This is a genomic window from Psychrobacter sp. I-STPA10 (assembly GCF_021012795.1).
GTDB lineage: Bacteria > Pseudomonadota > Gammaproteobacteria > Pseudomonadales > Moraxellaceae > Psychrobacter.
This window is the reverse complement of the sequence record NZ_VFYU01000021.1, coordinates 1-57,671: the sequence shown is the minus strand read 5'-3', so window position 1 is coordinate 57,671 and position 57,671 is coordinate 1. Positions and strand designations below refer to the sequence as shown.

The 57,671-nt window shown below is 38.2% G+C and carries 49 protein-coding genes and 1 tRNA gene (1 of these 50 running past the window's edge); 33 read left to right on the top strand and 17 right to left on the bottom strand.

The genetic code is table 11. From position 1 onward, the window contains the following. Together FHK89_RS10680 and FHK89_RS10675 are read right to left on the bottom strand one after the other, a co-directional pair. Window positions 1-252, bottom strand: partial view of an HAD family hydrolase gene (locus FHK89_RS10680; protein WP_230660006.1) — the 5' portion only. 459 nt of this gene lie to the left of the window's left edge; the window shows 252 of its 711 coding nt (coding positions 1-252); its start codon is at window positions 250-252; its stop codon lies beyond the left edge, outside the window. 429 nt (window positions 253-681) lie between these two features. After that, window positions 682-1,812 carry an endonuclease/exonuclease/phosphatase family protein gene (locus FHK89_RS10675; protein ID WP_230660003.1) on the bottom strand — a complete coding sequence of 377 codons (1,131 nt, stop codon included), beginning with the start codon at window positions 1,810-1,812 and terminating at the stop codon, window positions 682-684. 277 nt (window positions 1,813-2,089) lie between these two features. On the opposite strand from FHK89_RS10675, the gene asd reads away from it, so the two are divergent. The 6 genes from asd to infA all read left to right on the top strand — a co-directional run bounded on the left by asd (window position 2,090) and on the right by infA (window position 10,156). Beyond that, a complete protein-coding gene (gene asd, locus FHK89_RS10670) occupies window positions 2,090-3,280 on the top strand; it encodes an aspartate-semialdehyde dehydrogenase (protein WP_230660000.1) in 1,191 nt (396 codons plus the stop codon). A gap of 609 nt (window positions 3,281-3,889) precedes the next feature. Next, window positions 3,890-5,455 (top strand): type IV pilus assembly protein FimV, encoded by a 1,566-nt coding sequence (locus FHK89_RS10665; protein WP_230659997.1) that lies wholly within the window; start codon window positions 3,890-3,892, stop codon window positions 5,453-5,455. Between the two features lie 85 nt (window positions 5,456-5,540). Beyond that, window positions 5,541-7,742, top strand: coding sequence for a FimV/HubP family polar landmark protein (locus tag FHK89_RS10660; protein ID WP_230659994.1), 2,202 nt, complete (start codon window positions 5,541-5,543; stop codon window positions 7,740-7,742). Between the two features lie 90 nt (window positions 7,743-7,832). Further along, window positions 7,833-8,927, top strand: a complete 1,095-nt coding sequence (locus FHK89_RS10655) for an asparaginase domain-containing protein (protein ID WP_230659991.1) — start codon at window positions 7,833-7,835, stop codon at window positions 8,925-8,927. Window positions 8,928-8,953: 26 nt separating this feature from the next. Next, window positions 8,954-9,805 (top strand): tRNA pseudouridine(38-40) synthase TruA, encoded by an 852-nt coding sequence (gene truA / locus FHK89_RS10650; RefSeq protein ID WP_230659988.1) that lies wholly within the window; start codon window positions 8,954-8,956, stop codon window positions 9,803-9,805. A 126-nt stretch (window positions 9,806-9,931) separates the two neighbouring features. After that, entirely contained in the window at window positions 9,932-10,156 is a 225-nt protein-coding gene (gene infA, locus FHK89_RS10645; protein ID WP_011961149.1) for a translation initiation factor IF-1, read from the top strand. Between the two features lie 110 nt (window positions 10,157-10,266). Here infA and FHK89_RS10640 read toward each other — a convergent pair whose 3' ends face one another. From FHK89_RS10640 to leuC, 6 genes are all read right to left on the bottom strand, one after another. After that, window positions 10,267-11,349 (bottom strand): L,D-transpeptidase family protein, encoded by a 1,083-nt coding sequence (locus tag FHK89_RS10640; protein ID WP_230659985.1) that lies wholly within the window; start codon window positions 11,347-11,349, stop codon window positions 10,267-10,269. 299 nt (window positions 11,350-11,648) lie between these two features. Then, window positions 11,649-12,752: a 3-isopropylmalate dehydrogenase gene (leuB, locus tag FHK89_RS10635; protein ID WP_230659982.1), complete on the bottom strand. Its 1,104-nt coding sequence runs from the start codon at window positions 12,750-12,752 to the stop codon at window positions 11,649-11,651. Between the two features lie 104 nt (window positions 12,753-12,856). Next, complete coding sequence (gene leuD, locus FHK89_RS10630; protein WP_230659979.1) at window positions 12,857-13,507, bottom strand: 3-isopropylmalate dehydratase small subunit; 651 nt, start codon at window positions 13,505-13,507, stop codon at window positions 12,857-12,859. A gap of 56 nt (window positions 13,508-13,563) precedes the next feature. Continuing rightward, complete coding sequence (locus FHK89_RS10625) at window positions 13,564-13,800, bottom strand: hypothetical protein (RefSeq protein ID WP_230659975.1); 237 nt, start codon at window positions 13,798-13,800, stop codon at window positions 13,564-13,566. Window positions 13,801-13,951: 151 nt separating this feature from the next. After that, window positions 13,952-14,941: a hypothetical protein gene (locus tag FHK89_RS10620; RefSeq protein WP_230659971.1), complete on the bottom strand. Its 990-nt coding sequence runs from the start codon at window positions 14,939-14,941 to the stop codon at window positions 13,952-13,954. 32 nt (window positions 14,942-14,973) lie between these two features. Further along, entirely contained in the window at window positions 14,974-16,392 is a 1,419-nt protein-coding gene (leuC, locus tag FHK89_RS10615) for a 3-isopropylmalate dehydratase large subunit (protein ID WP_230659968.1), read from the bottom strand. A 235-nt stretch (window positions 16,393-16,627) separates the two neighbouring features. On the opposite strand from leuC, the gene FHK89_RS10610 reads away from it, so the two are divergent. Next, complete coding sequence (locus FHK89_RS10610; protein ID WP_230659965.1) at window positions 16,628-17,503, top strand: LysR family transcriptional regulator; 876 nt, start codon at window positions 16,628-16,630, stop codon at window positions 17,501-17,503. Window positions 17,504-18,082: 579 nt separating this feature from the next. After that, on the top strand, window positions 18,083-19,582 hold the full coding sequence (gene putP / locus FHK89_RS10605; RefSeq protein ID WP_230659962.1) for a sodium/proline symporter PutP: 1,500 nt from the start codon (window positions 18,083-18,085) through the stop codon (window positions 19,580-19,582). Window positions 19,583-19,712: 130 nt separating this feature from the next. Here the strand turns inward: putP and rtcR are convergent, their stop codons facing one another. Genes rtcR through FHK89_RS10575 form a run of 6 tightly spaced genes read right to left on the bottom strand, consistent with a single transcriptional unit; the run spans window position 19,713 to window position 25,638 of the window. Beyond that, a complete protein-coding gene (rtcR, locus tag FHK89_RS10600; RefSeq protein WP_230659959.1) occupies window positions 19,713-21,437 on the bottom strand; it encodes an RNA repair transcriptional activator RtcR in 1,725 nt (574 codons plus the stop codon). Between the two features lie 57 nt (window positions 21,438-21,494). Further along, window positions 21,495-23,012: a WG repeat-containing protein gene (locus tag FHK89_RS10595; protein ID WP_230659955.1), complete on the bottom strand. Its 1,518-nt coding sequence runs from the start codon at window positions 23,010-23,012 to the stop codon at window positions 21,495-21,497. A 24-nt stretch (window positions 23,013-23,036) separates the two neighbouring features. Next, on the bottom strand, window positions 23,037-23,495 hold the full coding sequence (locus FHK89_RS10590) for a hypothetical protein (RefSeq protein ID WP_230659952.1): 459 nt from the start codon (window positions 23,493-23,495) through the stop codon (window positions 23,037-23,039). A 10-nt stretch (window positions 23,496-23,505) separates the two neighbouring features. Next, window positions 23,506-23,928: a DUF4288 domain-containing protein gene (locus FHK89_RS10585; RefSeq protein WP_230659949.1), complete on the bottom strand. Its 423-nt coding sequence runs from the start codon at window positions 23,926-23,928 to the stop codon at window positions 23,506-23,508. Window positions 23,929-23,959: 31 nt separating this feature from the next. Next, complete coding sequence (locus FHK89_RS10580) at window positions 23,960-24,793, bottom strand: hypothetical protein (RefSeq protein ID WP_230659946.1); 834 nt, start codon at window positions 24,791-24,793, stop codon at window positions 23,960-23,962. Between the two features lie 17 nt (window positions 24,794-24,810). Further along, window positions 24,811-25,638 carry a hypothetical protein gene (locus tag FHK89_RS10575; RefSeq protein ID WP_230659944.1) on the bottom strand — a complete coding sequence of 276 codons (828 nt, stop codon included), beginning with the start codon at window positions 25,636-25,638 and terminating at the stop codon, window positions 24,811-24,813. Window positions 25,639-26,151: 513 nt separating this feature from the next. Between FHK89_RS10575 and FHK89_RS10570 the strand changes: the two genes are divergently transcribed. From FHK89_RS10570 to FHK89_RS10450, 25 genes are all read left to right on the top strand, one after another. Further along, on the top strand, window positions 26,152-27,876 hold the full coding sequence (locus FHK89_RS10570) for a TROVE domain-containing protein (protein ID WP_230659941.1): 1,725 nt from the start codon (window positions 26,152-26,154) through the stop codon (window positions 27,874-27,876). 1,635 nt (window positions 27,877-29,511) lie between these two features. Further along, complete coding sequence (locus tag FHK89_RS10565; RefSeq protein ID WP_230659938.1) at window positions 29,512-30,543, top strand: hypothetical protein; 1,032 nt, start codon at window positions 29,512-29,514, stop codon at window positions 30,541-30,543. A gap of 396 nt (window positions 30,544-30,939) precedes the next feature. After that, a complete protein-coding gene (locus FHK89_RS10560; protein ID WP_230659935.1) occupies window positions 30,940-32,172 on the top strand; it encodes an RtcB family protein in 1,233 nt (410 codons plus the stop codon). Window positions 32,173-32,486: 314 nt separating this feature from the next. Next, window positions 32,487-33,284, top strand: a complete 798-nt coding sequence (locus FHK89_RS10555; RefSeq protein ID WP_230659931.1) for a hypothetical protein — start codon at window positions 32,487-32,489, stop codon at window positions 33,282-33,284. Window positions 33,285-33,773: 489 nt separating this feature from the next. Continuing rightward, complete coding sequence (locus FHK89_RS10550; protein ID WP_230659928.1) at window positions 33,774-34,151, top strand: hypothetical protein; 378 nt, start codon at window positions 33,774-33,776, stop codon at window positions 34,149-34,151. A 389-nt stretch (window positions 34,152-34,540) separates the two neighbouring features. Beyond that, a complete protein-coding gene (locus FHK89_RS10545; protein ID WP_230659926.1) occupies window positions 34,541-35,332 on the top strand; it encodes a hypothetical protein in 792 nt (263 codons plus the stop codon). Window positions 35,333-35,367: 35 nt separating this feature from the next. After that, a complete protein-coding gene (locus FHK89_RS10540; protein ID WP_230659922.1) occupies window positions 35,368-35,802 on the top strand; it encodes a hypothetical protein in 435 nt (144 codons plus the stop codon). Next, a complete protein-coding gene (locus FHK89_RS10535) occupies window positions 35,795-36,247 on the top strand; it encodes a DUF7684 family protein (RefSeq protein WP_230659918.1) in 453 nt (150 codons plus the stop codon). The genes FHK89_RS10540 and FHK89_RS10535 overlap by 8 nt, the downstream gene beginning before the upstream one ends. Window positions 36,248-36,295: 48 nt before the next feature. Then, window positions 36,296-36,721: a hypothetical protein gene (locus FHK89_RS10530; RefSeq protein ID WP_230659915.1), complete on the top strand. Its 426-nt coding sequence runs from the start codon at window positions 36,296-36,298 to the stop codon at window positions 36,719-36,721. Window positions 36,722-36,751: 30 nt separating this feature from the next. Then, a complete protein-coding gene (locus tag FHK89_RS10525; RefSeq protein ID WP_230659912.1) occupies window positions 36,752-37,210 on the top strand; it encodes a DIP1984 family protein in 459 nt (152 codons plus the stop codon). 350 nt (window positions 37,211-37,560) lie between these two features. Continuing rightward, window positions 37,561-38,748, top strand: coding sequence for an AAA family ATPase (locus tag FHK89_RS10520; protein WP_230659909.1), 1,188 nt, complete (start codon window positions 37,561-37,563; stop codon window positions 38,746-38,748). Between the two features lie 48 nt (window positions 38,749-38,796). Further along, window positions 38,797-39,972, top strand: coding sequence for an RNA 3'-terminal phosphate cyclase (locus FHK89_RS10515; protein WP_230659906.1), 1,176 nt, complete (start codon window positions 38,797-38,799; stop codon window positions 39,970-39,972). A gap of 101 nt (window positions 39,973-40,073) precedes the next feature. Next, window positions 40,074-40,850, top strand: coding sequence for a 7-cyano-7-deazaguanine synthase QueC (queC, locus tag FHK89_RS10510; protein ID WP_230659903.1), 777 nt, complete (start codon window positions 40,074-40,076; stop codon window positions 40,848-40,850). Window positions 40,851-41,089: 239 nt separating this feature from the next. Continuing rightward, window positions 41,090-41,479, top strand: a complete 390-nt coding sequence (locus FHK89_RS10505; RefSeq protein WP_230659900.1) for a hypothetical protein — start codon at window positions 41,090-41,092, stop codon at window positions 41,477-41,479. Window positions 41,480-41,590: 111 nt separating this feature from the next. Beyond that, complete coding sequence (locus FHK89_RS10500) at window positions 41,591-42,094, top strand: peroxiredoxin (RefSeq protein WP_230659897.1); 504 nt, start codon at window positions 41,591-41,593, stop codon at window positions 42,092-42,094. 89 nt (window positions 42,095-42,183) lie between these two features. Then, the gene (locus FHK89_RS10495; protein ID WP_230659894.1) at window positions 42,184-43,731 is read left to right on the top strand and encodes a dihydrolipoyl dehydrogenase; all 1,548 of its coding nucleotides are present in this window, start codon (window positions 42,184-42,186) and stop codon (window positions 43,729-43,731) included. A 261-nt stretch (window positions 43,732-43,992) separates the two neighbouring features. Continuing rightward, window positions 43,993-45,195 carry a mechanosensitive ion channel family protein gene (locus tag FHK89_RS10490; RefSeq protein ID WP_230659891.1) on the top strand — a complete coding sequence of 401 codons (1,203 nt, stop codon included), beginning with the start codon at window positions 43,993-43,995 and terminating at the stop codon, window positions 45,193-45,195. Window positions 45,196-45,406: 211 nt separating this feature from the next. Beyond that, complete coding sequence (gene leuS / locus FHK89_RS10485; protein WP_230659887.1) at window positions 45,407-48,079, top strand: leucine--tRNA ligase; 2,673 nt, start codon at window positions 45,407-45,409, stop codon at window positions 48,077-48,079. Between the two features lie 96 nt (window positions 48,080-48,175). Beyond that, the gene (locus tag FHK89_RS10480) at window positions 48,176-48,778 is read left to right on the top strand and encodes an LPS-assembly lipoprotein LptE (RefSeq protein WP_230659884.1); all 603 of its coding nucleotides are present in this window, start codon (window positions 48,176-48,178) and stop codon (window positions 48,776-48,778) included. Between the two features lie 17 nt (window positions 48,779-48,795). Continuing rightward, the gene (gene holA / locus FHK89_RS10475; protein WP_230659881.1) at window positions 48,796-49,890 is read left to right on the top strand and encodes a DNA polymerase III subunit delta; all 1,095 of its coding nucleotides are present in this window, start codon (window positions 48,796-48,798) and stop codon (window positions 49,888-49,890) included. Window positions 49,891-50,203: 313 nt separating this feature from the next. After that, the gene (locus FHK89_RS10470; RefSeq protein ID WP_230659879.1) at window positions 50,204-51,586 is read left to right on the top strand and encodes an efflux RND transporter periplasmic adaptor subunit; all 1,383 of its coding nucleotides are present in this window, start codon (window positions 50,204-50,206) and stop codon (window positions 51,584-51,586) included. Between the two features lie 101 nt (window positions 51,587-51,687). Further along, window positions 51,688-53,829 carry a MacB family efflux pump subunit gene (locus tag FHK89_RS10465; RefSeq protein ID WP_329958707.1) on the top strand — a complete coding sequence of 714 codons (2,142 nt, stop codon included), beginning with the start codon at window positions 51,688-51,690 and terminating at the stop codon, window positions 53,827-53,829. A 275-nt stretch (window positions 53,830-54,104) separates the two neighbouring features. After that, window positions 54,105-54,180: transfer RNA gene (locus FHK89_RS10460), tRNA-Lys, on the top strand. Between the two features lie 344 nt (window positions 54,181-54,524). Then, window positions 54,525-55,124, top strand: coding sequence for a hypothetical protein (locus FHK89_RS10455; RefSeq protein WP_230659876.1), 600 nt, complete (start codon window positions 54,525-54,527; stop codon window positions 55,122-55,124). A 31-nt stretch (window positions 55,125-55,155) separates the two neighbouring features. Further along, complete coding sequence (locus tag FHK89_RS10450) at window positions 55,156-55,545, top strand: hypothetical protein (protein ID WP_230659872.1); 390 nt, start codon at window positions 55,156-55,158, stop codon at window positions 55,543-55,545. Between the two features lie 54 nt (window positions 55,546-55,599). On the opposite strand, the gene FHK89_RS10445 is transcribed toward FHK89_RS10450, so the two are convergent. The 3 genes from FHK89_RS10445 to FHK89_RS10435 form a co-directional block, all read right to left on the bottom strand. After that, on the bottom strand, window positions 55,600-56,229 hold the full coding sequence (locus tag FHK89_RS10445) for a hypothetical protein (RefSeq protein ID WP_230659869.1): 630 nt from the start codon (window positions 56,227-56,229) through the stop codon (window positions 55,600-55,602). Between the two features lie 239 nt (window positions 56,230-56,468). Beyond that, on the bottom strand, window positions 56,469-57,023 hold the full coding sequence (locus FHK89_RS10440; protein ID WP_230659866.1) for a hypothetical protein: 555 nt from the start codon (window positions 57,021-57,023) through the stop codon (window positions 56,469-56,471). Between the two features lie 272 nt (window positions 57,024-57,295). Then, the coding region (locus tag FHK89_RS10435; protein WP_230659863.1) for a DDE-type integrase/transposase/recombinase at window positions 57,296-57,671 on the bottom strand (376 nt) is incomplete at its 5' end.

Genomic DNA, 57,671 nt, shown 5'->3' with positions numbered 1-57,671 from the left:
ATCCATCGGTAAGGTAGTCAAAAAAGCACTGACAAATTCGTTATACTCTACTGGGTCAAGCGTGCCTGCAATATACTGCTCATAAAAGCGTTGATTGGCAGTACGATACTGCGCTTCATCAACTAAGCCATGTTTGACAATATACTCACCCCATAGATAGTCACTATCGACATCGAGTAAGGTATGGTCAAGGTCAAACAGGGCTAAAGTTGCTTGTTTTGGATTTGTGGTTAAGGTTTGTTCAAAGTTCATAGACTTGCCCCAATGCTAAAATGCTAAAGAGTTATTAATTTTGGCATATCTTATCATGTTGTCATAATAACCAGTGTTTAAATACTTAACCAACAGACAACACTAACAGACAAAAGAAAACCCAAACCTAGGGCAGAGGTCTGGGTTTTGGGCGTGCAAATTATTATTATGACTTCCTTATTTGATCACTCCTTAGATCAAGATGACAACAGTTTATTATGTATAGGGCAATATCATAATAACCTTCAAGTCATCCATCAACACTACTGTCCATATCCTTGTGCTGATGGGTTTATTGTAATTTTAGCGAAGCAGTTTGCCTAGCCGATAAATACCTAAAGTTATGTAAGCATTTGCTTACATAAACTAACAATCTGATAAACCTAAACTATTTGGTGTAATTTAATCGCTTTTGCAATTTACTCATTCTTACTTAACCCCACGCTGTTGTTGCGCATGTTCTTCTGACACTCGCCGACCTTCATCTACTCCCTCTTCGATGGTCTCTTTTGTCTCAACCTTATCTTCAGCCGTAGCTTTAGGTGCTGCTTGTATTTGTTCTACACATACCTCAGGCTCATATTGTAATGTAGTTAATACAGGAAAATGATCTGAACCGATAGACTCTAAGCGTTCAATAGCCACCAAGGTAAAACTAGGGCTATGAAAAATATGATCCAATGCCCAACGTAAAAAAGGATAGTTCACATGAAAAGTATTGATAAATTGTCGTCCAATACGAGGATCAAGCAGTCCTGAGATACGCTGAAACATGCGTGTGGTTTTTGACCATGCCACATCGTTTAGATCTCCTGCCAATATCGCTGTTTGTTGATTTTCTTTGATGTGTTGTCCTACTAATAATAGCTCCGCATCACGGGTAGTCGATTTATCTGCCTCAGTTGGGCTTGGTGGCATGGGATGCAAACAATATAGCCATATTAATGTCTCATTATCTAGACGTAGCTGGGTATGGATAGAAGGTATGTCATCAACGATCAGATATTTAACCTCAGGATCAACCAATTCAAACTTTGAATACAAATGCATACCATAAAGATTCTCTAAAGGTACTTTAACGGTATAAGGATAATCTGTTTCTATACTAGCTAACGCACGCTGCCATTTTTGGTCCGTCTCCAGAGTGATTAATATATCAGGCTGTTTATCTTGTATTCGCTGTAACAGTGCTGCTGTATTATTATTGGGTGTGAGTACGTTAGATACCATAATTTTTAATTGCGGTGCTTCTGCGCTCATACTGGCTTTTCTGACTTCTTTTTTCCATAGAACTGTATAGGGCAATACCATTCTAAGTTGAAACGCTATGGCGATACTAAGCGCAACCAATAGTAACCACTGCCAAGCTGTCCACACCGCCCAACTTCCTGTCAACAACAGCATACCCAACCAAGCGACTACTCCCAATACAATAAATTGAATACGCGGAAAATCTACCGCCCGTATCCACCAATGGTCAAAAGGCAATAATCCCCATACTGTCACAAATACAATAAATGCGGCTAAATACTGACTGGCACTCATAAGATATTCCAACATGACAATCCTTACTTAAATAAGCCCCTAGAGTCTGATATGACAACTCTGATAAAAAATCGCTAAACATACAGCATATAAGGCTAAATAATAATGATACAAAATTGTGGCTAGCCTATCATATCCGCCTTTATGTGTCCTCAAATTGACTTAATTTTAGCTTTTAGCAAAATTTTTATTGATTTTTATGCCAAATCAAGGCAAGGTAAAAGGTTGATAAAAAGGCAATATATTTCTGCCTTCTTTGTATCAATGTATCAATATACTAAGGAGTAAATGAATGGGTTCGTCTGAAAGTGAGCAAGCATTACAAGCAAATCTAGCCCCACAAAAACCAACCGTAGGACTGGTTGGTTGGCGTGGTATGGTCGGCTCAGTACTAATGCAACGTATGTTAGAAGAACAAGACTTTGATAATATTACCCCCCTCTTTTTTTCTACCAGTAATGCTGGTGGTCAAGCACCTCAATTTGATGGTGTTATTTTGCAAGACAGTAATAGCAAACTTAAAGATGCCAATGACCTAACTGAACTTGCAAAGTGTGACATTATCATTACTTGTCAAGGTGGTGACTATACCTCACAAATTCACAAACCCTTACGTGACTCAGGCTGGATGGGCTATTGGATCGATGCTGCCAGTACTCTACGTATGCAAGATGAAAGCACCATTATTCTAGATCCTATTAATCATAAGGTGATTAATAACGCCTTAGAATCGGGCAAAAAAGACTTTATTGGCGGTAATTGCACTGTATCTTTGATGCTAATGGCAATTGGAGAGCTGTTTAATCGTGGCTGGGTAGAATGGGTATCAGCCATGACCTATCAAGCAGCCAGTGGCTCAGGTGCAAACAATATGCGTGAGCTTATTAACGGTATGGGTGTATTGCATGATGCTGTTGCAGCCAAACTAGACGACCCTGCCAGCGCTATCTTAGAAATTGACCGTACCATTGCTGAGACTCAGCGTAGTGATAGCTTCCCTGTGCAATATTTTGGCGTGCCCTTAGCTGGTAGCTTGATACCCTTTATTGACAGTCAGCTAGATAATGGACAATCTCGTGAAGAGTGGAAAGGTGGCGTAGAAACCAATAAGATTTTGGGCAATACTGCTGACTCAAGCATCCCTATTGATGGATTATGTGTCCGTGTTGGTTCAATGCGCTGTCATGCTCAAGGTTTGACCATCAAGCTAAAAGAGAATATCCCGCTTGAACAAATTGAAGCTGCGCTGCGTGAAAGTGATAATCCTTGGCTAGATGTCGTTGCCAATGATAAAGAAGAAACCATTAAGCGTTTGACCCCTGTTGCCGTTACTGGAACACTGACCGTTGCTGTTGGACGTTTACGCAAGCTCAATATGGGTGATGAATATCTTGGTGCGTTTACAGTGGGTGATCAATTATTATGGGGTGCAGCTGAACCACTACGTCGCATGCTTAATATTATTCAACAGCATAATGGATAAAATGGATAATAAGCCCATCCTATAGATATAAAACTGAAATATAAAGTAGCTACAATACTTTGCTTACGCTGTTACTGTCGTTATAATAGCATTGCAAAGTATGTAAAACTTACTTAATTTACAAATAGATAAGGTAGCATTAGCTGCCTTATCTATATGGGATTTGTTGAATATTAATCCCATCACGTCAATATTTTTAGGGTTTACAACTATATTTTATTTTACTTTTGGATAAAAATTGGTTAAATTTTTTCTACAAAGAGGGAAGCTTAACAGATATAAATGATTCATAAATATTTTTTATCAATATGAATTTTATTTGCCACCTTTTCAATAAAAAACAAATTAATTGTCGCAAATAAGATTATTACTTTTTTATTTTCACTTAATCTCTTATACTTCAAATAAATCACATATAATACTGTGTTGTTTAAAGGAAGAACAAAGAACGATGTCACAACTATTTTTGTGTCATCCAAACCATAAGACAAAATAAACTGGTAATTAATTGTGTACTTTGATATAAAATTATGATAATTACACCCTTATACTTTGCGGCTTCCATTTTTTAATTTAATACAAAAAGACCTATATATAAAAAGGATGCACATGTCTTGCTCATCATATTGTCGTTTTAAATTCGTCAAACTCTCTGCTGCTATCGCTTTTTTATTGACGAGTAATCTTTATGCCGCGACAATTGGCTCTACACATGTTAAGTCTACTCAATATCAACCACTAGCGGCAACAATTGAAGTTAGTGATATTGATCCTGACAATTTTTCTGTCACCTTGGCAAATCAGCAGATTTACCAACAAATGGGGCTTACATCTAGTCCTACAATGTCAGTTAATTTTGTTAAGACCAGTGCCAGCTCAGGTAAAGTCATCATCAATACAAGCTCTGCTTTAACCGACCCTTTTGCAGATGTCGTATTAACAATCAATGATGCAGGGGCTCAAATAGTTGTTCCTAAAACATTATTATTACCTTCAGGGGGGGCGACTCAGCCAAAGTCCATGTCTAATCAGTCTAATTCTCAAACAACAGGGAATACCAAACAACCTGACTTACCTGTTGTTAATCAAACCTCAGATCGTGCTTTGGGACAACCTATTTTAGGAAAACCGCTGCCCATTAATAGCTCATTACCACCACCTTTAAATGCATCTGCATCATCAGTGACACCAGAGGCTGATGCCAATACCGCACAGACAACTCAAACAGAAAATAATACCAGTAATACTTTCGCTGGCAGTCATCATATACAGCCTTTAAATATAAATATCACTCGTACCTATCGTAGCCACCAAGCTGGGGCTAATTTAGCTCAAAATACTGAGATATTAGCTCAACAAGATCTGTCACAAAATACCACCGTTGAATCAGATCCAACCTCACAAGAACCAACAGTAGAAGCAGTACAAAAAAATGAGGTGGCAGCTAAGGTAACGGACAATACAATAGCGGATACTGCTCAAAAGTCAGCAACAAATGCTAAAGCTGAAGTACAGACAACTCCCACGCCTGATATTGCACTTGGTAAACAAACCTATACCGTACAACAAAACGATAATCTGTGGACCATTGCAAACCAAATTGCGCATGAAAACAATTTGAGTGTTCAAACCGTCATGCAACAAATTAAGGCTTACAATCAAGATGCGTTTATCAATGGTGATGATAGTCTACTAAAAACAAATGCAAAGCTTAAATTGCCTGATTATAAGGTCATTCCTTCAAAATTAGGCATTAAAGCAGCCATTGCTGCCCGTAATGCGCAACAAAATAAAAATAGTAAGTCTACCAGTTCTAGCGATACTCAAAAGATGCAAGCCAAGGCTAAGAGTACAACTAACCGTAATACACCATCATCTGCATCTGCTACTAATAAAACCATTACGCAAGCTTTACCAAGACCTCATGTTACTTTGGTCACACCAAGCAGCTCTGGCAGCTCTACAGGTAGCCAAACCAGCCAATCTAGTACAGGTACTGGAATCAATGCTGAATTGCTAGCCGAATTAAAATCATCTCGACAAACTGCTGCCAGCAAAGTCCAGAGGGTAAAAAGCCTTAGTAAACAACTGGCGGACAGTACGAACCGCATGCAGCTTCAAAATCAACGTTTGGCCGATCTAGAGCAACGTTTAAAAGATTTACGTAATAAATAATACGCAATAAATAATTAGTTCATCATCAGCACTGAGTCATTGTAAATGACAAAAAAATGGCGAGAGTGTTGACGTAGGAGACAATATGAACGACTATCTTTATTATATACTTATAGGTTTGGTGGTACTTTTTGTTATCATTATTTTGCTTATGCGCAAAAAAAAGCAGCCATCACTACCACCTGCTGCTGCACCTGCACCTATTGAAGAACAGCCTCAACCAATCAAAGAACCAGAAGCTGTGCCATCACCGTCAGTTGCTTCTACTGATCTTGATCAAGATCGAATAGAAGTCGCCAAAGATTATATCGAACAAAAAAGATACGATGATGCCAGTGCTTTGCTTAATGAAGGGTTAGCTGCTGAGCCGCATAATGAAAAATATATGCTACAGCTACTAGATATATATGCACAAACTGCACAGCATGAAGCGTTTAATAGTATGTATCAGAACATACAAACACAGGCTGATATGATCACGTTGCAACAAGCGAAAGAGATCAAGCAGCAATACGCTGAACGTTTTCCACAAGCCATAGCTAATGATGCTGTCGCTGAAACCATTAATACCTCAAATACTATTGAAGATGATCTATCTTTTGAGTTTGAGAATGAATTGTCGTTTGATGAAGAATTATCACTTGACGAAGATCTGTCACTTGATGAAAAACAAAGCATTGATGATGATTTGACTCTCTCTACAGAAGCTGAAGATGAACTCACTTTATCTTCAGCAGCACCAGCAAGTCTAGAAACTAATGAAAATGATGATTTAACTACTTTAGATCTAGAGATAGACGAAAAACCAGCCAGTGCTGAGGAAGATTTATTCACATTTGATGAACTAGAAAGTCAACTCTTAGCTCCAGAAACTGAAGACAATGTAGTAGAGACTGAGTTAAAGTCAGAATCTCTTGAAGCTGAACCTACAGCAGAATTTGTGTTAGATGAAGAATTTACCACAGAGACAGAGGAAGCCACATTAGATGAATCAAATCATGACTTGCAATTAGATGATGATAGTGAACTATTGTTGGATTTGGATGATGAGAATCTGTTTGAATTAGATGAAGCAGATACTGCGGCTAATGTAGAGGCACCAACTCATAATGAACCTACTTTTGAGTTAGATCTTAGCGATGAGATCAGTGAATCTCCACAAACAGACACTGCCCCTGTCACCCCATCAGAGTCAATTAGTGAAGATACCACTGACTTCTTTGATGATATGGGCTTAGAGGATACAACTGCTGATAAGCCAACAACTGCTAATGAGATAGATAATCTTGAAGCAACTATCAGTGAAGCAGATGATGATTTTGTATTTGAACTAGATGATGATGCAACTCAAGATCATGCCACACAAACTGAAGAGTTAGTCTTAGATGATTTAGAACTAGATGACTTAGATGCCAATGAAATTGACTTTGGTTTAGCAGAGCCTGAGCAAAGCAATGCAGAAATCCAAGATCAAGATAAAGATGATGAAGAGGTTGTATTAACGTGGGACGAACCACTAGAAGAAACCTCCATCGTCGCACAGCCTGCTTTAGAAGACAATATCTCTACAACAGAAGTTGAAGATATTCAGCTTACAGATGAAACTTCGGAAACTTCCAAAGAGTCTTTAGTGACTGACTCTACAGTAGCAGATACTCCAAAAGAACAGGTACAAGAAAAACAGGTATTTGAATCAGACTCTGTTTCAACTGCCAAAGCACCTACAGATACACCCGTAACACCTAAAGAAGAAGCGGTATCAGCACCAGTCATAAATGAGCCTAGCATCGAAGAAATTGAAGAAGATGAAGACCTTATCTTTAATGAAGGTGTGGCTGATACCATATCTCAACTCGATGCTCTTGATTTTGACTTTGATGCCGAGTTTGATGATGAATTTGAGCAGCCAACACCAAGTCCAGAATCGTTAACCGTCAAGCCAAGTTCAACTGAATCTGTAGAAAGTTTGGACCTTGCTGACTCACCAACACCAACATCTGTTCAAACGCCTGTTGTTTCTCCAGAGAAACCCTCAGAAGTTGATGTGTTAACCACTGAGACCAAGGCTACGCCTGCACCTGTTACAAAAATAGATAAGGAATTTATACAAGCATTCGACTTTGTTGAACAGCTTGATAAAAGTCAAATAACCTTAGACTTAGCAGAACAATATTTGGATCTTGGTGAGTATGACAGTGCCAAACGCTTGGTGAATGAGGTTCTTACATCCACTGCCAGTGAGCAACATAAAGCACACGCAAAAACTTTACTTGAACGCATACATTAATAACTCTAACCATTTATTAGTGTAAGCACAAAAGGCATAAAGCGATCGCTTTATGCCTTTTTATCTCTAGATACTAAGCCTAATATAAATATGCCCAATACACAATACACTACGCCTATCTTATCAACCAACCCAACCATCCAACTTATCTACGCTGGCGGCACATTTGGTAGTTATGGCAAACCATTACAAGCCATTGATGCGGATGTGTTCACCCCTCAACTATTGGCATCTCTACCTAATACACTAAGTGACAATATCAATATTTTGCCAAATGAATGTGTTAAAGATAGCAGCCAACTGACGCCGAGTGATATGGTACATTTTTATCAGCTATTACTCTCTGCCTACTCTGATACATCTAATCCTAAGCGGCAATTTGTAATTATTACGGGCACAGATACATTAAGCTATTTGGCAGCTTTTTTGGCAGAAGCTTTTGCAGGCAGTGATATTTGTATTGTACTCACAGCCAGTATGAGCCCATTTTTTGATGCTAATATTCTTAATGATTATAAGATTGATCCACAAAGTGATGCCTTTGATAATTTAAAAGATGCCATAGGTTTAGCAAGCTATGGTGAATCGGGGGTCATCGTTGCTTTTGCAGGCGAGTCATGGCCAGCACAAACAGTGCAAAAAATACATAGCCATGATTTGATGGCATTTACAGGACATTCTCGAGCAGGCTATCCCGCCACCAGCTATCATAAACAGTTATCCGCCCTGCGCCGCCAGCATTGGATTGATAATCAACTGGCTACGCATATCATTATTGAGAAAGCAAAAAAGATTAATATTCCGTTGCTATTTTGCCTACCCAATCAGATACAGTGGCTCACTGACATGTTTGCACAAACACTAACACAGTGCCAAGCATTTGCCCCTACAGGTATTATTCTGGCAGGTTTTGGTGCTGGCAATATCCCTTTTAGCTATGAATTAGCCAAACTTATGGATACAGCCTATCAACAAGGATACATGCTGGTTTGTAGCACCCAATGTCCATTTGGTGGTGTTAGTGACAGTTATGCTGCGGGTAGTTGGCAATATCAACATCATGTTATCTCTGGAGGACGGCTAACCATTGCGGCCATTTATGCGCGCTTATTATGGTTACATTTATCTTTAAATACTCCTAAACAAAGGCGTCAACGCTGGGCTTATAGTAGCAACTTGACATAACCCTACGCTATATTAGAAAAACAATTATGAACCAAATCGCAACCGAACCCTACAAATCAAAAACCTTAGCATCCATATCAGCATACCAACGCTATGCCATTGGTATTGAGTTTATTGGTACACCATACCGAGGCTGGCAGCGTCAACAAGAGGTATTGTGTATACAGCAAGTGCTAGAAACTGCTTTTAGTACCGTTGCTAATGAGAGCATTGAAATTATAGCCGCAGGGCGCACAGACGCAGGCGTACACGCTGGCAATATGGTGGCACACTTTGATACTACAGCAGTGCGTGGCATCAATAACTGGCTACGTGGTGTCAATAGCTTACTGCCTGATGACATTGCCCTACGTTGGATTCAACCGATGAGTGATGCGTTTCATGCCCGCTTTGCTGCCATAGCCCGTCGTTATCGTTATATCACCTTAAACCAGCGGCAACGTCCGGCCCTACTACATCACCAAGTGACACATATTCATGAAACGCTGGATTTTAATGCCATGCAAAAGGCAACAACATATATTGAAGGCACCCATGATTTTTCTAGTTTTCGTGCAGCGGCATGCCAGTCAAAACAACCTGTGCGCTGTGTTAGTCATGCCAAGCTGATACAACATGGGCAATTTATTGTGCTCGATATTCAAGCAGATGGTTTTTTGCATCACATGGTACGCAATCTCATGGGCACCCTATATGCCATTGGTAAAGGGGAAATTGCTGCTGAAACCTTTTTATCGATACTCAATGCCAAAGATAGAACCATTGCCCCACCAACGGCTGCACCCGATGGACTATATTTTATCAATGCTTATTATCCACCCGCCTTGCAGCAAGAGTTGCCTGATCTGCCATTGACACCACTATGGCTTAATTTATAGCCCTTTTGTAGCGTACAAAGCATAGCCATAGTTTGATGTCAAGTATCTATTGGGGATTTATCTTGCGTTTAAGCTTTTGCTTGCGTATAATACTGGCTTGTTTTCATTATATAGATACAGATAATTATGGCAAAGAAAGACGACATTATTGAGTTTGAAGGTGAAGTAATCGATACGCTACCGAATACTCTATTTAAAGTACGTTTAGAGAATGGTCATGAGATCATTGCTCATATCTCTGGCAAAATGCGTAAACATTACATTCGTATTTTGACTGGCGATAAAGTTAAAGTTGAGATGACTCCTTACGATTTGACCAAAGGTCGTATTACCTATCGTGGTAAAACCTAAGCTCGACCACAGTTATATCAATATCAGTTATCAATGATTATTTATAAACAAGACCGCTCATAAAATAGCGGTCTTATTTATTTTGCCTGTCACATTATATTCAAAATACACTATTTAAACTCTACTGTCGCATCATTATCAAGTACACCATACAACGCCAACGCATCCCAGTTCGTCAGACGCACACAACCAGAAGATGCTTGACGACTGATACGCTCTGGATCAGGTGAGCCATGAATACCATAAGTTGGTTTGCTCAGTCCAATCCAAACCAGACCTACTGGATTATTTGGCCCAGGTGGTAAGATAGATTTACTCCCATTATCATGGCTATAGGTATAGTTAGGCTCATATACTTTCACCTCTACTTTATGGGTTCCAGAAGGTGATGGTGTTGCGCTACTGCCAACAGTGGTGGGATAACTGGCGACCAAATTACCATCGCTATCATACGCATATAGCGTCTGAGTTGATTTATCAGCCACTACTCGGCTCACTGCGATGGTAGAAGGATTGGCAGGATTATAAACGGTAATTGTCTCACCAGATTCAAACTTTGCATCAGGATTGAGTGTCTGTAAATAATCTCGACTTATATGGAATTTTTCTGCCAACGCCTCAATTAGGCTTTCATAATACATACCATCAAGCTTTGCTTTATCTTCTACTTCAGCAGGAATCGTCGTTGTGTTGATATTCACATCATCATCTGTGATGACATAATTCACTAACACAGGCTGAGTCGCAATCTTGCTATTTTTGGTTAGGGCATCCCAAGTTTGTTGATTTAACTCATCACTCTGTGCTAATCCTTGTGCCTTTTGAAATGCCTGCATGGCTTTGCGGGTATTCTTACCCCATCTGCCATCCACAGCACCAACACCATGATGCTGCCAATTTAACAAGGCTTGTAGTTTTGTCGTTATCTCACGATTCAGTTTGGTGTTAGGTTGCCATTTCGCATTATTTACTTTTTGGGCTTGCGGTGATAAGTGATCAACCGTATAAGGTATGCTAGGAAGGACTCGATTTAATTGCTGTTTAATTTTAGCCTCACCTGTCAACTTTTGGCTAACATTGGCAGTAGAATTAGCAGTCGTTTTAGAACTATCATTGGCCGCTATAGAAGCAGAAGTCGTTGTCAATGATACCAATAGCATACTGACAAGTATTAATGGATAGTTTTTATTCACAATAAGTATCCTTCACTCTATCTATTCGTTTCAATGATTTTAATATAAACCTGTTTCATAGAGCGATGGAATTATTGTAACTTTCACCTGTTAATTTCATCATAAGCATTTGCATTTAAGTGATTGCAGTAAATTGCACTTATTATGTGAACCCAAGTTATCTTTAATGGATATAAAAAATGCCCACTAGTAATAGAAGGCATTTTTGTTTTGCAGTCATGACATTCGATTTAGGTTAAGTAGATACCATAACCGATTGGCAAAAATAAGGCTGATGCTCGCTTTGCGTTAACCATGCTCTATTGCAATTTTGCCAATACTGCTGCACCCATTTGCTGACAACCAACTTGAGTCAAGTTACTCGCGTCGTTTCTGTCTAAAATATCACCCGTACGTAGCCCATCTTCTAAGACATCGCTCACTGCTTGCTCAATGGCTTGTGCAGACGCTTCATGTTTGAAGGTATAACGTAGCATCATTGCAACTGATAAGATGGTTGCCAATGGATTGGCTTTATCTTGTCCTGCAATATCTGGTGCTGAGCCATGACAAGGCTCATACATGCCTTTACCATTTTCATCTAGGCTAGCAGAGGGCAGCATACCAATAGAGCCCGTCAGCATTGCCGCTTCATCAGACAAAATATCACCAAACATATTGCCTGTGACCATCACGTCAAATTGCTTTGGATTTTTAATCAGTTGCATACAGGCATTATCTGCATACATGTGGGTTAGCTCCACATCGTTATAATCAGATGCTTGTAGCTTATTCATTGTTTGCTTCCAAAGCTCAGTCACCTCTAGCACATTGGCCTTGTCTACGGAACATAATTTGGCTTGTTTGCCTGTGACTTTTGCCCGAGTTTGCGCCAAATCAAATGCCACCCGCCCAATACGCTCAATCTCACTACTGCTATAAACCATGGTATTATAGCCTTGCTCTTCACCATTATCTAACGTACGAATACCACGCGGCTCACCAAAATAGATACCACCTGTCAGCTCACGCACAATCAACAAATCCAGCCCTGAGATGACCTCCGCTCTAATACTAGAAGCATTAATAAGCTGTGGATATAGCTTGGCAACTCGCAAATTAGCAAAAAGCCCCAGCTCACTACGAATCTTCAGCAAACCACGCTCAGGACGTTTGCTACGTTCAATCTGATCCCATTTAGGACCACCCACTGCGCCCAATAATATGGCATCAGCAGCACGGGCTTTGTCAAGTGTCTCATCAGGTAATGGCTCACCTGTGGCATCAACAGCAACACCACCAATCAAACCTGACTCAATCTCAATTTGTAAGTCAAACTTATCATTGACTGCTTGTAATACATTAATTGCTTGTGCCATTACTTCTGTGCCGATGCCATCACCAGCCAACGCTAAAACTTTCATGTTACTTCCTTATGTTATGTTTTATTTTTACTCATTGTAACCATCCATCTATAGCCTATCATAATAAAAATGTCTGACTATAAATACATGCCTCAGCCACCTAACTAGGCTTTTACTTGTTTAAATATCCAAGGTGTCTTTTGTTTCATCTTATCTTCATAAGCTTTGATGGCATCACTTTGTTGCAGTGTTAAACCAATGTCATCAAGACCATTGAGCAGACAGTGCTTGCGAAACTCATCAACCTCAAATTCATATTCTGTACCATCAGGCGTGATTACCACTTGACGCTGCAAATCTGTGGTTAACTCATAGCCCTCAGTACTTAAGATTGCATCAAATAGCTTATCAACAATCTGTTCATCTAATACAATAGGTAACATACCATTTTTGAAACAGTTATTGTAGAAAATATCAGCAAAGCTTGGTGCAATGACGGTACGAAAGCCATATTCAGACAACGCCCACGGTGCATGTTCACGACTTGAGCCACAACCAAAGTTTTTGCGTGCCAATAATATGGTTGCACCTTGGTATTGTGGTTTATTTAAGACAAAGTCAGGATTGATAGGACGCTTGCTATTATCCTGCCCCGGATATCCTTCATCAAGATAACGCCATTCGTCAAATAAATTGACACCAAAGCCTGTACGCTTGATGGACTTTAAAAACTGCTTAGGAATAATCTGATCGGTATCAACGTTAGAGCGATCGAGCGGGCAGACAATCCCAGTTTGGGTGTTATAAGCTTGCATGGGTTTTCCTTAATTTTTATATCTAAAAATGAGTAATACAGTAATGAAGAAAAATATTATTTACTATGAAATCCTAGTATCACCTCAACATCTTTAATGCTGAGATGACGCACCAATTTTTGCTCCTCGACAGACAAACGATTACTATGCTCTTTTATCATCCTATGCACCCCACGCGCCACTTCACTGGTGCTGGCATAATATAAAGTTGGATCATCATCAGATAACTTATGCATAAACCGCTCAACGATTTTGCGGGTTTGAACGGCTTGGGTTTCTTCATTTATACTCATAAGTACTGCTCATGGCAAATTTGTTGTGTTTGCATAGATTTCCCTATAATTAAAGTCAATAATAATAAACATTTTAAAACATTACTTTAAAATCTATACTAACAATCTAAAGCAATAGCTTTTTGTGGATAAATACAGATACTAATAAATTTTACTTCTGCTTTGTCAGCACAAGTTTATTTTTGGTAAATATATTATTTTCATCTATTAACTTATTATCTTTTAATAACAATGTATGCTGCACAGTGGGTTGTGAAATCCCATTGATATCAAAGTCAAAGTCTGCAAATATTTTCTTTTGCCCATTGACAGTTTGTATCTGGGTAATGTCAACTTCTTTTGAAGCTCTACTAAAATCCTTAGCATTATTATCAGAACAGTTTTTATTCGCATAAAATACTCTTGATGCTTCAAGTGTCAATAGGTTTTTCTCTAAATAGAAGGTATAACCAATAATATAGCCCCCTTTTGAGTTTTTTCCCGATATGCAATCAGAATGCCATGACGCACTTTCTAACTCTTTCTCTAACTTTAAAATAGCTGGAGATTTTCTAAAAACAGTCTGCTTAATATTATTTTTTTTCAGACTCTGCTCAAAATGATACCACGCCTCATGTGCTGGAATGATACGATGTATAGGGTCTTTCCAAAGCTCTTTTAAGCTATAATCAGTTAAATTTCCAGCCTTGTTATAATCTATCTTATATGTGTCAATATAAATACCATTATCTAAATTCCTATCTTTATCCAAACTTTGCAAAAGCTGCAATACTTTTGTAACTTCTTGCGGATTTTTAGAAAAATCTTGTGGTGTGACGATTGGTTTTGGCATGGCGCTACCAAGTACTAAGTTATTAATTTTAAAGGTCACCATCTTATTAGGTGTATAAGAAAACTCGCCTTTTTCATTGGTGCGTCCAATCGGAATATCATCTTGATAAACAGAAACACCTTGCACAACAGTATCAAGCAAAACACCCGTTTGCGGTGTTGTACTTGGTGGTGTTGTAGGCGATGTTGTACTTGAGGTGTCTGATTCATTCGCACTATTTTGTTGATTACTATCATTATTACCATCGCCACCACATGCAGTAAGGCAAGATAACAGTATTGCTGATAAAGCAATTGTATTAAAACGCATATCTTAATTTCCTTATTTTGTTTTGAATAATATTAAAACTCACGCACATCAACAAAATGCCCTGCCAATGCAGCAGCCGCCGCCATAGCAGGACTGACCAAATGTGTCCGCCCACCATTGCCTTGGCGACCTTCAAAGTTACGGTTAGAAGTCGAGGCACAGTGTTCTTGCGGCTGTAGTTTATCGGCATTCATCGCCAAACACATCGAGCAGCCGGGTTCTCGCCACTCAAAGCCAGCTTCGACAAATAGCTTATCTAAGCCTTCAGCTTCTGCTTGCTGTTTTACTTGTCCTGAGCCTGCCACCACAATCGCCTCTTTGACATTATCAGCTACTTTACGTCCTTTAATCACCGCGGCGGCATCACGTAAATCTTCAATACGAGAGTTGGTACATGAGCCAATAAATACCCGATCTAGCTTGATATCAGTAATGGGTTGTCCTGCCCGCAAGCCCATATACTCATACGCTCTTGCCCAGCCTTCTTTTTGCACTTCATCTTGTGCCATATCTGGTGTTGGTACTTTATCACAGATATCAACCACCATCTCAGGTGATGTACCCCATGAAACTTGTGGTGCAATGGTACTACCGTCCATCTCAATAATGGTATCAAATACTGCATCTTCATCTGAATGTAAGGTATTCCAATAGGCAACTGCATCTTCCCATTCTTGACCTGTTGGTGCGTAATTGCGCCCTTTAACATAGTCGATGGTGATTTGATCGACACCGACCATACCCACACGTGCACCAGCCTCAATCGCCATATTACACACGGTCATGCGTCCTTCCATACTCATATTACGGAACACTTCGCCTGCAAATTCAATGGCATGGGCTGTACCACCTGCGGTACCAATTTTGGCAATAATAGCTAAAACCACATCTTTAGGGGTCACGCCCTCACCAAGTTTGCCATCCACTTTAATCAACATGTTTTTCATTTTTGATTGCACCAGACACTGAGTTGCCAATACATGTTCAACCTCAGAAGTCCCAATACCATGAGCCAAGCAGCCAAGTGCACCATGAGTTGCTGTGTGTGAATCACCACAAACGACGGTCATACCGGGTAATACAAGCCCTTGCTCAGGCCCAACCACATGAACAATACCTTGACGATCATCATTAATGGTAAACTCAGCAATATCAAAAGCCGCACAGTTTTCATCTAAGGTAAATACTTGTAGACGTGAGACTTCATCTTTGATGCCTGCAACCCCTTCACTACGCTCTTTTTTAACCGTGGGTACATTGTGATCCGGTGTGGCAATATTGGCAGATAAACGCCACGGCTCACGGTTGGCGAGTCGTAGCCCTTCAAAAGCCTGTGGACTGGTGACTTCATGTAATAAATGTCGATCAATATAAATCAAACTTGAACCATCTTCGCGTTGACTGACCAAATGGGCATTCCAAAGTTTGTCATAAAGCGTTTGACCTGCCATAGTAATTTCCTCTTCAATGGTGGCGCTTAAGCTGCCATAATAAACGTGCAATTTTGTATGTTGTGATTATAGCAGGCAAGTCATATAATAATAATTGATGATTTTTATTATTTATTAAACTTTTATTTATACCTGCTATTGAGGAGTATCCAATTTAATCTTTTACCAAGAATAACTTCAATATCCCATAAATTTTTCCGAAATTTTAACCCAGCTTATTATAAGTGAGGCAATAGTGAATACCACCAATTTGACAACTTTCATCACTGTGATGCAAACAGGCAGTATTTCTGGTGCAGCAGAAAAACTTTTTATTACCCAACCTGCCGTCAGCAAGCGTATCAAAAACTTAGAAGATGAATTTAATGTCATTTTATTTGATACTTTAGGTCGAGGTATTGTGCCTACACAAGCCGCCACTGAGTTACTACCCCATGCCAAACGCTGGCTAGATGATTATGATAATTTTAAAATCAATATCCAAAACTCACAACAAACCGTCTCTGGTAAGCTCGTCATCGGGACTAGCCATCACATTGGTTTGCATCATCTGCCCCCTGTACTCAAGCAGTTTATCCAAATGTATCCTGCGGTACAGTTAGAGGTACATTTTGTTGACTCAGAATCGGCGCATAAATCGGTATTAGATGGTGACTTATCATTGGCTTTTTTGACTTTACCACCGGTCTATGATAAACGTCTCACCTATTATACTTTATGGTCAGATCCGCTGTATTTTGTTACTGGTACGTTATCATCATTAGCCAAAAAATCCAATGTGTCGTTAGAGGAGTTGGCACATTATGGTGCTATTTTACCTGCTGCCAATACCTTTACCAGTCAGATTACTTTGGCAGAATTTGCTAAACAAAACCTCAAACCTTATGCCACTATGAGTACCAATCCGTTAGAATCCATTCGTATGCTGGTATCCGTCGGCTTAGGCTGGTCGGTACTGCCCCAAACTCTTATCAATCAGGATCTTGCTCGCATTGATATGGCAGAAAACTTGGAGCTACAGCGTTATCTTGGTGTGGTCATCAATCCACATCTGACTCGCTCTGCAAGTGTTGAGGCACTGATGCAACTGCTCGCTCCCATAGATGAATGAGAATAAATGGATGACTAAAATTAAAATTGAATTGTTAGTTATTGGTGGATAGTAAACCATCTGTCTAACATAAGCCACTATAAATATCCTGTGTCAATACCCTACTCTCAATTTTGTTTTATAAAATCATATATGACCCCTCCTAAACCCTCCCCTTACTTCAAGGGGAGAACTTAAAAACCAGTTCCTCTTCCTGAGAAGGAATATAGCGAAACACTGTTTCGCCCCTATTTAATCATTAACTTAACATGAAACACTCATGATTTTTTCTAAAATAATAGTCGTTTGTGTCATAATGTTAGCAATTTGTGTCTTCATCCTCTATAATAGACATCCGTTTTTGTTATAAAACACAACATTTTTATTCATGCTGCACTCATTTTTTATCTTAAATCACGGAGTTTTTGACAGTCCAAATCCTTGATCTCATAAGATTCTACAAAGCCAAAAGCCATTATGTAGCACTTGCCATAATGGCTTTTTTGTATGTGCAGCATCATCTAAGATTTAATCAAATATGTTAAATTTGAGCAAAAATTTTCCCCATTGGGTCGCTCTTATTTACTAAGGAAGTATTGTATGAATGGAGTATCAACGGGTGTGCTAGTCTCACTAGCCGCTTATTTTTTATTAATGATTGGCATTGGTGTCTATGCCTATTTTAAACAAGCCAATGACTCAGAAGGCTATATGCTCGGTGGTCGTAGTTTAGGCCCTGCTGTGACGGCATTATCTGCTGGTGCATCAGATATGTCTGGTTGGCTATTACTAGGACTACCAGGTTATATGTATTCCTCTGGTATTGTCAGTATTTGGATTGCTTTGGGTCTAACTATTGGCGCATTTTTAAACTATATCATCGTTGCCCCTCGTCTACGGGTATATACTGAAGTCGCCGATAATGCCATTACCCTACCCGATTATTTTGCTAACCGTTTTGTCGATCGCTCACATCTATTACGGGTTATTTCAGCCATTGTCATTATCATATTCTTTACCGTTTATACCGCAGCCAGCTTAGTTGGTGGTGGTAAATTATTTGTTAGTGCCCTAGGGTTATCTTATCAAACGGGGCTTTGGGTAACTGCTGGTGTGGTCGTTGCTTATACCTTATTTGGTGGTTTTTTGGCAGTATCGATGACCGACTTTGTGCAAGGTGTCATCATGCTATTTGCGATGATTATTGTACCGATTGTTGCCTTTTCTGATCTGGGCGGGGTAACGCCAACCATCGATGCGGTGCGTCATATTGACCCTGAATTACTCAATATTACCAGTGGCATGACCTTTATGAGCATTGTGTCATTAATGGCATGGGGACTCGGCTATTTTGGTCAACCACATATCATTGTTCGCTTTATGGCGATTCGCTCAGTCAAAGACATTCCAACTGCACGAAATATTGGTATGAGTTGGATGATTATTAGCCTTATTGGTGCGTTGATGGTCGGCTTTGCAGGTCGTGCTTATGTGCAAAAAACAGCCATGACCTTAGAAGACCCTGAAACCATCTTCTTAGTATTTACTCAGTTCTTATTCCACCCATTAGTATCAGGTTTCTTATTAGCCGCCATTTTAGCTGCGATTATGAGTACCATTTCATCACAGCTATTGGTGGTATCAAGCTCGCTAACCAAAGATGTTTATAAGTTATTCTTTGACAGAGAAGCACCAGAAGCTCGTCAAGTATTGGTAGGACGTATTTCAGTCGTTGTGGTAGCTGTAGTTTCTATTTTGCTTGCCTCTGACCCAGAAAGTTCTGTACTTAACCTTGTATCAAATGCATGGGCAGGATTTGGTGCAGCCTTTGGACCTTTAGTTATTATTAGCTTATTGTGGGAACGTATGAACCGTAACGGTGCGGTAGCAGGTATGGTCGTTGGTGCATTAACGGTTATTCTTTGGATATATGGTCCTTTCACTATTAATGGTATGCCATTAAACGATTGGTTATTCGCCATCGTACCCGGCTTTATTTTAAGTTGTATTGCCATTTATGGGGTCAGTATGGCAACGGGTGGTCCTGAAGAGAAAGTCCGTGCTCAATTTAAAGAGATGGAAATGAACCTAAATGGTTAATGAGATTAAGTCATTCTCTAACCGTTAGAATTTAAGAGTTTTAATGAAAAAATGCCTCATTACTATTTATTGTGATGGGGCATTTTTTATGGATAAGGTTAGCCAAGTATTGACTAAATTATAGCAATCATTACTCCCCCAAATCCTCAAACTTTAAACCAAATTTTAACAAATACTTGCGCAATCTATCACTATCATTAGGATTTTTAAGTTTGTCACGAGAGTTGGCGTACAGATACCGCCCTGCCGATGCTTGTGACTTTTGCCCCTGACACACAGTAATGACATACGCCAACTGTACCGCCTCAAACGGGTCAATATCTTGGCGTACTTGTTTACTGACGTACTGCTCTAATATCTGCTCGGTGGACTGCTCTAATGACGTTGCTATTTGTTTGGGCGTTTGGGTGTTTTTAGTTAGATTATTTTTATTTAATGAGCTTTTGCTTAGGCTATTTTTGGGAAAAGATAAAGAGGAAGATAGATTATCAGTCGGCAATTCCCATAAATCTATTAAGCGTCGAATTTCTGCTTTGACATCGGGCAATCGTATCACCTTGCTATCACTTAACGTAGTCATGCGTATCATACTGGCGGATAAATCTCGAAAGTTGCCCTGCCATGTCGCCTCATGACTGGTGGCAAACGCCTCATATAATCGTCTTGCCTCACGCTCAAAACGGTACTGCTGTTGTTGCTCACTGCCAAGCCGTGCCAATTCATAATCAATATTGGCAGGCAAATCCTCTAACCTATCTTTTAGCGACGGCAAAAAGAACGTCCATGTATTAAGCCGAGCAAATAAATCTGCCCGAAACTCACCATCTGCCACTGCTTGACGCAAATCCTTATTTGTCCCTGCCATCAGTTGAAATGACACAGATACTGGCATATCACTACCCACAGGATAAAAACGCTGTTCTTCTAATGCGGTCAGTAGCATCGCCTGTTCATCAAGCCCAAGCTCACCAATTTCATCTAAAAACAGTACCCCACCATCAGCAGATTTTAGCAAACCATCACGACTGCTATTTGCCCCTGTAAACGCCCCTTTAACATGACCAAATAACACGCTCATGGCGGTATCACCACGCAACGTAGCACAGTTAACCTCAACAAACTGACCAAGTGAAGCCCCTGCTTGCACACCTGCTTTGTCTTTTTTTAGGGTGTAAATTTGCGTTGCCAATTGCGATTTACCTGCCCCTGTTTCACCAATCAATAAAATCGGTGCTGTTGAGCGTGTGGCAACTTTTTCAATATCACTAATCAGCTTTTGATAGGCTTCATTTTGAGTAACCAGATTGGCTTGCAGGGTTTGCCAATGCTCGGCTTTTTCTGCCTCAAATCTTGCCCGTAAGCTGTCGTAACGGGACACATCAAGGTCAATAATTTGATAGCACCCTTGCGGGTCAGATTGCTCAGGTTTAGGACAAGGCGAGCTTTGAATTAGCTTAGCAGGAATAAACCCTGCCTCAACGAGTAAAAACCAACAAATCTGTGCCACATGCGTACCTGTGGTCAGGTGCAATAAATACTGTGTGTCCTCAGCAAAATCAAACCCTGTCACAAAGTCATACAACTCAGCATAGACTTGGGCAAAATCCCACGGTGATGCCAGCCTAACTTGATGCCCCACCACCTGCGTAGTCGGGCAAACTTGGGTAATATCGCCCGCCATCACATCATACATACGCTGGTCTTTGGGGCTATAGAGGATATGCAGTTCATCTACCAACATGTCATCATGCAGGCATAGGCTCACCGTTGGTCGCCAGCGTTGCCAACGCTTATCATTAAAGCCTTTATCTAATGTCGTACCCAAAAAGCCGATGATAGCCGTTTTTTTACTCATATTGAGCCTTTAACTTATAAATTAGTTAATCAAATCAGTGAATAACTCTATTATAAATCATACAAATCCTGTATAACTATCAAAAAATCCCCGCATATCATCATATATAAAAGGGATAACCGTCTCATTATTAGCATTAATCGCTCCCCATTTTTCTTGCCCTTGCTCATTGATTTGGCTGACAGGACAAAGTCCCAAATGAAAAACATCGGTTTTATGATAAAGAAAGAGAATAATAAGATTACGTGTTGCTAAATCAAAAAACCCCCATTTATAGCCATTATAAACCGCTATAATACTATGCTCATTATCAACACCATAATAGTCTACATCTTGAAATGTGGCGATTACTCGTTTTGTAGTTAAATCAATAATATCTACTTCCACACATTTCTTTTGACCTTCATTACCTTGATAATTTTGAGCAATTGCTAGATTTGCAAAATTTATAAAGTTAATATTATCATAAACAAAATCAACTATTTTTGTATTATTAAAATCAACCACACCATATTTTTTATTTTTCTCAAACACAATATAACTATTTTTTATACTATCAATATAGTCATAGTCATTGTCAAAGTTAGTTAACACCTCACCACAGCGGTTTATTAATAGCCAATTTTCATTTTTTACAAAGAACACCTCCGTACTGGGGATTTTTATATATCCATTGAAATAAATCCTATCATAAATCGTAGGTAAAACCACTTTTCCTTGATAGTCTATCAATCCTAATTTTCTATCTTTTTTTATAATCACCATATCTACATCTTTCATTAGATATTCAATATCTGCATAAGATTTTCCATTATTCTTATTATTATCAATAGGAGTTTTAATTAGACAAAACTCTGTTCCATCTAAATTTAATATTCCTACCTCCATCATAGAAACATCTTCTTTATTCTCTGCAACTTTATCATATTTATGATTATAATATTTTTTGTAAATACATACTTTTCTAATATCATTCCAAACCAGCTCATCATAGTTATAACCAGTTATCTGTTTACCTAAAATATCATACAAGGCAAGCTTATCTTTATTTCTTCTATATAAATATGGAGCTGTATAGTAAAAATCTATAGACCTGTATTTATCAATACAATCCATCTCTTCATCATAAAGGATAATTAGATTATCAAACTCATCTCGTAGGCTATATCTGTATTTTTCATTGGAGCCTATATCATCATTCTGCCTTTTATGACGCACTAAAAACCATTTCTTATCTGGATTATAAACCCTTGTAATACTAGTATAATCTTTTAGCCGATGGTTACCTTGTGTATCCACGACACAATACAAGTAATTATTATTTGTAACGATTGCCAGTCCATCTCGAAAATCATCATCAATATACCAATACCGATGCGGTGTTATCTGCCCCTGTCCAACTTTATAAAAAGCATATCGATTCTCTTTGGCTAATGACACAATATTTTCCGAACAACCCCACTCATTGCTATATTCTGCGTAAATATCATCAAAATCATCAAGCTCAATAACAACCTCATTGCGATGATTGATAAAACCTATTTTATTACCTTGTCTTACTAAACTGATAATCATAACTTTCCTTATTGTTAATTAACACTAAAAATCTTGATGAATATAACGGTCGCCGATAAAGTATTCATCTTTTGACCAAACTAAATAATCTGCATCTTTATCTTGTATCCATTGCTCTAACATACTACCCAATCTATTAATCTCAGCAACTTCTGCAATTAGATAAAAATCTAAATTATAATTAAATGGTGGGCTTCCTCTATCTATACATATAAAGTGTAATGCTGTTTTATTTGTTGATTCAAAATATTTTATAGATAACGAAAGCTCAATACCCTTAAAATGGCAGGATTCATTATATTTACCAGAAAAATTCTTTAAGCCTTTAGCAATATTTAAAATCTCCTCACTATCCATCATACTAGAAAAATCTACTATCACACTATCATTAGAAATTCTTAATAAATAGCTAACTATTAATGAATGATAATAATCACTACAATCATCTATATCTTGCTTTAATATTTTTATATATCCATACATTGATTACCTCTTAGACTTCATACCCTAACATTGAAAAAAGAAAATCTGCTTTATCATGACTGGCAATTTTTCGTAATGTTTTTAACTTACGCCTACGCTCACTATACATAATCTCCGCACCGTCCTCTAATGGCTCATAAATGGGTAATAACTCGGTTATACCTTCAAATCGCCACTGAACAGGTACAGCCTCAAGCCCTCCCTCGTAAGGCTCTGACATCAATTTAGCATTTGCAACTACTTTATCATAGGCATGAGATAAATCCTCTGCTTGCACAATGATGGTATTTTCCCAAATTGTAAAAAACCTCTCTGGGTCATCATTATCCTTATCATTTAACTCAACAAATCTCAAAATATACGAGCCAATATACCAACCCACAGGTGATTTATTTTTATCATATATCTGTTTCTCGTCATTAACTTTACTCATAATCACTATCCTTTTTTTAAAAAATACCTATTTAATCCCTACAGAATCTATCCCATTTCTGTTTTTCAAAATCATATTTATTTATACAATAAGTGTTCATATCTTCTCTATAAGAAAGATGAGGATTATTTTCCTTATTAACATAGTAACGCACGCCTCTATCCTCATTGATAGAAACACTTTCCTCATCTGGATAACTGCCATGCTGTTGCTGATAAGCCAAGACTTGTTGCAAGATTTTATTCGCTGATTCTTGAGTTAAAGATAGCTGATAATGTGCATAGGAAAATAACATGGCACATAAAGCACAAGGGAAAACAATGCTAAATATAAAATATTTTTTATAATTTTCTGACCAGTCATCAATAAAAAATAATTGATATACCCTAACTACCAACATAGCAACTAGAAAAAATATCATAATTGCCTGCGTTGCTTGAATAGAAGCAATAAATATTAATAACCAAAGAAAGATATATTGCCAATATTTAACATTGCGTATAAAAGAAGGTTGATACGAGCTTATCGAAAAATTAGCAATAGACTGAAATAATATCCAAACAATGCTATTGCCTAGCACAGGAAAATATAGACTAACGGCTAAGTCTTGATAGTTAAACAAACCAACCAACACAGCCCCAGCAACCCAACTTATTCCAATAAAAAATCTATGGGCAAGTAATTCTACCTTAGCTGTTAATGCCACTGCACAGAAAGTCAGAAAAAAATATAGCAGTACATAAGAATACCCATAATTGATTGCCAAACCAGCACAGACACCCAATACAAACACCACCAGCAAACGCACTGTCAATGGTAAGTGGTCAATTTTAGCTCTGGTAAGTTTTATAATATTATTTGTCACTAAAATTCCTTTTTATATTAATCCATACAATATCTATCCCAGTTTCGGTTTTCAAAATCATAATAATAACGACAATAAGGATTAGCTGGTATAAATTCCCTATAAGATAAAAAAGGCATATTATCCGAATCAATATTGTAATATATTTTACCGCTATCTTTATAATCATTAAAACTATCTGTAGGCGGGTACTCACCATGTTGCTTTTGATAACTGAGTATCTGCTGTACTATTTCATCTGCTAGCTCACGTTGCTCTGTATTTTTATAATAGGCATAACCAAATAAAGAAAAAGCTAAAGCACAAGGAAATAAAATACTAAAAATAAAACCTTTGTTATTAATTTTAGATAAGTTGTCAGCAAAATATATTTGATAAGCTCTGATTAAAGACATCACAACCAAAGCAAAGACCATGACATTCCTAACATATACTGCACAATAAAATATTAGCAACCAACCAATAATATGCCTCCAATAATTAAAATCCTTCTTATTTCTTGATATAGCACATTGAGTAAGACATTGGAAACATAACCAAGCAAGCAAGTTAAACCAAAAAAAAGAAAATATATTTTCTAAATCTACAGATGGAAAAATAGTCGGTAAAGTTCCCCCAACAATCCAACTAAGACCTGCTAAAGTTTTTTCTTTTTCTTTTTTTAAATTAGCAGTGAGTAACACAGCTAGAAATAAAGGCAAACAATAGTCAAATACCCAATACAACACTTGATATTTAATTAGCAAACTAGCACAGACACCCAATACAAACACCACCAGCAAACGCATTGTCAATGACAAGTGGTCAATTTTAGCTTTAATGTCAGTGAAGGCAGATTTGCTCATAAGACAAGGTATCCGTATGGGTATTTGATAAATAATGCTAAATAATATGCCACAATCATTATAACCCTATCTAACCAATTTTAAGCTCCTAAACTCCCTTTTATTCCAACTCATAGTATTTTATTTTTATATAAATAATTATAAGTTTATAGAATAATAACTATATTTTACAGCCATATTTTTTACTTCTTGAACTTCCGAAATATTTTCATAAAAAATTTAATTATTAAAAATCAATAACTTATAAAAAATTTTCACCATAAAAATCAAAGTTGGCACAGCGTTCGCATTATCTTAAGCACGGTCGCACAGCAATGCTTTAATATAGTCGGCTCAATACAAAACTGTTACTTTGTCAAACTCTCTCGCAGTACTACTTGTACAGCTTCGCTCGTTTTCCTTGTAACAGTATTATCTTGAATTGACTATTAGAGCATGATTAACAATAAAGTATCAGTTATCAAATAAGCGGTGCGAATGTCATAAGTTAAGTTGCATAAAAGGAAACATGCCATGAATACTGACCTAATTAACACTGATAAAAACAAAACCAACACCACCAACCAAGCAGGGGGCGTTGCCTATCAGCTATCGTCCAAGCAAGCGTTGGCGCAACTGGTCAATACTGGCACGCTCAATCACACCTTTTATGCCAATGCTCAAGACCACTTAAGCGAAGTGCTTGACCTTGCCAAACAAGTCGATAGTGAATTTTTGGCAAAGTTGGCAATTTATGCCCGCAAACACAGCCACATGAAAGACATGCCTGTATTGCTATTGGCGATTTTGTCCAATCGTGATGATGGTAAATGCTTGTTTGAATTGGCATTTTCGCAGGTGATTGACAATGGCAAACAGTTACGCAATTTTGTACAAATCATGCGTTCTGGGGTGACGGGACGCAAATCATTGGGGTCATTGCCCAAAAAAATGGTCAATGGTTGGCTGACTTCTGCCAATGATTACCGTTATGTCAGTGCCAGCATTGGCAATACGCCAACCTTAAAAGATGTGCTAAAAATGACTCACCCCAAGCCTGAGGACGCTCGCCAAGAGGCGTTGTTTAAATGGACGTTGGATAAAGAATTTGATAACGACAATCTGCCCGAATTGGTGCAACAACTGTTGGCATTTCAAGCAGATAACCGTCAGCCTTTGCCTGATGTACCGTTTCAGCTATTGATGGCGTTACCGCTCACCGATGAGCATTGGCAACAAATTGCCTCGCAAGGTAGCTGGCAAATGCTTCGTATGAACCTAAACACCTTTGCTCGTCATGGGGTATTTAAGGTCGCCGGTATGGCAGAACGTATCGCCGAGACGCTGACTGACCCACAAGCCATCGCCAAAAGTCGTGTGTTTCCGTATCAGCTATTCACCACATGGTCGGCTTTAAATGAAGATGTGCCAGAGGTGGTTAAAGACGCACTACGCACCGCTATGAATACCGCTCTTGCCAATGTGCCAAGCATTGCGGGCAATGTGGTGGTGGCTGTCGATGTGTCGTGGTCAATGTCATCGCCTGCCACTGGTCATCGGCGTGGGGCGACATCAAAGCTACGTTGTGTGGACGTTGCCTCGCTGTTTGCCTCCGCCATTTATCAGGTCAATCCGCATACCCGTATTATTCCATTTAATACTCAAGTGTTAAAAGAGATTAATCAGCATACGGATAAAAAAATCAGTGTTGCAAAAAATGAGGATTCATCAAAAAGCAATGCCAAAACTAATGATAAAAGCAATGATAAAACCAACGCCATAGATGTCTTTAAAACCACTCAATATTTGTCCTCATTTTTGGGTGGTGGTACAGCGATTTCTGCCCCATTGGTGGAATTAAATAAAGAAAAGGCAGACGTTGATGTGATGATTTATTTTTCCGATAATGAATCATGGGCTGACCAGTTTACTGACCCTCGCCCCCGTTATGGTAGCACTGGGCTGATGAAAGAATGGGAAAAACTAAAAAAACGTTGTCCCAATGCCAAGCTGATTTGTGTAGATATTCAGCCTTATACTTCTAGCCAAGCGTTAGAGCGTAAGGATATTTTAAATATTGGTGGCTTTAGTGATACCGTTTTTCAATTAATTGACTGGTTTTGTCAGGGTAAACTTGATGGTAGCCATTGGGTTAATGAAATTGAAAAAATAGAAATCACTGATAAACAAACCAATAAAGATAGGCAAGTTAAAAGTAATGTAGAAAACAAAGAGGAAGGCAATAAAAAGGCTTCATAGCTGTTTATTTCTTTAAAATTATTTCTTTAAAATTATTATTTTGAATTTATTCTTATAAAAAACTTGCTAAACAAAAAATACTGTATTACACTAAATTTAAATAAAGCTCAGGTTTTATTTAAAGTTAAAAGATTAAGAGCGTGTAAAATACTAACATAATCTTAATATTGGTCAAAATGCAGGTATGATTACATGGGGTCTAAAAACGCGGATTTTATGTTAAGCTCAGTAAAATGAACTGACATAATGCAACGCATTAGATTTAATCATACCAAACTTTGGTTTGACCATAAAACAGCTAACAAAATGCGGTAATAGACTACATTGGTAAAGCGAAAGCGATGAGGTTCAAATCCTCAATTATTGGCAAAAACACTGCTAATAATTTGTCTGTTACAGGTTTTTATAAAAAGACCACTTTGGTTTGTTAGCCTCCCACTTTGGTGGGAACAATGTGATGGTAATAAATGGCAACAAATGCAGTAAATAAAGTTATTTGCCAAAATAATACCTGATAAAGAATGCCGATAAGACTACATAGATAATTTATTGGTTGAGGGTTCGAGTCCCTCCTGTCTTTTTAGACAGTAGCTCAACTTGGTAGAGCAGTAAAAAATGTCTTATCAATTTTGGTCTTTATTTGGGTTTTATATTAACAAATGCTTTATTACACAATATGAATGCAGGTTAAATTACATGATTGTCGGTGGTTCGACCCCACCTTAGTGAGTGGCGTTAGTCATTCATTAATAGCTCAGTTGGTAGAGCCTCAACCGTATCACCAAGCTAACCGTTAAGGTTGGCACAGTGGTACAGATTTAACCCCCTTTTGGTTATATCGTGGTTATATTGCAGTTGCTTTTAAGTTGTTTGACTTGTTTTATTATCTGTTTGCAAATATGGTATGCAATAAAGAATGCCGATAAGACTACATCGAATAGTACCGCACTGGTTTGAGCGCTCACTGTCTACTTTTACTTTGTAGGCAACAGCTCAAGCAGTAAAGCAGTACAATGTCTTATCACCTTTGGTCTTTAATGTGTGCCAAATAAATAAGTCAGCATGTTTATTATCTATTTGTAAATACGGTATGCGGTAAAGAATGCCGATAAGACTACATAGAATGTTGGAGGTTCGAGTCCTCTCTGCTTATTTTGCTGAACGTAGGCAGTAGCTCAATTGGTAGAGCAAAATGTCTTATCATCTTTGGTCTTTAATGTGTGCTAAGTAAAGTAAGTCAGCCTGTTTTATTATCTGTTTACAAATAAGGTATGTCATAAAGAATACCGATAAGACTACATGGTTAAGCGCCCACTTATGAGGGTTCGAGTCCCTTCTGCTTATTTTTTAATTTAGGCAGTCGCTTAATTGGTAAAGCAGTGCAGTGTCTTATTATCTTTGGTCTTTAAGGTATGCCGAGTAAGTAAATAAGATTGATAAAATAAACAACATCATTAATCATTACAACCCTTGCCCCAATACTGGCAAATGCTGATAAGAGTACATCTAACTCGTAAATTAGAATCCCTAACTTAGGGACATACTCTCTTATCAATTTTGGTTGCTGGTATTGGGGTTTTTTGTGTTTAAAATTTATGGTAAAAGGGTATTAAAATAATAAAACGGACTCTCACCATGCCAAGCAACGCCTATTTTTATAATCATATCGACCCACATGGGCAATGGCAGTTTACCCAAATTGAGGTAAGTAAAGACTTTACCCCCTATTACCGCTTGCTAACTGGTGGCACAAAACAACGGTATTTACTTGCCAATGATACTTCTACTAACAACCCAAATCATGGGCATACTCTCTATTGGGGGCGAGTGTCCGCAGATTATTATGATATTTTCTTTTTGCGACACAATAAGCCTTTAGCTCGTGAATTTATGCCTGTGCGTCCGATTACCTCGAGTGATATTGAAACCTTTAAACAAGCCAACTCTGCAAATCCAAATCAATATTGGGCAGATTTTTATGCTCAAGCACTCATTGCCAGCCCTGCAACCATCTTACATCAGGGGCAATGGCGAATAACAACAGGGGTAACAGAAAAACTAGACAGATATGCCCCAATAGATTGGTGGCAAGATTGTGATTATCAGTTTGAATATCATAATGAGCCAACAGCTTGCTTTATGTGGGAAGACCATCACAATAACCCTTTCCCCCTAAAACCACCACCCAAAGCAGATGATGGTCGGGTTAAATGGTGGCGAAAAAAGATACGAGAAAATGCTTGTCCGCCAATATTATTATGGTGGCAACGCAATTTATTAAATCATATCGTCATTGATGGTCATAATCGATGGTTGGCTTACCAGTTAGAAAATAAAAAGCCTGAGGTGTTGGTTATCAGTGCCTTTAAAACCACCAATTATCCTTATATTGATGACCCTAAAAGACGCTTACAAGTTTTGCAAAATTTAAAGCAATATGTCAGTGATAAAAAGAATGAAAAATTCATAAACATAAAGCATATCAATGACATATTAATAAAAACCTATCACACCAACACACCCGAGTATGACGCCGTTACGGTTGGCAAACCCATCAAAAATTTGGACGAGCGTTGGGAAAAGGAAGTGACAGCATTATTAAGTCATATCAATCCTAATGATGGTTTTAAAAAAGGTGATTTAGAATATTTTTTGGCAGAGGATTAATCCCTTTTATATTATCGTCCACTTAGCAACAAAACATTTAAATAGTCTTAAACCACTAATCATCAAATTCTAACTATAACCGCCATTACGCCATTGTATTAACAGTGGCTTTTTTATTGCCTATTATATCCAATCTGTTTTTATATAAAATATTCTATGTATATAGATATTTATATAAATTCATCATAATACCCCTATCCCGCAAAACCATTATCAAAACCTTATAAAAATAAAAATACGTTTAAAATCAATAAGTTACAAAATATTTTTACTAAAATTTTTTAAGTTGGCACGCTGTTCGCATTGGTATAAATATCATAGATAACAAGTAAGATATAACTTTATATTGAGACTTTTATCAAAGTACATTTTTTTAAAGCAAATAAGGACAACCTCATGCAACCAGCCAACCATAATGTTATCCAACAAGGTGGAACACCAATCCGTCTATGGACGCAAGGTGTGCCAGTCGATGAAAAAGCCCATGACCAGCTTATCAAAGCTTCACAAATGCCATTTATCTATAAATGGCTGGCGGTAATGCCTGACGTGCATGTCGGTATTGGGGCGACTATCGGTAGTGTTATCCCGACCAAAGAAGCCATCATCCCATCAGCGGTGGGCGTGGATATTGGTTGTGGCATGATGGCGGTGCAAACTACCTTAAACGCCAATGATTTGCCTGATAATTTGCATGGACTACGTTGCGAGTTGGAAAAAGCCATTCCACATGGACGTAGCAAAGTGCGTGGACGTGGTTCAAATCGTGATAAAGGAGCATGGTCAAATCCAACTGATACCGTACTAGACGGTTGGAAAACGCTAACCGACGATTTTAACCTATTGTGTGAAAAACACCCTCGCCTAAAAAATACCAATAACCTAAACCACTTAGGAACTCTGGGTACAGGCAACCACTTTGTTGAGATTTGCCTTGATGAACATCAGCAAGTATGGATTATGCTACATTCTGGTTCTCGTGGTGTGGGTAATGCCATTGGGCGTTATTTTATTGAGTTGGCTCGTGAGGATATGCGTAAATGGTTTATCAACTTACCTGATAAGGATTTGGCGTATTTCCCTGAAGGTACAGAGCATTTTGATGATTATTGGTTTGCGGTGGGTTGGGCACAACGCTTTGCCTTTAAAAACCGTGAAATTATGATGGAAAATGCCATTAAAGCGGTGCGAGAAGTGATTAACAAACCTTTTGACGCTAAGGTGAAAGCGGTGAATTGTCATCATAATTATGTGGCAAAAGAAGAACATTATGGCGAAGAAGTGTTTGTGACTCGCAAAGGGGCGGTACGAGCCAAAGTCGGTGAATACGGAATTATCCCCGGTTCGATGGGGGCAAAATCCTTTATCGTACGTGGAAAAGGCAACGAAGAGTCATTTTGCTCTTGCTCACATGGAGCAGGTCGAGTGCTGTCGCGTACCGAGGCAAAAAAACGCTTTACTGTTGCTGACCAAATCGCCCAAACCGAAGGCGTAGAATGTCGTAAAGATAAAGATGTGATTGATGAAATCCCATCGGCTTATAAAGACATTGAAGCGGTGATGCACGCCCAACGAGATTTGGTAGAAGTGGTGCATACCCTACGCCAAGTGGTGTGTGTTAAGGGGTAAAAAAGCTACGGGCATGTAGGCAAACAGGGGACGCCACCACCAAAAACTTGTATGTGATCGGTGGTCTAGGTAAAACTAGGTGTAATAGGTTATTTTTAATTTAATGAATAAATGACATCAATAAATTAAAAACTAAGTGGGTTTGATAGTCGGGTTAAAAGTGCTTTGCTGGCTCTGAAAACGGGTCTACCATTGCACCAGTTTTGCCAATATCATTCTCGGCTGTATGACTAAAAACGACAGTTATTACATTGATGCGGGTTCGACTCCCGTCATGTCCACCATATTTTTGGATTTAAAAAATTAAGACTATTATGGACACTTTTGATATAGACAAGCTTGATAATGAAATAGGACAACTGATTGCACAGTTTTATACCACTTTTGCAAACTATAAAATTTATGATATTACTGGTGTTTGTATAAATTGCTGTCTTTCTCAAAAAAATATCAAACTGATTAAAAGTGAGCCTTTAAACAGTCTTGATAGGTCAATTATTTACGATTACTTAGATGCAGTTGTTTATGATGAAAATGCTGTCATCAATGAAATCAAATATCTAATTCCCAGAATAGTTGAGCTATTCAATGAAGGTGAAAATATTCGATTTTCTGTAGAACTTAATTTTGACAAACTTCATTTAAATTTTTCTGATAAATGGCAAAGTCATGAGATAGAGTTAATCCAAAAGTTTGCAAAATTAAACTTACTAAAAACAATCCTAGATAATGATAAATCCAAATTTTTAGATGAACTGCTTATTATGTGGCATTTGGCAGGATTAAAGATTGATTGTTTATTAAAAATTTGGCAACAAGCGATAAACTATCCCAAAGCGGTCGATGACTATGCAACTATGCTTAGCTATTGGTTTGATTATGGTGAATATAAATTTCTTGAGTATAGTGATTATACGCAACCTTTCGTAACAGAAGAGCTTGCTAATAAGATGATTGACTGGGCTATGTCAGATGAAATTATAGATATATTTTTTAAGCAGGTAAGTTTAGCCATTGAGAATATTGATGCATTAAATGAATGGCAGTTACAAACTTATGATTCTGTACTCAAGTTAAAGGAAGTAGTTAAAGGAAATCAGTCGCCACCATGAAAACTCTAGACCTAGATAATATTAATCATAAAATAGAGCAACTGATTGCAGAGTTTTATACTACTTTTGCAAACGATAAAAATTGATGATATTACTGGCGTTTGTATAAATTGCTGTCTATCCCAAAAAAATATAAAACTGATTAAAAGTGAGCCATTAAACAGTCTTGATAGGTCAGTTATTTACGATTACTTAGATGCAGTTGTTTATGATGAAAATTCTGTTATTAATGGAATTAAATATCTGATTCCCAGAATAGTTGAACTATTCAATGAAGGTAAAAATATTCGATTTTCTGTAGAACTTAATTTTGATAAATTTCATTGAAAAAATTCTTAACACTACTTCCACAAGCTGTGTTCAAGATAGAAGAGGAATACAGGGTCTAAAACCTTTCGCTTTTATGAAACACTATGGTCAACTAAAGGTTGTTGGCAAAGATAACATTACTATTACTATTTTACCAAATCAGTGAAAAAGTAAGAGATAGTGAATACTTTAAAAAAACTACCAATATTTCTTTTATTAATCACTTTTATACTTTATGGTCTCTACAATACTATGATTTATTATAATGGATATTGTTATTATGGTACGCATGGTATAAAAGTTAGTGAGTTAATAATAGTTACATCCAAGAGCAATAGTATTGATTACTGTAGAATGCTAAGAGAATCTTTCAATGATGACAGAATATTTTCAGAACTTATCTCTCTTGAGTTTTATGATGGTTCTGCAATCGATCATTCTTCAGTTGTACGTGATTTATACAATTATTATGGATCAGAAATTTTTTGGAATAGAGCTAAATCATTAGATCGTGAAAGCAAAGAGTTAGTGAAAATCTATTTGGATTTTAATAGGTAATCAGAAATGACTTTAAGTAAATAAAAACATTGCTTAAGCATAGATACTGATACATGATGAATAATAGCTGATGTATTTTCCAATCCCTCCTCTCCTTAATTAAGGGACTAAATATCGTTTAGGTTAGAATAATATTTAAAGGTATTAGATACTGAAAATGGCGATTCTTCGAATTATAAATATACAGTTTGGACTATTTCTTCTGTTATATTCGATAGCCAAGTATTAGTATGGAAAGATAAAGAAATTAAAATCATCAAACGCTTTGCAATATTATATTTTTAAAAGATAGCCATTGAAAATATTGAATCATTAAATGAATGGAAGTTACAAACTTATGATTCTGTAATCAAGTTAAAATAAGTAGTTAAAGGAAATCAGTCGCCACCATGAAAACTCTAAACCTAGATAATATTAATTATAAAATAGAACAACTGATTGCAGAGTTTTATACTACTTTTAGCCAATACAAAATACAAGAAGTTAGAGGCGTATGCACTTCTTGTTGTTTAACAGGCAATAGTCTTGAACAAATAAAAAAGGCACCTGTTAATCAAATTCGTACTCAAGCTATTTTTGATTATTTAGATGCAGCAGAAAACACCCCCTATCACTTTTTAGAAGAAAAAGGGGATATACCAAAAACTATGGTAATGGAAATTAAATATTTATTACCAAGAATGATTGAGTTATTTAATAAAGATGCTTATATCCGCCATAGTATTGAGCTAATATTTGATAAGTTGTATCTTGATACTCCTCAATTATGGCAAGATAAAGAGATTGAACTAATAAAATGCTTTGCTAAATTACACTTACAAAAAACAGCCATTGAAAATGATTTATCTAAACATTCTTATTTAGATGAGTTTATTTTAATGTGGTATCTAGCAGGGTTACGAGATATTGATTTTTTATTTAAAACTTGGGAAGGTATTACTGCACACCCTAAAGCAATTATTGATTATGTCAATCTTTTGCTCTACGACTTCCATCGTCGGACTGGTAAATATGATAACCCCTTTAGCCCTGATGATTTTTCTATAAAAATAGAGCAATGGGCAAAGGCAGATAATACCATTCAATTATTTAAAGAGAAGGTTTATTTATCTTTAGATAGTATAGACAATCTTACTCAAGCAGAAATTTTTTATTATGAATATTTATTGGATTTTTTTTAAACATAAAAATATCCAAATTTATTTAGGAATTATACATGTGTGATTTTATTGTAATTAGCACCAATAGCCCAGAAGATTTAAGCAAAATACAACATGATACTGTTTGTTTTTCAAAAGATATTGGCTTTGAATCTCCATTATCGCTATTAAAATATGATAACCAATATCGTTTATTTGAGAAAAACTCCCCTTGTGGATGCTTTTTTCGGGTTTTAGACCCCAATGTGGGTATGATCGAGCCACAAGAATGGCTAACAGAAGATGAAGATAGTTTAGATAATACAAAATTTGTCTATGACACTATCAAATGTCTATTAGCTGATTCTTATCAAGTCGATTGTATTTCTATTTGGACGACTCAACAGCCTGATGACAACGTGCATAGTTATGGGAAAATAAATCTTAATAAAATAAGCAGAAATGAATTTGCATTTTTATTTCAAAGCTACTTTGAATACTGCCTTGAGTGATGCCTCTATGATAAATATAAAATATCATGCTATAACCAAAAATGGCTTTATACCGCCCGTTATAGATACATGGGAAAATTTTAAGGTTGCTATCATTTTAGATAAACCTACTGACCATAATTTGCGTAATGATTGTATTCACTGGCTGGTTCATCAACCTTGTTATTACGTTTTAACATGGGGTATTGATTGTGAGCTATGGGAAGATTGGTTTGATGAAACCTTGGTTATGTATAATATTGAGCATGAAATAAAAGAAAAATTTGTGATGACGACCAGTCATCAGTCAGATACTGCAAATGAGTTTATTGATTTTGTCATAAGATGTGCCACACACCCTAACATTCATTTAAAAAACTTATTAATTTTACACATCACTAATACAGCAAATGAAAAAGAAATATTATCTAAATTTACAAACTATAACAATCATAAATTTATTTAAAAAACCGTTTTAAAAATATTTTAAAAACTATTATTTTAAGGAAAAACCATGTGTTATGAATTAGTGCTAAGTACTGATGCCCCATTAGATTTAACCACTTTAAACACAGCAATGGTATTTTTTGAACCATCAGATGATGAAAGATATGTTCATAATGTAAAGCATCAATACAAATATCGTATTGCTACAGGTGCACCAAATTCTTGTAGTTGTGATTTATGTATTGTGCTATACGATAGTAAAAATCATATAACACAAGAGTTAAAACAATGGATAAATGATGATATAGAAATAAAAAACACTCATTGGTTATTTGATGTTATTAAAAAATTAATCAATGATGGTTATCAGGTTGATAGTTATGTTGATATGGACGGTGATAAATCCAAAGAAAAACAGACAGTTTATATAAACAATATTAATAAAGAGAACTTTGCTTTTGTTGATGGCGTTTATTACGATTATCAACCTTAATAACTCTATAACCTAATAATGGAGAATAAAATGAAACTTGCTGAAGCATTATTAATCCGTAGTGATATGCAAAAAAAACTAGCCCAAGTCAAAGGGCGTATTCGTAATAATGTGAAAGTCCAAGAAGGTGATACACCAAGCGAAGACCCAAATGAGCTATTATTACAAGCCAGCCAAATTATTAGCGAGCTTAATCAGCTAGTAGAGCGTATTCATCGCACCAATGCTACTGCCACTACGGAAAATGGGCAATCTATGCTGACACTATTGGTGGAGCGTGATATGTTAGAAACACGCCATAAGATGTTGCTCGATGCCATTGAGGCAACTCGACAAGAAGAAGACCGTTATAGCTATCGTGAAATTAAGTGGAACGTGATAGTATCGGTATCTGCATTGCAAAAACAAGCTGATGACCTTGCAGTGAAAATCCGCCAGTTAAATTTGCTGATTCAAGCGAGTAATTGGCAAATTGAATTGCTTGATTAAGCTTTTTTGGTTTTCATTATTCATTTTAACAGTTTGGTTATTGTTGATAGTCAAATATTTAACTATTTAGTATCAACAATAACAACCGCTTTGGAACCGATTGGGCGAATGTCAGACCCCGTATTACCTCCACAGCAGGGGGTTGAAAATATACTGTAGTGGCTTGGCAACACGTTGTGGGCAGGCGTATTTTTTTACTTTTCATGCCTCGCACTTGTTACCCTGTACAAGGTACTTTTTAGACCTTACTACCAGACATTGACAGTCGGTTTCATTTTATTTTTTTAATACATTATACATTGCTTATTAATAGGCAAGATACTGATTAAACCTTATAGGTTATTTATTTTATGAAGATTTTAGAGTCAAAGTATTATCGGGATTATCATTTTGTGTCGTTTGAAGACGACCGTTTGAGTATCCAAAAGGCAGATAAATTGTATTGGGGCGCAAAGGGCAATTCGTATAGTTATTTGCTCGATTATTTGTTCAACGGCATTTATTTGGGCAATGACAGTTTGGTGATTAGTCAGTCACAGTTGCAAGATTTTGTGAAATGTACCGATTTTACCCCACTGGTGTATTCAAGTCAGCACAATCGCTTTTATCAGCCTGAGCTGTGCTATTTTCACCCTGAGTACGAGATTTTTATTCATGCTACACAAAATCTGTCCAATGAATATGATGTGGAGTTGTTTGATAGTGGCATGCTACGGGTGATACGCATTGCGTTTGATTGCACACGCTCAGGTATGGATGTGTTGATGGATAAGTTTTTAGCAGAATATTTACAAAAGTATGTGTCATCTGAATCCAAAGTGGCGATTTTGTTTAAAACCTGTGATGGCTTTGAGTTAAAAACGCATAAGATTAAGCCTTATCATGTGGATTTGGATTTGATGTATAACGATGATTTTTTGCCTGTGCATCAACATATCAAAGAACATTTGACCAATGAAAATAAAGGCGTGGTGCTATTGCATGGTATCGCAGGCTCAGGTAAGACCAATTATATTAAATGGTTAACCAGCCAAGTACCAAGTAAACAGTTTATTTTTGTGCCAACCAATATGATTGCATTATTGACCAGTCCTGAGTTTATGTCGCTGTTGGTGGAAAATAAAAATTCGGTGTTGGTACTAGAGGATTGTGAGAATTATATTGCTGAGCGTACAGCAGATAATAATCATACCGATGTGGTGTCATCAATTTTGAATATTGCCGATGGCATGTTGTCAGATATTTTGGAATGTCAATTTATTTGTACCTTTAACTCGGACATTTCTAAGATTGATGAGGCATTATTGCGTAAAGGACGCTTGATTGCGGAGTATAAGTTCCGTGAGCTGAGTGTAGAAAAAGCCAATGCTTATTTGCAAGCTCAGGCGAAGTTAAAGAATGATGATTTGTCACTTGATTCTGATGAGCCGTATGTGGCTGAGGTGATTGATGAGCCGTTGTCTTTGGCGGAGTTGACTAATTTTGAAGATGCCAGCTTTAAAGAGGTGGTGAAAAAAACCAAAATTGGCTTTGTATAAATATCAAAGTTAACAGAAAGATATTAAGAAAAAAGTTAAGAGGGTATGATGGCAACACAGTACCAACAACAAAAACCTCTACAGATTGATGGCTCGTATGGTGAAGGCGGTGGGCAGGTTTTGCGTACCGCATTGAGTTTATCTATGTTAACAGGTACGCCAATACGCCTAAGAAATATCCGTGCTGGTCGCAAAAAATCAGGTTTGATGCGTCAGCATTTGGTGTGTGTGCAAGCATCACAGCGTATCAGTAATGCTGCCGTGACAGGCGCACAGCTTGGTAGCACTGAGCTGACTTTTACGCCACAAGAGATAGTTGCAGGAGAGTATCATTTTGATATCGGCTCGGCAGGCAGTACCAATTTGGTGTTACAAACCCTACTCCCTGCGTTACTATTTGCCCAATCAGATAAGACAAATAAAGCAAATGGTACAGATACAACGGCAACACAAGCCTCTGCATCAACAGTATCCACAGTCAGCATCAAAGGTGGGACGCACAACCCATTGTCACCCAGCAGTGATTTTTTGCAACATGCATTTGTACCTATGCTTGCCAAACTGGGTATGCAAGTGGATATTAAGCTAAAACAAGCAGGATTTGTGCCTGTGGGCGGTGGTGAGATTCATGCAACCATCACCCCTTTTATGCGCCGAGCAGGTATGCCAACTTTGCAACTAAGCCAACGTGGTAAACTGCAATCTGTACAGTTAGTCGCCAGTAATGTGAATTTGGATTATGACATTTGTAAGCGTGAGCTTGCCAGTGCCAAAGCAAAATTGGCAGAAAATGTGGACGAGACGTTGATTTACACTAAAGGCAATAAATTACGTGGCATTGGTGAGGGTAATACTTGCTATGCGGTGGTAACGCACGAGGTTTTAGGTGATGAAATGCAGAGCAATAATCAGCCAATCTCAGCCAATGTACACCATGAAGTATTTGCCCTACTCGGTGAAAAACGTACTTCTGCGGAGAAGATGGGCAATCGTTTGGCAGGGTTGGTACGGCGTTATTTATTTAAAAGCGATGCGCTGGTTGATGAGTATTTGACTGACCAGCTACTACTGCCTTTAGCATTATCGGGTGGTGGTGAGTTTACAGCGCGTATGATTAGCGAGCATAGCCAAACTCAGGCTTGGATTATTCAGCAGTTTTTGCCTGTGCAGATTGGTTTTGAGCAAATATCTACTGAAAAATTTTTGGTAAAAGTAATGTGTTAGCTTTTATGCCATAAAAGCATCACTGAATTAAGCGAGGGTGCTTTATTAGGCGTTAATTTGCTAAAATAACGCCCACACTCCAAAACCATAGATTTTTTATCATGAGCGAATCATCTACCCCCCAAACCAATAAAATCACCCAAAATACAAATAGCAACGACAAACAGCAAAATGCCGTTGTTCTGCTCTCAGGCGGGCTTGACTCAGTGACTTGTTTGTATTGGGCAAAAAACCGTTATGCCAATGTCACTGCGGTCAGCTTTAATTATGGTCAGCGTCACAATAGTGAATTGGTAGCAGCAAAAAAAATCGCTGAAAAAGCAGGGGTAAATCATCGCATCATTGATATTGATATCGCTCAGTTGGGTGGCTCATCACTCACTGACCACAGCATGAATGTACCTGATGGTGATGCTGATAAGTTCCCCTCACATACTGATGACATTGACAACGATGCCATTCCCAACACCTATGTACCTGCCCGCAATACCATCTTTTTATCTTATGCGTTAGCAGTCGCTGAAGTAACTAATGCCAATCATATCGTGATTGGAGTCAGCTCAGTGGACTACTCAGGCTATCCAGACTGCCGTCCTGAGTTTATTTCTGCCTTTGAGTATATGGCAAATCTTGCCACCAAAGCTGGAGTGACAGGACATAAACTACACATTCAAACGCCACTACAACAGCTATCAAAAGCACAAACCATCGAGCTTGGTGTGTCGCTTGGGGTAGATTATGCCCAAACGATTTCTTGTTATAAAGCTGATGATAATGGACGCGCTTGTGGTATTTGCGATAGCTGCACCCTACGTAAGCAAGGCTTTAAAGCGGCTGGCATTACCGACCCCACCGCATACCGTCATAACAAGACCTAAAACTTACGGGCTATCTCCCAGAAGCGTGGGATCAATGGGTTGTGCTTTAAGTTTCATACTTTTAATTTCTTTAAAAAAGGTGTTAAATAAGAGATAAATTTACCTCAGCGCAACATTTATTTGCATCTTCACAGCAGTTTTGACTGTTTATGTTGATGCTGAGTTGCTATCTTAGAGCCTATCTTTTAAAGAAGATAAAAAATTATCATTTTCACCAAAATTATTAGACGAGTTTTATTATGTTTTCAAAAATCATGCCATCAAAAGCCACACTTATCAAAGCATCTAAAACCTTACCACTATTAGCTGCTGGCTTTATGTTAATGCCTCAAGCCAATGCTTTAGATATCAAACAAGAACAAATTAATGCTTGTGTGCAAAATGTTGTTACCTCAAAAATAGCAGACAATGCAACTGCCAATAAATTATGTAGCTGTAGCATTGAAGTTGAAAGTAAAATTACCAAAGGACAAATGTGGGAGGCAGAAAGCTATCGTGTCAGCGGTAAAGATGTTTCCACCCTACCCTCTGTACAAAAATACATCAATGATTTAAAACAATGTGAGCAAGGTCTCACTTTAAATCCACCACAGCAACCCACACAACCACCTGCCAAAAAAGCCAATTAATAAACAGGTAACAATCCTATCTATCAATAAAAAGGCTGGTGATAATCAGTCTTTTTTTATACCATATCTTTTTTATAACTCTAATAAAATTAGATTTTAGGACTGCGACTAATGGCAAAAGCAACCGATGAAATTCTTGAGTTACCTAATTTTGATGTACCGATAGTGCGCAAATTGGGTGATCATTTTGTTGAGGATAATATTAATTTAACTGACTTTATCACCAATACTCATAAAGGTTTGATTTTATATTTTTACCCCAAAGACAATACCTCAGGCTGCACCACACAAGCAACGGATTTTACTCAAATGCTTGCTGACTTTGATAAACTTGGCTACGATATTATTGGCGTCTCCAGAGACAGTATCGAGTCACATAAAAAATTTATTGATAAACAAAATCTGCAAATCACTTTGATTAGTGATGAAGATGAACGACTGTGCCAATATTTTGATGTTATTAAAGAAAAAAACATGTATGGTAAAAAAGTACTCGGCTTGGTACGCTCGACCTTTGTGTTTAATAAAAATGGCAAACTCACCTATGCACAACGTAATCTACGTGCTAAAGGCTATGCACAGCGTTTATTTGACACATTAAACACACTTTCTTAAGCGGTTTAAACAGTCACTTTGACAATGTATCCTGCTGAATATTTGCTTAAGATAAGAACGACTAAACCAAATTCATGGAAAATAAAACGATGTCTAACACCCCAATCCGTTACGTTGATGTGGCAATTATTGGCGCTGGCACAGCAGGGCAGACTGCCTTTTCGCAAGTCAATCAAGCAACCGATAATATCGTCATTATCAATGATGGATACTGGACGACTACTTGTGCCACTGTAGGCTGTATGCCAAGCAAATTACTGATTGCTGCTGCTGAGCGCGCCCATCATGCCTGTAATTCTGCCAAGTTTGGTATTTATGCCCAAGATGTAACAACCGCTATCAATGGACAGCAGGTGATGCAGCGAGTACAAGCTGAGCGTGACCGTTTTACTGGTTTTATTCAAGATAAAATTGATGGCTGGGAGACAGCAAAAAAGATATCAGGACGTGCCAGTTTCACTGAGCAAGGTTTAATTACCGTCAATAATGAGCTGATAAAAGCCAACTACATCATCATTGCTACAGGTACACAACCTTTTGTACCTGATGACTGGGCAGAGTCTTTAGGTGATACCCTACTGACCTCAGATACGGTATTTGAGCTAAAAAATATTCCCAAATCTATGGCAGTGATTGGGGCTGGCGCAATTGGACTTGAATTGGCACAAGCATTTAATCGTCTTGGCTGCATGGTCACCTTATTTAACAAGTCTGCCCGAATAGGCGGCTTAAGCGACCAAAAAGTAACCGATAAAGCCATAGCTTGTTTATCAAACGAGCTTAACATGGTGCTTGATGCCGATATTATGCAAGTCAAAGAACAGCAAGGGCAAGCCATTATTTATTATAAAACTGATGGCTCAGAGCAGACTTGGCAAGGTGATTATGTATTGGTGGCAACAGGTCGTCGCCATAACTTACTGTCTATGCAAGCGCAAAATATTGGGATTCACTTTGATGAGCGCAATCAGCCACAAGATGTCAATGCCAGTACAGGACAAGTCAAAGACAGCCATGTATATATTGTCGGTGATGCCAATGGTCATCTACCTTTATTGCATGTCGCCAGTAATGAAGGCTTACAAGCGGGGTTGCATGTTAAGCAGCGGCTGACAGTAGATAATCAGCAAAATGATAGTCATTTGAAGTCAACGATACAATCAGAAACGACAACTCAAACTGAGTCCAATAATCATCAAGATTATCGTCAGTCTATCTGTTATCCTAAAACCCCCATATCCGTGGTTTTTTGTGAGCCACAAATTGCCAGTGTTGGAAAGTCATTACAACAGCTAGACAAAACAGGTGCAAATTATGTCATCGGTGAAGTGAGCTTTGACGACCAAGGTCGTAGCCGGGTGATGGGCGTTAACTGTGGACTGCTACGTATTTATGCTTGCCAGCACAGCAGTAAAATTTTGGGTGCAAGTATGATTGCCCCTGATGCTGAATATATCGCGCATATATTAGCCACTGCCATTACTAATAACTTAACAGTTATGGATTTACTTGCCAGTCCATTTTATCACCCGACAATATTAGAGGGCTTACGCACAGCACTTAGAGATATCCAGCAACAAATGGATAACAAGCTGCAACAAGTATCAGCCAATGAGCGTTATAATAAACACGGTTAATTTGGCTTAATTCACGACTAGATACCATCTTAAAAAGACAGAATCAAGCGATTAATTAACAGGATTTACGCAAAAGTACGTAATATGAGTCTGATAAAGCGACAAGCAATTTTTATGATGCCTCTGAAACTATGTACAGCCAGCCCACTTGATAAAAAACAATGATTACCAGTCGCTAATAATCTATAAAACTGCGTAGTCCTATTATTAAAATGTGCATTTTTTTGATTGGATAATTTATTTCTTTAATTAGGACACATCATGGCAAGTTCACAAATCGCTCAGTTCTTTGAAGAGATACTTCGTGATCTGTATACCAGCTTATACCTTGCCATCGGTGGTTCGCTAGAAGAGGAAACTCGAGATTGGTCTTCTAGAGCGGTAGAGCTTGCCAGTACTACCATTAAAATTCTGATATTACTGCTTATTTTAGGCTTTATTTACTGGCTATTGATTTACTTTATCAAACACAATAAAGAGCGACTGCGTATTAATGATAAATACCTGAAAATCATTCGTGCCGTGCTACGCTATTTTTGGGTGGTAGGCAGTATCATTGCCATCATGAGCCAAATCAACCTCTCTCCAGGCTCAGTCAAAGCCACTGCCAAAGCCAGTATTTGGGCAGGTATTTATTATGTACTCTGGGCAACATCAGGACATGTCATTAACCGTATCCTCAATCACTATGGACTCAATGCCTCCATTCAACAACTACTAAAAAATATCTTTTCCGTACTCATTGTCGTATTAGGACTTGCCAGTGTCATGGCACAGTTTGGTTTTGATATTGTCTCACTGGTTGCAGGTTTGGGGATTGTGGGTTTGGCAGTGGGTTTTGCAGCTCAGTCCACATTGGCAAACTTTATCGCAGGCATCACCATTTTATTAGAACAATCTTTTCAAGTCGGTGACTGGGTGAGTATTGATAATAATGAGGGACGTGTGGTACTTATCTCGCTACGTACCACTCATATTTTAACCCGAGACAATGTCACGGTGATTATTCCTAACTCTACTGTAGCATCTTCAGAAGTAACCAACCTCACCTCAAAAAACTTTATCCGTTTTGATATCCGCGCGCGTATTGCATTAGAAGCAGATATTGATAGCGCACGTCAGGTGATACTTAAGGTTATTGATGATACAGAGGTCATCTTAAAACGTCCTGAGCCTATGGTGACTGTCACAGAAATCAGTGATTTTGGGGTGATATTTATTGTGCGTTTTTGGGTCATACCCGCAACCGTATCACGCATACCAGTGATCAAAGAAAACCTCAATGAACACATCAAAAATGCACTACAAGCGGCTGATATCTCTATCCCCTACCCACACATGCGCATACTGATGCCAAAAGATGTCGAACAACCTATCCCAACCAAGCCATTTGAAGTAACTACACATCAAGCAAATCCGCATCAAGCCAATCAACATCCAACAAACAAAGACACATCTGGTTAAATCCAGTTAAATAATATACCGTAGATATTGCATAAATAGATATCAAAATCACACAAACTTCTCCCTAATAATAACAGACAAACATCGCAATTTTTATCAATTTAAGCTATGCTATTGCAGATAATTTTTTAACCAATTTAACCCATATTTCTTATTTCTTTTTTGTTATCTTTCTACCATTTTTTGCAACTTTTATAAATTTGAGCCAACTATGAATAACCAGCAAGTCAATATTTCTACATCACTATCTGAAAGTTATAACCCTGATGCCATTGAAGCAGCACAACAAGCCAAGTGGGACACACAAAAACGTTTTGAAGTTGACAACAATACCAACAGTGACAAACCTAGCCGCTATATGCTGTCCATGTTCCCCTATCCCAGTGGCAAGCTACACATGGGGCATGTGCGCAACTACACCATCTCAGATGTATTAAGTCGTTATTACCGCCTCAAAGGTTATGAAGTCATGCAACCAATGGGTTGGGACGCCTTTGGCATGCCCGCTGAAAATGCCGCCATTGCGCATCAAGTTGCACCCGCTAAATGGACATTTGCTAATATTGATAATATGCGTGTACAGCTCAAAAAACTGGGACTATCCATTGATTGGTCACGAGAATTTGCCACTTGTACCCCCGAATATTATCGCTGGGAGCAATGGTTTTTTTTACAGTTACACAAAAAGGGACTGGTCTATAAAAAATTGGCTTCCGTCAACTGGGATCCGGTTGATAATACAGTACTTGCCAATGAGCAAGTGGTGGACGGTAAAGGTTGGCGCAGCGGTGCACCTGTTGAAAAACGTGATATCCCCATGTACTACTTTAAAATCAGTGCCTATGCTGATGAACTACTAGATGATCTTGATAAACTTGAAGGACAATGGCCAAGTGATGTCATCACCATGCAACGCAACTGGATTGGTCGTAGTGAAGGCATGGAAGTCCACTTCCCTTATACCCTAAATGGTAAAAATAGCACATTATCGGTATTTACTACCCGTCCTGATACCTTGATGGGTGTTACCTATGTCGCAGTTGCAGCCGAGCACCCCTTGGCACGCCATGCAGCCGCAACAGATGACAAAGTAGCAGATTTTTGTGATGAATGCCGTCAAGGCTCAGTCGCCGAAGCAGACATTGCCAAAGCTGAGAAAAAAGGTATCGCAACAGGTCTAAGCGTGACTCACCCACTCACTGGCGAAGAAATACCAGTCTGGGTAGCCAATTATGTATTGATGAGTTATGGCTCAGGTGCAGTCATGGCAGTACCTGCTCACGATAGCCGTGATTATGAATTTGCCAAAAAATATGATCTACCCATCAAAACCGTCATCAAAACCCCAGAAGACTTTACTGGTGATGATAAAGGCAACATGGCATATACCCTACGCAATACATTGGTAAATTCTGCTGAATTTGACGGTTTGGATTTTGAAGGCGCATTTACCGCCATGCTATCTAAACTAGAGCCAAAAGGACTTGCTTGCAAAAAAATTCAATACCGCCTACGGGACTGGGGCGTCTCACGCCAGCGTTACTGGGGTTGTCCTATCCCAATGATCAACTGTGAGCATTGTGGTAATGTACCTGTACCTGAGTCTGATTTACCTATCGTTCTGCCTACTGATGTCGTCCCAGATGGTCGTGGCAACCCATTAAATCAACTTGCCAGCTTTGTTGAAACAACCTGTCCAAAATGTGGTAATCCAGCCGAGCGTGAAACTGATACCTTTGATACCTTTATGGAATCCAGCTGGTACTATGCCCGCTTTGTCAGCCCCAATGATGACACACAAATGCTCGACAAAAAAGCCGCCGATAAATGGCTACCAGTCGATCAATATGTTGGTGGTGTTGAGCATGCCGTGATGCACCTACTTTATGCCCGCTTCTTCCATAAACTGATGCGTGATGAGGGTTTGGTATCAGGTGATGAACCATTTGCGCGCCTGCTAACTCAGGGCATGGTACTTGCTGGTACGTATTTGCGCCAAAACGAAGATGGCAGTACCAACTACTATTTCCCACACGAAGTTGATATTGAGTTTGATGAGCGTGGACAACCACAACAAGCCACGCTAAAAGCCGATGGCAAGCCAGTTACCATTGGTAAAATCGAAAAAATGTCGAAATCCAAAAATAATGGTGTTGATCCACAAACCACCATTGACCAGTATGGTGCAGATACAGTGCGTTTATACACCCTGTTTACCGCACCTGCTGATCAGACCCTAGAATGGTCTGACGATGCACTAAAAGGACCTTATAACTTCTTGAAAAAAGTGTGGCGGATCGTCACTGACCATCAGCAAGCACTACAAACAGCCAATATCGACACTGACTCTGATAACTTAGATATCAGTAAATTAGATACAGCGCAATTAAACAAGGCTGCTAAAGACTTACGCCGTAAAACTCATGAAACCATTGCCAAAATTGATCATGATTTGGGTGAACGTCTATCACTCAATACGCCTGTCTCCAGTCTTATGGAGCTGGCAAATGAGCTTGGCAGCTTTCAAACTAAAAATAATGCCGATTTAGCTGTGGCTCATGAAGCTGTGGTTGCTTTATTAAACATACTCAGTGTCTATGCACCCCATATCGGTGAGCACCTACTCGAAGCTTTAGGTTTTGATACCCAAGACTTGCGTTACCCAACGGTTGATGAGCAAGCATTGACCCAAGACAGTATCACCATGGTGATTCAAGTCAATGGTAAAGTACGTGGTAAAATGGAAGTCGCTCCAGACAGCGACCCTGAAACCTTAAAAGCTTTGGCAAAACAAGTTGAGAGTGTGCAAAAGCATTTAACAGGCAACATCAAAAAAGAAATCGTGGTGCCTAATAAATTGGTCAATATTGTGGTAGTGGGTTAATTTACTTAGCTTAGTGAGTGTAACCGTGAATATGTCTTACTTCTTGATGTTCACCGTGATACGCTAAGCTTTTTGATAAAATATAGCAAAATGACAATGACTTTATTCCCTAAACGCCTACTGACTGCGTGTGCCATAGCAACCATAGCTGCCTCTGTGACAACAATGAGTGGCTGTGGCTTTCATTTGCGTGGCTACAATGCCCCGATGCAATTTGAAGTAAAAAATGTCATTCTTAAACTTGATGATGATCGCACAAGTTTTGCCTTAAAACTGCCACTCACTCGCCAGCTTCAATCGGTTGGCGTTACTGTGGTTGATGATATTGGCAAAAAAATTAATACTGCCAATCAAACCAATACAGCAAGTATTAACATTGATAATGTGCGCTTCAAAAAGTTTGAATTGGTTGGTATTTTGACCGAAATACGTGTTTTATTAAGTGCAGACGTCACTTATCATCTTACCATTAATGGTGAAAATGTGGTTGTCACCAACCCCATTCAAGTAGAACGTAGCTATCAGTACAATAAAGCGTCAGTTAATGTCGAAGACCAACAAGGCTCACAAATACGTGACTGGCTATATGATAATTTAGCACAGCAAATTACTGACCAATACATTGCCTTAAGTCTACCACGAGTTGAGCCCACTGTATCTACAACCTCACAACACCTGCCCACCTCTGCCCCTCAATAAGTTGCAAACACACTGTCATGCAATCAACCTTTTTAAATAGCTACCCCAAACTCATCACACCTGCCAACACACAATCTGCCATAAAATTAACTGGCTTATGGTTAGCACATGGTGATGAACCTGTATTAACAGGCTGGCTAGTAGATGCCATGCGTCCACATTGGCAAACACAAAACCTTGCCATTAAACGCATCGAATTGGTATCAAGTAAAACTTGGGACGATGTGCTTGCTGAATTAAACAGCCTCTCTTTATTTGATGATGCCTCCGCAATCATTGTTACAGGCAATCACAAACCTGATAAAGCCACACAAGCTGCTCTTGAAGAGTTTGGGAGTCAGTCGCAAACTGACAGTAATCAGAACTGCTTATTATGGTTAGTCTCCAAACAGGATAAACGTGCGCAAAAAAGCAAGTGGTTTACCCTATTTAATCACTATGGACACGTCATTGACTGTCATATTTATGACGAAAGACAACGTCAACAACTATTACAGCTTAAAGCGCAGCAGTTTGGGCTACAGCTTAGTAATGACGCTTGGCAGCTACTGATGATACAAACTGAGCACCATTTATTAAGCAGTTATCAAACCTTATGGCGACTGTCTTACTTATTTGCCCCTAACCTTGATGACATTGCAGCCGCCGTCAATGCTGCCAACAGTACTACCAACAATGCGACCAATACCACTTTGGTAAACATTGATGTAGAAGCCCTACAAAATGCATTGGTCAGTGAATCGCATTACAGTGTGTTCGATTTATCCGATGCCATGCTCGCAGGCAATAGCAAGCAAGTGGTTAAAATCATTGAACAACTCAAAGCCACCGATGAGCCCACACCTTTAGTATTATGGGCGATTAGCAAAGAGATGCGCCTGATCATGCAGCTTATCGATGGTCAAGACCCTCAAAAAATAGGGATTTGGAGCAGTAAGCAAAGTCTGTATCAACAAGCCTGCCGCCGACAAACAGCTAATAGCATCAGTGGTTGGTCTGCTATCCTATATCGCTGTGATCAAGCAGTTAAAGGCGTTATCAAACAGCCTGCATGGGAACTATTACTGCAAGCAGCACTACTGGTATGTGGGCATCAACTTTTTGCCTATTAACTTACTATTAACTTCCTATTGGCTTAATGGGATAAATAGTGAGCAAATCCTTATACAAATTGAAACATTATCCCAGTAAAATAACAGCACATATTATCTTATTACTTGATGATACTGTAACCTTTCGCAACCTTAAATACATTCCTTTTTACGGATTAAGTCCTTATTATACTTACCTTTATTGTGCTGCATAAATTTAGCCATTTATTTGCAGTTTATGTTCTACATCTTCCTTAACTCTTTATATTAAAGCACTTATATTTGTTAAATTACTTATTTATTAAATTACTAAGGCATCATTTCGGATAATATAATGACCACTGCTACCAATATTGCTACTAATACTGTTACCAAAAAATCTGCTATTAAATGGGGTATTATTGCCTTAATTATTATTATTTTAGCCACTCTGGCTTATTATGCACTACGCCCATCAGAAGTGACACCAAACTACATCACTGCCACTGCACAAATAGGTGATATCGAAAATAACGTCATGGCATCAGGTAAAGTCAAAGCGCTCAATACGGTCGATGTGGGGGCACAGGTATCTGGAGAAGTGACCAAGCTTTATGTCAAAGTTGGTGATGAGGTCAAAAAAGGCGATTTAATTGCGCAAATTGATCAAGTCACTCAACAAAATAACCTATCCAATCAACAAGCCACACTACAACAAAGTCAAGCAGGTGTACAAAGTGCAGTGGCAGAACATCAAAGCCGTATTGCCAGTCTAAATAGTGCTTATGCTGACCTTGCCAGCCGCCAAGCGGAACTAAAACAAGCGGTTACTAATCTTCAGCGTATGCAACCATTGGTAGAGATACAAGCCATCAGCACACAAGAATATGAAAATGCGCTCACCAAAGTAGAAACAGCGCAAGCCAGTGTTGCCAATGCCGAAGCTGCCATTAGTAATGCCAAAGCTGCCGTCATTACTGCTGAATCTAATATCGTACGTGAACAAGCGGGTTTACAAAAATCACAAACTGATCTAAATACTGCCAATGAAAACCTCGGCTATACCACCATTCGCGCGCCCATTGATGGTACGGTAGTCTCAGTTACCACTGAACAAGGAGCAACGGTCAACTCTAACCAATCTACGCCCACCATTGTCACCCTAGCAGACTTATCCACCGTGCGTATCAATGCTCAAATCTCTGAAGCAGATGTGATTAATGTCAAAGCAGGCATGCCAGCCTACTTTAATATCATTGGTAATCCAGATCAAAAATTTGATGCCGTATTGACCGCCATTGAACCTGCCCCCGAAAAAATCAGCACCACCAGCTCCACTGATTCTGCCATTTATTATGTGGGTTATATCGAATACCCCAACCCAGACAAACGCTTTCGTATCGACATGACAGCGCAAGTATTTATTGTACTAAATCAAGCAAAAAACACCTTACTTGTACCCTCCACTGCCATTCACAAAGGATCAGTAACAAATACAACAGCCACTCAAGCAGCAACGACAACCACTGCAAAAACTACTGGCACTGGCACGAATACTGGCTCAAACACTTATGTGCAAGTATTCAACTCTGCTGGCGAAGTAGAAAACAGAGCGGTTAAGGTAGGTATTGATAATCGAGTCAATGCACAAATCTTAAGCGGATTACAAGCAGGTGACACGGTCATTATTGGTGAAGAAAATGCTGCTAGTAATCAAGCACATCAAGAAGATTTTTAATCATTTGTTATCAACAAATTTTTGCTCACATTGATGAAGAGAGCAGCATGACAAATCAGTCCGAATTAAACCCAAACCATCAAAAAACTCTGTCTAATAACATGTCCAACAACGCTTTAGAAACAGCAAATACAGCACAGCCGATCATGCAGCTAACAGGCATTATTCGTGAATTTGCCGCAGGTGAGCAAACTATTCGTGTGCTGCATGGCATCGATCTTGATATCTATCAAGGTGAAATGGTCGCCATTATTGGACAATCAGGCTCGGGTAAATCGACACTAATGAATATCTTAGGTTGTCTTGATAAAGCCAATGCAGGACAGTATCTTATTTATGGGCAGCCTGTCAGGCGCCTAGATGCCAATGCGCTAGCAAAGCTACGCCGTGAACACTTTGGCTTTATCTTCCAACGCTATCACCTGCTTGGTGATATCAATGCCAGAGATAACGTCGCTGTGCCAGCAGTATATGCAGGTATGGAAAATAACACCCGCCACCTGCGTGCAGACAAACTGTTAACTGACCTTGGACTTGGCGATAAAACCCATAATAAACCCAGCCAACTATCAGGTGGACAGCAACAACGTGTCTCCATTGCGCGTGCGCTAATGAATGGTGGTGATATCATCTTAGCTGACGAACCCACAGGCGCCCTCGACAGCAAGTCTGGCGAAGATGTGATGCAAATATTAAAGGAGCTAAATAGCCAAGGTCATACTGTCATCATGGTGACTCATGACCCTAATATAGCAGCACAAGCCGAGCGAGTGATTGAGCTTAAAGATGGTCATATTATTGCAGACTATAAAAATAACCGTATTGATGACAACTGTGACAACAATAGTGGTAATAATAATGGCAGCCATCACACTATTAACACTGACACTACCTCTAACTTATCAACAGTTGCAAACAATAATGATACCACCGTAGATATAAAACCATCTAAGTCAGCTCCAACTACAACAACAACTATATCAAAGAAGCCTTCTAATATTTTAGCTGCACACCAAAAAAGTGCCATTGCAGGGTTTTTTGATCGCTTCATTGAAGCGTTTCGTATGTCATTACTGGCAATGCGAGCGCATAAATTGCGTACATTACTTACTATGTTAGGTATCATTATTGGTATTGCTTCTGTCGTTGCCATTGTTGGGCTTGGCAAAGGCTCTCAACAACAAATTTTAGCAAATATCAGCTCACTAGGTACCAATACCATCACTGTTATAGACGGCTATCCGTGGGGTGATCCACGTCGTAGCTATCATGATGATAATTTAACACCAGAAGATGCCTATGCAGTCAATGATCAGCCTTATGTATTAAGCGTCAGCCCACAGATTGATAGCAATATGAAAATACGCTATCGCGGTACACAAGAAACGGCAACTGTCAGCGGTGTTGGGCGAGACTATTTAAAAGTGATGGGAGAAAAGCTTGCCTTAGGGCAAGGCTTTGATGATCATAGCATTGAGCGTCGCACTCAAGATGTTATTATTGATAATAATGCACAAAAAACCTTTTTTGCCAATAATCCAAATCCAATCGGTGAAGTTATCCTCATTGGTAATGTGCCTGGTCGAGTTATTGGTGTACTTGCACCCAATAACGATGCATTCACTAGAAGCAGTGACTCTCCCACCATCTATATCCCCTATACCACCATGATGTCACGTATTCAAGGTAGCTCACATATCAACAGCTTTGTGGCATTAATTGGTGATGATATCTCCACTGGAGCAGCCGAAACAGCCATCTCCACACTGATTGAAAATCGCCACGGCACTGATGACTTTAGAATTTTTAACTCTGATTCTATCCGTAAGACCATCGAATCCACCACCACCTCCATGACCATACTCATCTCTTCTATTGCTATCATCTCTTTAGTCGTTGGCGGTATCGGGGTAATGAATATCATGCTGGTATCAGTGACCGAACGTACCAATGAGATAGGTGTACGTATGGCAGTTGGCGCAAGACAAAGTGACATTATGCAGCAGTTTTTGATTGAAGCCATTTTGGTATGTATCTTCGGAGGAACATTGGGCGTATTACTGGCATTTATGATTGGAGAAGGTATTAATAGTATTGGCTCAGAGAACTTCCGAGTTGTCTATTCACCAGCCTCTATCATTGCCGCCTTTATCTGCTCAACCTTTATTGGTATTATTTTTGGTTTTCTACCTGCTCGTAATGCGGCTAAACTTGATCCAGTTGAGGCTTTATCTCGAAATTGATTAATTTTTGTACAAATAAACCAATATTTGCCATAAATTAAAAAAAAATGAAAATAGGGCTTGCATTATAAATTTTGATGCGTATAATGTGCTCTCACGTTGAGGGGATAAAGAAACACTTCAACAAGGTGAAGGATTTAAATTTAACCACTAAACTTTTGATTCATAAGAAATTTTAGTAACATAATTTAGATTCTAACCAAAAACAGAAATTTATCTTTAAGATAATTTCTCTTGTGAAGCTAAAGAAGCAATGCTTTTTTAATCACTTCTCAGGGCCGATAGCTCAGTTGGTAGAGCAGTTGACTTTTAATCAATTGGTCCCGCGTTCGAGTCGCGGTCGGCCCACCACATTCCAAACCCCACTAGCTTAATTAAGTTAGTGGGGTTTTTTAATGCTAATAGTCTTAGTATTTAGTATTAGCATTTAAATTTAAGGACTCAAACTGAGTTTAATTATAATTAGTGTCTAATATCTATCACCAGTCTGGTTTTTGCAATTTTATCTAGGTAAGAATCAATAAGCTGAGTATTAATGCTATCTAAGTTTGTATCCCACTCATCAAGCATAAGAATACGACTCTGATCTTCTTGTCTAATTTCTTCAATCTGTTTAATAAGCTAGGGTCTGTTGAGCGTATGCCCAATTTTATTTGGCGAATGCTAACTGTTTAATTTTCGATGAGATAAGGAATATGAATAGATTCAGAGACAAAACTATAACTGATGAAGATATCATCATTAATAGCGAATTTAGGGTGTCTCTAGGTCCTAACTTAACATTAGTCAACTGTTCTATTATAAATAAGCATACGGCTAGGGATATATCATTTATTGATACTGAAATGATTGGTGGTATTTTTCATACTAAGAAAAGGCTAACCAATTGGCAACAGCATAGAGTCACTTTTGAAGGGGTAACATTTAAAGGAAACTTTTTGGGGTGTGATTTTGGTGGACGACCCGATCAGGAAGAATCATCTCATTACGGTCTAGTAAAAGACTGTGACTTTAGCCAAGCGAACATGCACCTATGTCGATTATTTAATGCTGATATAGAAAGTATAAAATTTGGTAGATGGCCTTACTTTACTATTATCAACCTTGAGCAAGCTGTTGCTCAAATTAGAAAACTAGATGTTCCAAATGCATTAGCAATATCACTAGATTTTTCTGATGAGCCAGAAGGGACATCAGCCGTACTCTCGAATGCTGAACTGATTGCTAAGAAACAGGGAGTTGATATAGAAATAATCAAAGGGCTAGTCAGTCAGATTGACAGTGTCATAATGTAGGGTTGTTTTATAGTTATTAAGGAGGTTTACTGTGATTGGTGATACGGTTATTTTTGAACCAGATTTTGAGAAAATTAAGTATTATCTAGAAGAAGAGCATGAGTTTAAATTTGAAGTGTTGTGGTTTGATGTCATCACGATGCTTGAGCTTACGGATATAATTGATATTCCAATTGATATAGATGAAACCGTTTCTTATGACGAACATAGGGGCTATCTACTATCGAAGCTAAACCCAAAAGCGGTTAGCTATATTTTTGAAAGGTATCCAACACTGACTACTCTAAAAAATGTTGATGATTTAGATGAGGACGATCCGCTATACCAATTAGGTGATGTTGAGATATCTGATTTGATCAAGCTCTATGAGTTTACAAGTCAACACGGTATAGAAAACTTATATCTTTACAGTACTTTTTGAAGAAACTGAGTGAGTACACCAAATATCTAACCTCGCTTTATGGCGGGGTTTTTATTATTTTTTAACGGGTTGATTACTCTTATCAGATAGATTTAGTTTTGCTAATTGTTCATTAGAAAAAAATAATCTTGCAGGTTGAGAAGATATTAATGTAGGTTTGACAACATTCATATAAGGTGGTTGAACGGCAACAATACCTACATAATTATTTTGCTTAATCTGTTCTAAAATAGCTTCACGCTCTTTAAAAAATTCGTTTTTAGTTGAGTCAGGAATATTTAATGACAAGTCAAAGCTATATATATAGGGGTATGCATTATTTACACCGCATTCTGATTTACTGTTAATAAAATCTTGCATTTCCTTTTCGTTCAATACTTTCGATTTATTTTTGGTCTCATATAATAAAACACTTCCGCTTATCGTCTCAAAATATTCGGTAGATGACTTGGAAGGGTCTTTTAAGATATATAATCCTACAGGTGGAAGTGAGTTGTTATCAGTTATTGTTGTCAGTTTATGCTTTGTACAAAAGGCACCCTTCACTGTTTTAACCGAGGAATAAATGGAGGTGATCTTAATATTAGTTAAGTTTAATTCAGCAACTTTCTCAGTTGGTGTAAAAGATGCGCATGAGTTTAATGTCATAAATAATATAACAATAGTTATTGATTTGACTTTCATTGTTTATCCTATTGGAAGGTATTAATTAACTCTAAATTTTCTTGATAATACTGGTTTAGTAAATCAACAGGTGAAAAATTTTGGGAATTACCTTCAATTATGATGAAAATCAAAATAAGCCATTGACAAACATACCACTTACGGTCTTTGATAAACGTTATGGATGTATATTACATGTTAACAAGCTCTTAACAAGATTTGTAAATTATGTACAGACCCGGTGGGAGTATGTCAAATAGCTAAATATAAGTACACGAGAATCTTAACACTTCTTCCTTATCTAGCCATACTCCTGGATTACAGCGTAAGGTTGATAGTTTTTGTTTGACAAAGTCATTAAATCTAAGTCCTGTATTTACCATGGGTATGGGCATGTTTGCGCCATCATCATTAAACCATACAAATAAGTCAGGGTCTTTGGTAAAAATATAATAATGATGAGTCTCATTTTCTGTATATATATAAAGAGGTTTTAAGTCCAGTTGTTCTTTTGTGATTAAGCCATCTTCTAATTGCTCAAGTCTACATATTTCAGTATCAGAGCATTGTTCCAGATAGTTTTGCCATGTCGAAGCAACGCCATAAATCTTAAAGTCGTATGCAAGAAATAAACCACCCGAGCATTTACCAAAGGTTAAAAGCCATTGTTTAAACTCACCATGGATTTCGATATCCCCTGCGTGAGCAAGCTGGGTGAGTTGCTGCTCGGTTAATCCTTCGATATATTCAGGATAGATATTCCAACATATATTTGGACTTATCGCATCGATAAATTGTTGAATATAGGCGTTCATTAGTTACTCCTTCTTAAGGTCAGATAATTATTAAAAATATGGGGTCTAATGGTTTGATAATACTCCCAAATATAATCATTAATGGCACGTCTCAAGCGAAGATCTACGGTTTTGACAGCAGGTGTCAACATCACCACTACTGATAAAACGCTTAAATAATAGTAGCTATTTTAAGCAACATGCCCTCTGACATCATATTCAACGATTTCTCCATCATCCCAACGCCTGACCCCTGCTGTCAAATCCGTAGACCTCAACTTGGGAGATTTTAATTAAGCGGCTTGACGATAATAATCAAACGAAACCTGTCTAGGCGACCTCATAGCCAAACCCTTTTGAATCCTAGTTTGGTTGTATTCTAGCTCAATGTATTTAACGATATTATCAACTGCTTCAAGTCTTGTTTGATAATGATGGTGATAGACGAGTTCGTTCTTTAACACCCCCCAGAAGCTTTCAATAGGGGCGTTATCGAAACAATTGCCTTTTCTGCTCATAGAACCTTTAAATCCATGTTTAGCAATGATATGACGATAATCATAACTACAGTACTGACTGCCTCGGTCTGAATGTACAAGTAAGCCTTTACTGGGCTTTTTGTTTCTAATTGCCATATTCAATGCACGACAGACTAACTCTTTTGTCATA

Bases quoted from the DNA above. Each gene is read 5' to 3' on its own strand.
- FHK89_RS10675 (WP_230660003.1), bottom strand. From the start codon at position 1,812: ATGTTGGAATATCTTATGAGTGCCAGTCAGTATTTAGCCGCATTTATT.
- asd (WP_230660000.1), top strand. From the start codon at position 2,090: ATGGGTTCGTCTGAAAGTGAGCAAGCATTACAAGCAAATCTAGCCCCA.
- FHK89_RS10665 (WP_230659997.1), top strand. From the start codon at position 3,890: ATGTCTTGCTCATCATATTGTCGTTTTAAATTCGTCAAACTCTCTGCT.
- FHK89_RS10660 (WP_230659994.1), top strand. From the start codon at position 5,541: ATGAACGACTATCTTTATTATATACTTATAGGTTTGGTGGTACTTTTT.
- FHK89_RS10655 (WP_230659991.1), top strand. From the start codon at position 7,833: ATGCCCAATACACAATACACTACGCCTATCTTATCAACCAACCCAACC.
- truA (WP_230659988.1), top strand. From the start codon at position 8,954: ATGAACCAAATCGCAACCGAACCCTACAAATCAAAAACCTTAGCATCC.
- infA (WP_011961149.1), top strand. From the start codon at position 9,932: ATGGCAAAGAAAGACGACATTATTGAGTTTGAAGGTGAAGTAATCGAT.
- leuB (WP_230659982.1), bottom strand. From the start codon at position 12,752: ATGAAAGTTTTAGCGTTGGCTGGTGATGGCATCGGCACAGAAGTAATG.
- leuD (WP_230659979.1), bottom strand. From the start codon at position 13,507: ATGCAAGCTTATAACACCCAAACTGGGATTGTCTGCCCGCTCGATCGC.
- FHK89_RS10625 (WP_230659975.1), bottom strand. From the start codon at position 13,800: ATGAGTATAAATGAAGAAACCCAAGCCGTTCAAACCCGCAAAATCGTT.
- FHK89_RS10620 (WP_230659971.1), bottom strand. From the start codon at position 14,941: ATGCGTTTTAATACAATTGCTTTATCAGCAATACTGTTATCTTGCCTT.
- leuC (WP_230659968.1), bottom strand. From the start codon at position 16,392: ATGGCAGGTCAAACGCTTTATGACAAACTTTGGAATGCCCATTTGGTC.
- putP (WP_230659962.1), top strand. From the start codon at position 18,083: ATGAATGGAGTATCAACGGGTGTGCTAGTCTCACTAGCCGCTTATTTT.
- rtcR (WP_230659959.1), bottom strand. From the start codon at position 21,437: ATGAGTAAAAAAACGGCTATCATCGGCTTTTTGGGTACGACATTAGAT.
- FHK89_RS10595 (WP_230659955.1), bottom strand. From the start codon at position 23,012: ATGATTATCAGTTTAGTAAGACAAGGTAATAAAATAGGTTTTATCAAT.
- FHK89_RS10590 (WP_230659952.1), bottom strand. From the start codon at position 23,495: ATGTATGGATATATAAAAATATTAAAGCAAGATATAGATGATTGTAGT.
- FHK89_RS10585 (WP_230659949.1), bottom strand. From the start codon at position 23,928: ATGAGTAAAGTTAATGACGAGAAACAGATATATGATAAAAATAAATCA.
- FHK89_RS10575 (WP_230659944.1), bottom strand. From the start codon at position 25,638: ATGAGCAAATCTGCCTTCACTGACATTAAAGCTAAAATTGACCACTTG.
- FHK89_RS10570 (WP_230659941.1), top strand. From the start codon at position 26,152: ATGAATACTGACCTAATTAACACTGATAAAAACAAAACCAACACCACC.
- FHK89_RS10565 (WP_230659938.1), top strand. From the start codon at position 29,512: ATGCCAAGCAACGCCTATTTTTATAATCATATCGACCCACATGGGCAA.
- FHK89_RS10560 (WP_230659935.1), top strand. From the start codon at position 30,940: ATGCAACCAGCCAACCATAATGTTATCCAACAAGGTGGAACACCAATC.
- FHK89_RS10555 (WP_230659931.1), top strand. From the start codon at position 32,487: ATGGACACTTTTGATATAGACAAGCTTGATAATGAAATAGGACAACTG.
- FHK89_RS10545 (WP_230659926.1), top strand. From the start codon at position 34,541: ATGAAAACTCTAAACCTAGATAATATTAATTATAAAATAGAACAACTG.
- FHK89_RS10540 (WP_230659922.1), top strand. From the start codon at position 35,368: ATGTGTGATTTTATTGTAATTAGCACCAATAGCCCAGAAGATTTAAGC.
- FHK89_RS10530 (WP_230659915.1), top strand. From the start codon at position 36,296: ATGTGTTATGAATTAGTGCTAAGTACTGATGCCCCATTAGATTTAACC.
- FHK89_RS10525 (WP_230659912.1), top strand. From the start codon at position 36,752: ATGAAACTTGCTGAAGCATTATTAATCCGTAGTGATATGCAAAAAAAA.
- FHK89_RS10520 (WP_230659909.1), top strand. From the start codon at position 37,561: ATGAAGATTTTAGAGTCAAAGTATTATCGGGATTATCATTTTGTGTCG.
- FHK89_RS10515 (WP_230659906.1), top strand. From the start codon at position 38,797: ATGGCAACACAGTACCAACAACAAAAACCTCTACAGATTGATGGCTCG.
- queC (WP_230659903.1), top strand. From the start codon at position 40,074: ATGAGCGAATCATCTACCCCCCAAACCAATAAAATCACCCAAAATACA.
- FHK89_RS10505 (WP_230659900.1), top strand. From the start codon at position 41,090: ATGTTTTCAAAAATCATGCCATCAAAAGCCACACTTATCAAAGCATCT.
- FHK89_RS10500 (WP_230659897.1), top strand. From the start codon at position 41,591: ATGGCAAAAGCAACCGATGAAATTCTTGAGTTACCTAATTTTGATGTA.
- FHK89_RS10495 (WP_230659894.1), top strand. From the start codon at position 42,184: ATGTCTAACACCCCAATCCGTTACGTTGATGTGGCAATTATTGGCGCT.
- FHK89_RS10490 (WP_230659891.1), top strand. From the start codon at position 43,993: ATGGCAAGTTCACAAATCGCTCAGTTCTTTGAAGAGATACTTCGTGAT.
- leuS (WP_230659887.1), top strand. From the start codon at position 45,407: ATGAATAACCAGCAAGTCAATATTTCTACATCACTATCTGAAAGTTAT.
- FHK89_RS10480 (WP_230659884.1), top strand. From the start codon at position 48,176: ATGACTTTATTCCCTAAACGCCTACTGACTGCGTGTGCCATAGCAACC.
- holA (WP_230659881.1), top strand. From the start codon at position 48,796: ATGCAATCAACCTTTTTAAATAGCTACCCCAAACTCATCACACCTGCC.
- FHK89_RS10470 (WP_230659879.1), top strand. From the start codon at position 50,204: ATGACCACTGCTACCAATATTGCTACTAATACTGTTACCAAAAAATCT.
- FHK89_RS10465 (WP_329958707.1), top strand. From the start codon at position 51,688: ATGTCCAACAACGCTTTAGAAACAGCAAATACAGCACAGCCGATCATG.
- FHK89_RS10455 (WP_230659876.1), top strand. From the start codon at position 54,525: ATGAATAGATTCAGAGACAAAACTATAACTGATGAAGATATCATCATT.
- FHK89_RS10445 (WP_230659869.1), bottom strand. From the start codon at position 56,229: ATGAAAGTCAAATCAATAACTATTGTTATATTATTTATGACATTAAAC.
- FHK89_RS10440 (WP_230659866.1), bottom strand. From the start codon at position 57,023: ATGAACGCCTATATTCAACAATTTATCGATGCGATAAGTCCAAATATA.